The 55,535-nt window shown below is 61.0% G+C and carries 60 protein-coding genes and 1 pseudogene; 34 read left to right on the forward strand and 27 right to left on the reverse strand.

The features are described 5' to 3' along the window. Positions 1 to 49 precede the first annotated feature (49 nt). The 5 genes from J9889_RS23400 to J9889_RS23420 form a co-directional block, all read right to left on the reverse strand. Positions 50 to 1,114, reverse strand: a complete 1,065-nt coding sequence (locus tag J9889_RS23400; RefSeq protein ID WP_210558390.1) for a hypothetical protein — start codon at positions 1,112 to 1,114, stop codon at positions 50 to 52. Further along, positions 1,107 to 1,301, reverse strand: coding sequence for a hypothetical protein (locus J9889_RS23405; RefSeq protein WP_210558392.1), 195 nt, complete (start codon positions 1,299 to 1,301; stop codon positions 1,107 to 1,109). The genes J9889_RS23400 and J9889_RS23405 overlap by 8 nt, the downstream gene beginning before the upstream one ends. Positions 1,302 to 1,363: 62 nt before the next feature. After that, a complete protein-coding gene (locus tag J9889_RS23410; RefSeq protein WP_244812966.1) occupies positions 1,364 to 1,645 on the reverse strand; it encodes a hypothetical protein in 282 nt (93 codons plus the stop codon). Next, complete coding sequence (locus J9889_RS23415) at positions 1,645 to 2,166, reverse strand: phage regulatory CII family protein (protein WP_246875548.1); 522 nt, start codon at positions 2,164 to 2,166, stop codon at positions 1,645 to 1,647. The genes J9889_RS23410 and J9889_RS23415 overlap by 1 nt, the downstream gene beginning before the upstream one ends. Before the next feature lie 31 nt (positions 2,167 to 2,197). Next, entirely contained in the window at positions 2,198 to 2,404 is a 207-nt protein-coding gene (locus J9889_RS23420; protein ID WP_076362731.1) for a helix-turn-helix transcriptional regulator, read from the reverse strand. 97 nt (positions 2,405 to 2,501) lie between these two features. Between J9889_RS23420 and J9889_RS23425 the strand changes: the two genes are divergently transcribed. The 20 genes from J9889_RS23425 (at position 2,502) to J9889_RS23520 (ending at position 16,282) form a co-directional block, all read left to right on the forward strand. Continuing rightward, positions 2,502 to 3,155 carry an XRE family transcriptional regulator gene (locus tag J9889_RS23425; protein ID WP_210558455.1) on the forward strand — a complete coding sequence of 218 codons (654 nt, stop codon included), beginning with the start codon at positions 2,502 to 2,504 and terminating at the stop codon, positions 3,153 to 3,155. A 15-nt stretch (positions 3,156 to 3,170) separates the two neighbouring features. After that, positions 3,171 to 3,944 (forward strand): HipA family kinase, encoded by a 774-nt coding sequence (locus tag J9889_RS23430; RefSeq protein WP_232092693.1) that lies wholly within the window; start codon positions 3,171 to 3,173, stop codon positions 3,942 to 3,944. Then, positions 3,941 to 4,771, forward strand: coding sequence for a DUF3037 domain-containing protein (locus J9889_RS23435; protein WP_182951243.1), 831 nt, complete (start codon positions 3,941 to 3,943; stop codon positions 4,769 to 4,771). The genes J9889_RS23430 and J9889_RS23435 overlap by 4 nt, the downstream gene beginning before the upstream one ends. Before the next feature lie 54 nt (positions 4,772 to 4,825). Further along, positions 4,826 to 5,191, forward strand: coding sequence for a hypothetical protein (locus J9889_RS23440; RefSeq protein ID WP_182951246.1), 366 nt, complete (start codon positions 4,826 to 4,828; stop codon positions 5,189 to 5,191). Between the two features lie 66 nt (positions 5,192 to 5,257). Beyond that, positions 5,258 to 5,575: a hypothetical protein gene (locus J9889_RS23445; RefSeq protein WP_182951248.1), complete on the forward strand. Its 318-nt coding sequence runs from the start codon at positions 5,258 to 5,260 to the stop codon at positions 5,573 to 5,575. Between the two features lie 281 nt (positions 5,576 to 5,856). Beyond that, complete coding sequence (locus J9889_RS23450) at positions 5,857 to 6,153, forward strand: TM2 domain-containing protein (protein ID WP_246875546.1); 297 nt, start codon at positions 5,857 to 5,859, stop codon at positions 6,151 to 6,153. Positions 6,154 to 6,275: 122 nt separating this feature from the next. After that, positions 6,276 to 6,620: a DUF4406 domain-containing protein gene (locus J9889_RS23455; RefSeq protein WP_210558394.1), complete on the forward strand. Its 345-nt coding sequence runs from the start codon at positions 6,276 to 6,278 to the stop codon at positions 6,618 to 6,620. After that, positions 6,617 to 8,311, forward strand: a complete 1,695-nt coding sequence (locus J9889_RS24405; protein WP_246878184.1) for a phage N-6-adenine-methyltransferase — start codon at positions 6,617 to 6,619, stop codon at positions 8,309 to 8,311. The genes J9889_RS23455 and J9889_RS24405 overlap by 4 nt, the downstream gene beginning before the upstream one ends. Positions 8,312 to 8,346: 35 nt before the next feature. Beyond that, entirely contained in the window at positions 8,347 to 8,634 is a 288-nt protein-coding gene (locus J9889_RS23465) for a hypothetical protein (RefSeq protein ID WP_210558396.1), read from the forward strand. Then, positions 8,609 to 9,271 carry a hypothetical protein gene (locus J9889_RS23470; protein WP_210558398.1) on the forward strand — a complete coding sequence of 221 codons (663 nt, stop codon included), beginning with the start codon at positions 8,609 to 8,611 and terminating at the stop codon, positions 9,269 to 9,271. The genes J9889_RS23465 and J9889_RS23470 overlap by 26 nt, the downstream gene beginning before the upstream one ends. Before the next feature lie 89 nt (positions 9,272 to 9,360). Continuing rightward, on the forward strand, positions 9,361 to 9,555 hold the full coding sequence (locus tag J9889_RS23475; RefSeq protein ID WP_210558400.1) for a hypothetical protein: 195 nt from the start codon (positions 9,361 to 9,363) through the stop codon (positions 9,553 to 9,555). Then, the gene (locus J9889_RS23480; RefSeq protein WP_210558402.1) at positions 9,552 to 9,989 is read left to right on the forward strand and encodes a hypothetical protein; all 438 of its coding nucleotides are present in this window, start codon (positions 9,552 to 9,554) and stop codon (positions 9,987 to 9,989) included. The genes J9889_RS23475 and J9889_RS23480 overlap by 4 nt, the downstream gene beginning before the upstream one ends. After that, positions 9,965 to 10,159 (forward strand): hypothetical protein, encoded by a 195-nt coding sequence (locus J9889_RS23485; protein WP_210558404.1) that lies wholly within the window; start codon positions 9,965 to 9,967, stop codon positions 10,157 to 10,159. Before J9889_RS23480 ends, J9889_RS23485 begins: the two co-directional genes overlap by 25 nt. Positions 10,160 to 10,213: 54 nt before the next feature. Further along, a complete protein-coding gene (locus J9889_RS23490; RefSeq protein ID WP_210558406.1) occupies positions 10,214 to 10,471 on the forward strand; it encodes a hypothetical protein in 258 nt (85 codons plus the stop codon). Further along, positions 10,471 to 10,935 carry a single-stranded DNA-binding protein gene (ssb, locus tag J9889_RS23495; RefSeq protein ID WP_210558408.1) on the forward strand — a complete coding sequence of 155 codons (465 nt, stop codon included), beginning with the start codon at positions 10,471 to 10,473 and terminating at the stop codon, positions 10,933 to 10,935. The genes J9889_RS23490 and ssb overlap by 1 nt, the downstream gene beginning before the upstream one ends. 87 nt (positions 10,936 to 11,022) lie before the next feature. Beyond that, on the forward strand, positions 11,023 to 11,211 hold the full coding sequence (gene xisR / locus J9889_RS23500; protein ID WP_223918428.1) for an excisionase family protein: 189 nt from the start codon (positions 11,023 to 11,025) through the stop codon (positions 11,209 to 11,211). Next, positions 11,187 to 12,494 carry a DUF3596 domain-containing protein gene (locus tag J9889_RS23505; protein WP_128341967.1) on the forward strand — a complete coding sequence of 436 codons (1,308 nt, stop codon included), beginning with the start codon at positions 11,187 to 11,189 and terminating at the stop codon, positions 12,492 to 12,494. The genes xisR and J9889_RS23505 overlap by 25 nt, the downstream gene beginning before the upstream one ends. Positions 12,495 to 12,522: 28 nt before the next feature. Next, positions 12,523 to 14,190 carry an energy-dependent translational throttle protein EttA gene (gene ettA / locus J9889_RS23510; protein ID WP_043758312.1) on the forward strand — a complete coding sequence of 556 codons (1,668 nt, stop codon included), beginning with the start codon at positions 12,523 to 12,525 and terminating at the stop codon, positions 14,188 to 14,190. A 151-nt stretch (positions 14,191 to 14,341) separates the two neighbouring features. Next, positions 14,342 to 14,671: a hypothetical protein gene (locus J9889_RS23515; RefSeq protein ID WP_210558409.1), complete on the forward strand. Its 330-nt coding sequence runs from the start codon at positions 14,342 to 14,344 to the stop codon at positions 14,669 to 14,671. Positions 14,672 to 14,926: 255 nt separating this feature from the next. Then, positions 14,927 to 16,282, forward strand: coding sequence for an NCS2 family permease (locus tag J9889_RS23520; RefSeq protein ID WP_210558411.1), 1,356 nt, complete (start codon positions 14,927 to 14,929; stop codon positions 16,280 to 16,282). 64 nt (positions 16,283 to 16,346) lie between these two features. Here J9889_RS23520 and djlA read toward each other — a convergent pair whose 3' ends face one another. From djlA to J9889_RS23535, 3 genes are read right to left on the reverse strand one after another with little or no spacing between them, the layout of a single operon-like run. After that, positions 16,347 to 17,162, reverse strand: a complete 816-nt coding sequence (gene djlA, locus J9889_RS23525; protein WP_043758302.1) for a co-chaperone DjlA — start codon at positions 17,160 to 17,162, stop codon at positions 16,347 to 16,349. A gap of 19 nt (positions 17,163 to 17,181) precedes the next feature. Continuing rightward, on the reverse strand, positions 17,182 to 17,850 hold the full coding sequence (murU, locus tag J9889_RS23530; RefSeq protein WP_210558413.1) for an N-acetylmuramate alpha-1-phosphate uridylyltransferase MurU: 669 nt from the start codon (positions 17,848 to 17,850) through the stop codon (positions 17,182 to 17,184). Further along, the gene (locus J9889_RS23535; protein WP_210558416.1) at positions 17,847 to 18,875 is read right to left on the reverse strand and encodes a phosphotransferase; all 1,029 of its coding nucleotides are present in this window, start codon (positions 18,873 to 18,875) and stop codon (positions 17,847 to 17,849) included. The genes murU and J9889_RS23535 overlap by 4 nt, the downstream gene beginning before the upstream one ends. Positions 18,876 to 19,049: 174 nt before the next feature. On the opposite strand from J9889_RS23535, the gene lptD reads away from it, so the two are divergent. Genes lptD through J9889_RS23565 form a run of 6 tightly spaced genes read left to right on the forward strand, consistent with a single transcriptional unit; the run spans position 19,050 to position 25,797 of the window. Next, entirely contained in the window at positions 19,050 to 21,482 is a 2,433-nt protein-coding gene (gene lptD, locus J9889_RS23540; RefSeq protein ID WP_210558418.1) for an LPS assembly protein LptD, read from the forward strand. 30 nt (positions 21,483 to 21,512) lie between these two features. Beyond that, complete coding sequence (gene surA, locus J9889_RS23545; protein WP_210558420.1) at positions 21,513 to 22,805, forward strand: peptidylprolyl isomerase SurA; 1,293 nt, start codon at positions 21,513 to 21,515, stop codon at positions 22,803 to 22,805. After that, on the forward strand, positions 22,805 to 23,800 hold the full coding sequence (gene pdxA, locus J9889_RS23550) for a 4-hydroxythreonine-4-phosphate dehydrogenase PdxA (protein WP_210558422.1): 996 nt from the start codon (positions 22,805 to 22,807) through the stop codon (positions 23,798 to 23,800). Before surA ends, pdxA begins: the two co-directional genes overlap by 1 nt. Continuing rightward, positions 23,790 to 24,602, forward strand: a complete 813-nt coding sequence (gene rsmA, locus J9889_RS23555) for a 16S rRNA (adenine(1518)-N(6)/adenine(1519)-N(6))-dimethyltransferase RsmA (protein ID WP_210558424.1) — start codon at positions 23,790 to 23,792, stop codon at positions 24,600 to 24,602. The genes pdxA and rsmA overlap by 11 nt, the downstream gene beginning before the upstream one ends. A 4-nt stretch (positions 24,603 to 24,606) precedes the next feature. Continuing rightward, positions 24,607 to 24,969: a Co2+/Mg2+ efflux protein ApaG gene (apaG, locus tag J9889_RS23560; RefSeq protein ID WP_210558426.1), complete on the forward strand. Its 363-nt coding sequence runs from the start codon at positions 24,607 to 24,609 to the stop codon at positions 24,967 to 24,969. 6 nt (positions 24,970 to 24,975) lie between these two features. After that, positions 24,976 to 25,797 carry a symmetrical bis(5'-nucleosyl)-tetraphosphatase gene (locus J9889_RS23565; protein WP_210558428.1) on the forward strand — a complete coding sequence of 274 codons (822 nt, stop codon included), beginning with the start codon at positions 24,976 to 24,978 and terminating at the stop codon, positions 25,795 to 25,797. Positions 25,798 to 25,923: 126 nt separating this feature from the next. On the opposite strand, the gene J9889_RS23570 is transcribed toward J9889_RS23565, so the two are convergent. Beyond that, complete coding sequence (locus tag J9889_RS23570; protein WP_041211140.1) at positions 25,924 to 26,409, reverse strand: 2TM domain-containing protein; 486 nt, start codon at positions 26,407 to 26,409, stop codon at positions 25,924 to 25,926. A 183-nt stretch (positions 26,410 to 26,592) separates the two neighbouring features. Beyond that, positions 26,593 to 27,582, reverse strand: coding sequence for a luciferase-like monooxygenase (locus tag J9889_RS23575; protein ID WP_010673203.1), 990 nt, complete (start codon positions 27,580 to 27,582; stop codon positions 26,593 to 26,595). 216 nt (positions 27,583 to 27,798) lie between these two features. Here J9889_RS23575 and J9889_RS23580 point away from each other — a divergent pair, with 216 nt between their 5' ends. Further along, entirely contained in the window at positions 27,799 to 30,684 is a 2,886-nt protein-coding gene (locus tag J9889_RS23580) for an HD domain-containing phosphohydrolase (protein WP_210558430.1), read from the forward strand. Positions 30,685 to 30,754: 70 nt separating this feature from the next. Here the strand turns inward: J9889_RS23580 and J9889_RS23585 are convergent, their stop codons facing one another. The 4 genes from J9889_RS23585 to rplU all read right to left on the reverse strand — a co-directional run bounded on the left by J9889_RS23585 (position 30,755) and on the right by rplU (position 34,459). Further along, positions 30,755 to 32,125: a YjiH family protein gene (locus tag J9889_RS23585; protein WP_010673201.1), complete on the reverse strand. Its 1,371-nt coding sequence runs from the start codon at positions 32,123 to 32,125 to the stop codon at positions 30,755 to 30,757. A 366-nt stretch (positions 32,126 to 32,491) separates the two neighbouring features. Beyond that, positions 32,492 to 33,694, reverse strand: a complete 1,203-nt coding sequence (cgtA, locus tag J9889_RS23590) for an Obg family GTPase CgtA (RefSeq protein WP_010673200.1) — start codon at positions 33,692 to 33,694, stop codon at positions 32,492 to 32,494. A 178-nt stretch (positions 33,695 to 33,872) separates the two neighbouring features. After that, positions 33,873 to 34,130 carry a 50S ribosomal protein L27 gene (gene rpmA / locus J9889_RS23595; protein ID WP_010673199.1) on the reverse strand — a complete coding sequence of 86 codons (258 nt, stop codon included), beginning with the start codon at positions 34,128 to 34,130 and terminating at the stop codon, positions 33,873 to 33,875. A 17-nt stretch (positions 34,131 to 34,147) separates the two neighbouring features. Then, the gene (gene rplU / locus J9889_RS23600; RefSeq protein WP_005304210.1) at positions 34,148 to 34,459 is read right to left on the reverse strand and encodes a 50S ribosomal protein L21; all 312 of its coding nucleotides are present in this window, start codon (positions 34,457 to 34,459) and stop codon (positions 34,148 to 34,150) included. A gap of 242 nt (positions 34,460 to 34,701) precedes the next feature. Here rplU and ispB point away from each other — a divergent pair, with 242 nt between their 5' ends. Continuing rightward, entirely contained in the window at positions 34,702 to 35,673 is a 972-nt protein-coding gene (gene ispB / locus J9889_RS23605; protein WP_043152564.1) for an octaprenyl diphosphate synthase, read from the forward strand. A gap of 88 nt (positions 35,674 to 35,761) precedes the next feature. On the opposite strand, the gene J9889_RS23610 is transcribed toward ispB, so the two are convergent. The 10 genes from J9889_RS23610 to J9889_RS23655 all read right to left on the reverse strand — a co-directional run bounded on the left by J9889_RS23610 (position 35,762) and on the right by J9889_RS23655 (position 46,395). Beyond that, on the reverse strand, positions 35,762 to 35,950 hold the full coding sequence (locus tag J9889_RS23610) for a DUF2065 family protein (protein WP_010673197.1): 189 nt from the start codon (positions 35,948 to 35,950) through the stop codon (positions 35,762 to 35,764). Between the two features lie 91 nt (positions 35,951 to 36,041). Further along, positions 36,042 to 36,926: a protease modulator HflC gene (hflC, locus tag J9889_RS23615; RefSeq protein ID WP_010673196.1), complete on the reverse strand. Its 885-nt coding sequence runs from the start codon at positions 36,924 to 36,926 to the stop codon at positions 36,042 to 36,044. Between the two features lie 3 nt (positions 36,927 to 36,929). After that, complete coding sequence (hflK, locus tag J9889_RS23620; RefSeq protein WP_010673195.1) at positions 36,930 to 38,081, reverse strand: FtsH protease activity modulator HflK; 1,152 nt, start codon at positions 38,079 to 38,081, stop codon at positions 36,930 to 36,932. A 93-nt stretch (positions 38,082 to 38,174) separates the two neighbouring features. Beyond that, entirely contained in the window at positions 38,175 to 39,461 is a 1,287-nt protein-coding gene (gene hflX, locus J9889_RS23625) for a ribosome rescue GTPase HflX (protein ID WP_010673194.1), read from the reverse strand. Between the two features lie 63 nt (positions 39,462 to 39,524). Further along, complete coding sequence (hfq, locus tag J9889_RS23630) at positions 39,525 to 39,788, reverse strand: RNA chaperone Hfq (protein WP_011704864.1); 264 nt, start codon at positions 39,786 to 39,788, stop codon at positions 39,525 to 39,527. A gap of 72 nt (positions 39,789 to 39,860) precedes the next feature. After that, positions 39,861 to 40,778 carry a tRNA (adenosine(37)-N6)-dimethylallyltransferase MiaA gene (gene miaA / locus J9889_RS23635; RefSeq protein WP_210558432.1) on the reverse strand — a complete coding sequence of 306 codons (918 nt, stop codon included), beginning with the start codon at positions 40,776 to 40,778 and terminating at the stop codon, positions 39,861 to 39,863. A gap of 92 nt (positions 40,779 to 40,870) precedes the next feature. Continuing rightward, a complete protein-coding gene (mutL, locus tag J9889_RS23640; protein WP_201969580.1) occupies positions 40,871 to 42,754 on the reverse strand; it encodes a DNA mismatch repair endonuclease MutL in 1,884 nt (627 codons plus the stop codon). A gap of 106 nt (positions 42,755 to 42,860) precedes the next feature. Further along, positions 42,861 to 44,378: an N-acetylmuramoyl-L-alanine amidase gene (locus tag J9889_RS23645; RefSeq protein WP_202607998.1), complete on the reverse strand. Its 1,518-nt coding sequence runs from the start codon at positions 44,376 to 44,378 to the stop codon at positions 42,861 to 42,863. Between the two features lie 23 nt (positions 44,379 to 44,401). Beyond that, positions 44,402 to 44,875: a tRNA (adenosine(37)-N6)-threonylcarbamoyltransferase complex ATPase subunit type 1 TsaE gene (gene tsaE / locus J9889_RS23650; RefSeq protein WP_210558434.1), complete on the reverse strand. Its 474-nt coding sequence runs from the start codon at positions 44,873 to 44,875 to the stop codon at positions 44,402 to 44,404. Between the two features lie 17 nt (positions 44,876 to 44,892). Then, positions 44,893 to 46,395: a bifunctional ADP-dependent NAD(P)H-hydrate dehydratase/NAD(P)H-hydrate epimerase gene (locus J9889_RS23655; RefSeq protein WP_042016838.1), complete on the reverse strand. Its 1,503-nt coding sequence runs from the start codon at positions 46,393 to 46,395 to the stop codon at positions 44,893 to 44,895. A 99-nt stretch (positions 46,396 to 46,494) separates the two neighbouring features. Between J9889_RS23655 and queG the strand changes: the two genes are divergently transcribed. Together queG and ppgK are read left to right on the forward strand one after the other, a co-directional pair. Next, a complete protein-coding gene (queG, locus tag J9889_RS23660; RefSeq protein WP_210558436.1) occupies positions 46,495 to 47,649 on the forward strand; it encodes a tRNA epoxyqueuosine(34) reductase QueG in 1,155 nt (384 codons plus the stop codon). Between the two features lie 83 nt (positions 47,650 to 47,732). Next, positions 47,733 to 48,476, forward strand: coding sequence for a polyphosphate--glucose phosphotransferase (ppgK, locus tag J9889_RS23665; protein WP_010673187.1), 744 nt, complete (start codon positions 47,733 to 47,735; stop codon positions 48,474 to 48,476). A 52-nt stretch (positions 48,477 to 48,528) separates the two neighbouring features. Here ppgK and J9889_RS23670 read toward each other — a convergent pair whose 3' ends face one another. Further along, positions 48,529 to 48,984 (reverse strand): hypothetical protein, encoded by a 456-nt coding sequence (locus J9889_RS23670; protein ID WP_210558438.1) that lies wholly within the window; start codon positions 48,982 to 48,984, stop codon positions 48,529 to 48,531. 471 nt (positions 48,985 to 49,455) lie between these two features. On the opposite strand from J9889_RS23670, the gene metN reads away from it, so the two are divergent. The 4 genes from metN to rfaH all read left to right on the forward strand — a co-directional run bounded on the left by metN (position 49,456) and on the right by rfaH (position 52,558). Next, a complete protein-coding gene (metN, locus tag J9889_RS23675) occupies positions 49,456 to 50,499 on the forward strand; it encodes a methionine ABC transporter ATP-binding protein MetN (RefSeq protein ID WP_210558440.1) in 1,044 nt (347 codons plus the stop codon). Next, positions 50,480 to 51,133, forward strand: coding sequence for a methionine ABC transporter permease (locus J9889_RS23680; protein ID WP_029313844.1), 654 nt, complete (start codon positions 50,480 to 50,482; stop codon positions 51,131 to 51,133). The genes metN and J9889_RS23680 overlap by 20 nt, the downstream gene beginning before the upstream one ends. A gap of 26 nt (positions 51,134 to 51,159) precedes the next feature. Beyond that, a complete protein-coding gene (gene metQ, locus J9889_RS23685) occupies positions 51,160 to 51,960 on the forward strand; it encodes a methionine ABC transporter substrate-binding lipoprotein MetQ (RefSeq protein WP_010673183.1) in 801 nt (266 codons plus the stop codon). Positions 51,961 to 52,057: 97 nt separating this feature from the next. Further along, positions 52,058 to 52,558, forward strand: a complete 501-nt coding sequence (rfaH, locus tag J9889_RS23690; protein ID WP_010673182.1) for a transcription/translation regulatory transformer protein RfaH — start codon at positions 52,058 to 52,060, stop codon at positions 52,556 to 52,558. Positions 52,559 to 52,725: 167 nt separating this feature from the next. Here the strand turns inward: rfaH and J9889_RS23695 are convergent, their stop codons facing one another. Both J9889_RS23695 and J9889_RS23700 read right to left on the reverse strand, forming a co-directional pair. After that, positions 52,726 to 54,702 (reverse strand): methyl-accepting chemotaxis protein, encoded by a 1,977-nt coding sequence (locus J9889_RS23695; protein ID WP_210558443.1) that lies wholly within the window; start codon positions 54,700 to 54,702, stop codon positions 52,726 to 52,728. Between the two features lie 37 nt (positions 54,703 to 54,739). Beyond that, positions 54,740 to 55,390, reverse strand: a pseudogene (locus tag J9889_RS23700) (EAL domain-containing protein); the annotation flags it as partial. Between the last annotated feature and the right edge of the window lie 145 nt (positions 55,391 to 55,535).

Below are 55,535 nucleotides of genomic sequence, written 5' to 3' on the forward strand. Positions count from 1 at the left end.
ACCGGTGCTCACCTGCAGACTGGCCTGATTCACGGGCAGGCTGGTCACGTTAGAGGGGAGTGTTGTCGTCATAATCGACCCCCGCGGCTCGCAGGGCCTGGGCCTGCTGTTGGGCTTGCGCCAGATTGGACAGGGGGCGCTGGTGGCCGCCAGATGGATTACCGCGCTTGGCCTGCAGCTGGTCCCACTTCTGGCGCAGCTTCTGCGGCGACAGCACGTTGGCACACCAGAACGCATCCCGGCTCACCCAGTCATACAGCTCGCAGATATCGCGGTGGCTGCGCTGGTCCAGCTCGCGCATCAGCCGTATCACGTTCGCCCACTGCGCCCAGTTCGGCTCAATGGCGGTCGGGGTGATCAACTGCACCCGCCGGAACATCCACTGCGCGGTCATCAGGTCATCACCGGTTCCCCACGCCTTGCCGCTCGGGGTTTGGATGGCAGCCTCGGGAATCACCCGGGCCTTGGGTTCGGGAGCGGCAACCCCCTCGATGGCAGTTCCCTCCCCCTGCTGGTCGAAAGTCGCGTCAGCGAGTTGCGACGAAGAGTCTTTAAGATCTTTGTTTGTTTTATTGTTTATCTTGTTTAGATCTTCGGCGTGATACTCCGCGCCTAACTCCGCGCCATCAGATTGCGATACCCCCTCCGTCCCCTGCTCTGATGCGGGTTGCAACTCCGCGCCCAACTCCGCGCCAATGTGTTCTGAAACTCCGCGCTGGTAAGGGTCGTAATTGAGCAGGGTGACCAGGGTATAACCACGGGTACCCTGCTTGCTGGAGCGGCTGATCATCCCCTCCTGCTCGAAAGCATCCAGGGATCGGCGGGCACTGTCTTCGGAGATGCCACAGGCCTCCCCAAGGGAACGGGCAGAGCCTACGACCTGGCCACGCTGGATCAACAGGCGATTGCCGTTGAAGCTCACCTCGCAGCGCTCGTGCGCCGCCTCCAGCAGCAGGTGCAGCCACAGCGCCTTGCGCACCGGATCGCGGTAAAACGGCACCTCCTTCAGGCTCTTGTACAGCAGGACAAACCCACTGCGACGGTTGTCGGCCACATTGCATCCTCGCGAAACAGGGGCGGCCACCGGGGCCGCCAGTCTGACTACCTCACCCATGGCTCACCTTCTTCACTCGCGTCGGTTTGGCCGCCTTCTTGGCGTCCCTCTCCTGCTGGCGCAGCTTGCGCTGCAGCAACTTGGCCATCTTCTTTCCCTCCGCCAGACACTTGGCAAAGGCCTGCCCCTTGGCAAAGCACGGCGTGGTGCGAAAATGCCGCAGAGCCGCCTGGGTTGCGGTGTGCACCACATCCGGGGTGTATCCCCCCCGCCGTCAGGATCTGCGCCACGTTGCGCTCGATAAACAGCTCAGGATGCATGGGCCACCTCCTGCAGGTGTTGCTGCAAACAGGCCAGATGGCGTTGCACCTGCTCGGCCGTGGCCGGAATGCGCAACCCGCTGTAGACCAAGAAGGCCCCCCGGGTGCCCACCACCAGCTTCGGCAACATGGGCGGGATGCACGAGCGGCGACTGCCTTGCGCCCTCGGCGATTGTTGGGTACGCTTGTCCACGTTGTTTTCTCCGCGAAAACCAACCTCGGGTCGGGCTGTTACCGCAGCGCCGGCCCACTCTTTTTGTGCTTCCTTCATCACTTCTCTCCTTGTGCATGTGGCCCCGGGAACGGGCGCACCTGACTGGCTACCGACTCTTCCAGGCTCAACAGCTCCTTGATGGCCCGGTGCACTGCCGCCGTGATGGCCTGCCGCTCCATTGGGTCGATCACCCCGTCTTGCCGCGCCTCCCGCAGCTCGCCAAACACCGCCGCCACCACCTCGCCCACCAGCATCACCTGGTCGGCCAGCTCCTCTTCGGTCACCGTGCTATCCGGCAGGGCCACCAGCGTATGGCCGCGGGCCAGCGCCCAGGCCTGCAGGATGGCGTTATCACCGGTCAGCTCGGTCACCGCCATCGCCTCGGACAGGGTCAGGTGGTGGTCTTCGCAAGCAGGATTGAACTTGTTGTTCAGGGTGGTCGGGCGCTTGGAGCCCATCAGGCGGGCCAGGTCGGTGATGTTGTACCGGCGGCTCAGCTGATAAGCGGCGTCAATGGGGTCAGAAAGGTGGGAGTGTTCCCGCTTCACTCTCGTGGTTGTTCTGGTGGGTTTTGTCATGATGGTTCTCATCGAGCACGCAAGGCTGTCGTTACTGCCGATGCTCTGGGTAAATGATTTCCATAACGCTGATTTTTTTAGAAAAAAAGTCAGCTATCCGCTGGGCCCTCTCAAATGATGCCCGTTGAAGACCGCGTTCAATGCGGCTCAAGTTGCCAACATCGATTCCAACGGCCTGACTCAGCTCATTGATCGTTACCTTCTGCTGCTCCCGCAGCTTTCGAAGAGGAGTAAGCATGAACGCCTCCATATATGCGCATTGCGCATATAAAAACACAGAATTATATGCGTGTCACGCTTTGCGTGATTCGCATATAAATTGCAATCATGAGCAAATGAAAGTCGGAGCAAAAATCAGAGCGCTCAGAAAGGAGCGCAAAATGACCATCAGCGAGCTGGCAACCCAAGTTGATAGCGACGTTGGCAACATTTCTCGATTGGAGCGGGATATACAGGGCTTTAGCCCCCAGTTACTCTCGAAGATCGCGGAAGCATTAAGAGTTCCCGTTGCTGAACTGTTTTCTGACCATCAGCAGCCAGCTCAGCACCAGAACATGGAGTTAGCAACACCGGATTTTCACAGGATCCCTGTGATTACCTATGTACAGGCCGGGGTCTGGACCGAAACCAGCGAGATCCGTGAGTGTGACGGCAACATGGCCTATATCACTACCGATCTTGACTTAGGACAGCGCGCCTTTGCCATCGTGATCCGGGGCAACTCCATGGAACCTGAATTTACCGAAGGGGACCTGGTGCTGATCGACCCGGACGAGCCGCTCCATCCAGGCGACTTTGTAGTCGCAAAGAACGGCGAAGAGGAAGCCACCTTCAAGAAGTACCGCCCCCGGGGTTATGGCGAAGATGGCCAAGAAATTTTCGAGCTGGCACCACTCAATGACGACTACCCCACCATGCGCTCAGACCGTCAGCATATCCAGATCATCGGTACCATGGTGGAACACCGCCGCCGTAGAAAGCGTCGTTAACAGCGAGTGACGATATTGGAACTGGCAATAGATACATATCACTATTCGGCTATCCGCATTCATCGTGTGATGGACGACGGCAGAACCGGAGCCAGGTTATGCAGATGCAGTGACGGCAAAGACTATGTCATCAAGACGCTAGGGGAAGTACCTCCTTATGAGCTAATTGCCGAATGGATTTGTGGTCATCTGGCCATCGCCTTCGGTCTCCCGGTTCCCCCTTGCAGACTGGTGATCGATATGCCGCGTCTGATCAAACAGAACGGCGATATTTGTAACGAGCCCGATGATACAGTTGGCTTCGCATCCCTCTATCAAGAAACCTCTGTGACATTAACGAGGCAAGCCTCTTTATCAGTTCTACCTCAGCTCAAAACGGATATTCTGGTTTTCGATGCTTGGATAAAAAATGGTGACCGCACCCTGTCTGGGCAAGGCGGTAACGTGAATCTGCTTCAAGACATTCTCAATCCGCAGCAACTTTGGGTTTTTGATCACAACCTTGCGCTAAACCCTGATGAAGATCTTGCAAAGTTGGCGACGCACCATGTTTTTTGTGGTGAAAATGCGGGGGTTAGCCTAGATGATATGGTGACTAAAGCGGAGTATGAAACACGAATACAGCGCTGTATGGAGCTGTTGCCTCACATCATCGCCACCATCCCAGAGAGCTGGATTGAGGAAGCCAACAGCAGTAGACGCGATGGAAAAGAGGTGATCAACGATGTCATCTCCCCCATACTGAGAAAGTATAATGACCCCGATTTTTGGAGCTGGATTACGCCATGAAGCATGAAGTTCTCTATGCCACTGTGCAGTTCCGCCCCTACCGAGAAACTGAAGAGTTTGCCAACGTAGGGGTGGTGATGTGCGCCCCCAAAGTGGGATTCTTTGACTATCGTATTGAAACTAAAAGTTTTTCAAGAGTAAGATCTTTTTTCAGCGACCTGGATCGCCAACTGCCAAACCGGGCGACTAGCTACATCGCCAGCGAGCTTGAACGCGTCAAGACGATGACTGTGCGTGGCTATACACCGGAAGGCATGCGGTCGCTGTTCCAGGAGGTGACCAAGGTTAAGGAAGGGCTCATCTACTACAGCCATGTCAGGCCGGCCATCATGGATGGCGAACTGCAAGATGCGCTGGACGGCCTGTACCAACACTACGTTCACCACAGCTTTTCCAAGCACCCCTCGGCAACCGAGCAGTTGGAGAGAACAATGCGAACTCTGCTGGAGCAGCACGATCTACGCAAGCACTACCAACAACGTAGCTTGGAAGATGACATGGGGCTGGTAAAAGCCAGTATTCCGTTCACTCACCAGAAAAATGGCAAAACCATGAAGGCGATTCGCCCTCTTAGCTTGACTAGCGGCGCCCCCAACAAGATCGTTGAGACCGCCGAGCAATGGGCCAGCCGCCTTCATAGATTATTCGGAGCCGGCATACTTGAGCCTCGAAACGTGATAATGCCGCTTGAGCTTCCCCAAGAGAGCATTGATAGAGGGATTGATACGGCAATTAATATGGCAAATAGCATTTTCAAACAAAATGATATTATGACGGTATCGGCAAATGATGAAGATAGGATTTTGACCTTCGCCTCACAATTATAATGACAAACAACGTACTATAGCCCGACATGTCGGGCTTTTTTATGGGAGAAATACATGAAACGACTTGCCACCTTGCTGATCGCCAGCGTGCCGCTGCTTGCCCAGGCGGGATTTATCCACCCCATGGACTTCGACGGTACCGAGGCCCAGAAAAAGGAGGTGATCGCTTATATCAAGGATCGTGTCAAGCACGACTACTGCGACGGCCAGCTCGATATGTGCCAGCCCACCACCTTGCGTATGATGGAACAGCAGAACCTCGCCGACTTCAAGCAAGCCACCCAAGCCAAAAACCGTGACATCATGGACCGAGTGATTCTGGACTACTGTGATGGCGGCATTGATATGTGCAATTACAACACCCTCTGGATGATGTACCAAGAAAACCTGAAGGCCAGCAGTGAAGAGCTGAGCTGGTAGCCGTTTCATAAGCCGTAGTGCCAATAAGTAGTTGATCTAGGAATTGGCGAAAAGGAGAAATCAAGGATGAAAAAAATAACACTCACAGGTCTAGTAATTCTCGCAGTGACAACAATCGTTTGCTACACGCAACTTACCCTGTTTGTCATACCACCAATTGGAGCTATACCGAAAGGTCAGACCGCTATTATCATTCGCCTGAACAAGACAGAGTTCATCGACAGCCCGGATGCTATGTGTGAGAGAATGCAAGGTGGTGTTAGCCTCCTATGTAGGGGAATGACAATTGCTGCAGTTGGGAAAAATGCCACGATTTTGGGGCGGCTTCCTTACAGTTCATGGCTCTACAGTATTTCGACTGGCGGCAAGACCTACGATCGATAAAAACAATTCGTTGTCGCCTCACGGCGTACCTACTGATCGCCGCCTGATTTCTATCGATAGCCAAGTGATAACTGGTTAAAAAGCTGAGTTTTTTAAACTGCCATATTCAAAAGCCACTGTATTCACAGTGGAAAGTGCTGGAACATTCTAGCTGGCTTCAGAGTTTATGATCTAGACCTCAAGCCTTGGGATAATGCAGTTTGATTTCGTCAAGGACGCAAACGTGAAGAAAATCACTCAGCGAATGAGTAGCAAGATCGTCAAACCAACAAGGAGTTAATATGTCAGAGATGGTTTTTTGCCGCGGCTGCGGTAAAGAGATTCATAAAACGGCGGTGTCCTGCCCACATTGTGGAGCAGTATATGGCACGAGTAAGAGCAGGATCACGGCGGCATTGCTGGCCCTCTTCTTGGGTGGCTTAGGCATTCACAAGTTTTATCTTGGTAAGACCATGCAGGGGATTCTATATCTGGTCTTCTGCTGGACATTCATCCCGTCTTTTATCGCTTTTATCGAGTTCATCATTTATCTCTGCTCGTCAGATCAGAGCTTTGCTGAGAAGTACGCAACCACCTGAATCCGACATAAGAGTAAGAGCCCACCAGCACGGTGGGCTTCTTACGAACACCAATATGCGCTTGACGCATTTGCTTCAAGCGCATATTTTTGTCTCGTACACACTAGTGAACGGGATAAACCATGTCGAACCAACACTACCACAAGCGCATCTACATCGCCGGCCCCATGTCGGGCCTGCCTGACTGCAACCGCCCCGCCTTCCATGCCGAGGCCAACCACCAGCGTGAGCGCGGCCATATCCCGCTCAACCCTGCCACCCTCCCCGAGGGCCTGAACCAAGCCGAGTACATGTCCTGCTGCCTGCCCATGGTCATGCTCGCCGACGAGCTGGTCATGCTCCCGGGCTGGCGCGATAGCCAGGGCGCCACCGCCGAGTTCCACCTCGCCATGAAGTGCGGCAAGGTCATCCGCCAAGCCGAAGACGGATTTGCCTGGTACCCCACCAGCCCCGAGGTGGCGGCATGAACCACTACGCCCAAGCGCTGTCCGAACTGCAGGCCCAGCCTGACCACGAGCTTAAGCAGATTGGCGACCAATGGCAGACCCCCAAGGCGCTGGCCTGGGGCCTGTTCCACAAGTTCGCCCCCACCCTGGGGCCGGTGGTGCTCGACATGTTCGCCGACGACTGCAACCACCTGCTGCCGCACTACTACGATGCCGCAGACAACGCCCTGACCCAGGAGCTGGCCGCCGACCTGCGCCGCCTGGGGGGCGCCGCCTACGCCAACCCGCCCTACTCGCGCCCCTGTACGGATAGCGAGGGGAACCCCATCACCGGGATGGAGGCCATCCTCAACTACTGCCGCGAGCAACGGGCGCTGGGCGCCAAGATCATGTTGCTCATCAAGGCCGCCACCAGCGAAACCTGGTGGCCGGAAGATGCCGACTTCATCCAGTTCATCAGCGGCCGTATCGGCTTTGAGGTACCGAGCTGGTACGTGCCTCGCGACCCCAAGAAGGACAAGCCCAGCTCTAGCGGCTTCGCCTCAGCCGTAGTGATCTTCGACGCCAGCTGGCAGGGCGAGCGCCGCCCCGAGGCACGCCTGCGCCGTGACGACCTCATCACCACCGGCACCATCATCCTCGACATGATCCACCGCCAAGCGGTAGAGCTCACCCTGGCCGCCGATCACGTTATCCGTAACGCCACGCCCAAGCTGACCCCCGTGGTCACCCAGGAGCAACCCGCCGAAACAGAACCGGCCGCGGGGGAACCACCAGCAGCCGACGATAACGAGGCCAGCGCCGCGGCGGCGGCCGAACTGGGCTATGCCGATGCCAGCAGCATCATGGCCAAGCAGATTGAGTGCGTTGATCTCGGCGAAGAGCAACAGGATACGGTCAGGGGTTATGTGCAAGGCTGGCTGGACGAGCCTTATCCGCTCTCCGAGATCTTCTATCGGCTCGATCTGGCCGTCGCCAACCTGCTGGCCGGCAAGCCTATCCATCAGGGTTTTGTCGCAGAAGAGAGTCGTTCCCCCACCCTGCCCCACTGGCAACGCCACCCCGCAGTGAAGGGGGTTATCTACCAGATCGACGATGCGGACATCCTGACACCGGCCAGGACTGCAGAGCTGGCTGCCTGGATCATCGACAACCTGACGGCCCCAGGCGATCTGCTGGAACTGGCCACCGCCAAGGCCGCCGAGCTGTTGGCGCAGAGTGCCGAAGCCACCAGCCCAGAGCCAAACCATGCAGAGCGGAAGCTCGAGCTGCTGGATGCCCACCACCCAACCGAGGAACCCAGCACCAAGCCGCTCGAGGACTGGGCCTTTGACTACCAGAACAACGAGCTCAATTTGGGCGGCGCCGAGTGGTCGTGCTTTGTCGCCGTGCTGACCGTGCTCTACGGCGCCAAGGAGCACTACACCGCCCGGGAGGTAGCGATCGCCATCTCAGTCAGCGATGAGCAGCTCATGGACGAATACACCACTTTGGACGAGGAAACCAAGGTGCTGCTGCGCAAGGCTGTCTCCACTCTGAAGGAGGTTGAAGGATACAACTTCACCGAGGCCTTCCCCATGCTCGACCTGCACCGCCAGGAGGCCGTCATCGCCTTTATGAACGCCCTGCATAACGAGCCGACCCTCAGCCCCGTCACCCAAAAGAGCGTGATGATCAACGCCATTAACCGAGTGAATGAGGTGATGGCATGAACCCCTCACCCTGCATTAATTAAGGAGAAGATCAAATGATGAACCATGAACAGATCACGGCAGTTTTGGCCGGCGACGATCCGGTTCAACTCAAGCGGCTAATTGTACTGCTTGGTTGGTATGGCAACGCCCTACTAGATGGCATGGAGATGAGGGGAGTTGCTGCCTCTCCAGACTGTCCCGACAGAGAGCGCCTGTGGGAGGGGGCCAGCAAAATCTATCTGGCAGCAAACCCTGTCTTTGAAACCATCAGCAACATTGTGAGACCTACCGAAGACGAGAGCGAGGCATTGGGTGATGAATGCGAAAACACCACAGTTTGAGGTTCCAATTGTCGAGCCACTGCTCGATCTCATTCAATCCCTGATAGACCGGCCCGAGCTCATCAAGACTATAGAGATGTTAAAAAATGCCAAGCCGGGGTCTGAACGCCGCCGTATGTACTATGCCCTCCGTGAATTACTGACAAGCATGGTCATGGAGGACGATATCGAGTCGTTTGCTGAAGCATCAGAGCTGGACCCGCAGGTGATTATCGACCGCTTCAATGTCTTTAGCGACGCTCTGGAGATCACGCTTGGCCTGTCTGATTACCTGATTCCAGGGCTTGATGACAACCCAACCGACCTCTTTTCATGTAGGGCCAGAAGAGCCATTGAGAATGCCCTCATCGGCAATCTGGCGCTTTATGGGTTGTATTCACTTCTGAAAAATGAAGCTGAGGCCCATCAAGAAGCGTTTGGATTAAAACCGGGGACGCAAGGTGACGCCGTGACAGAGGGCGCATGCTCCAAACAGGTTGCATGGCGAATGATGTCAGGTGACTGGCGGGATGAACTCGTTTCAATTCATGGCCCTGACGGGCTCATCGCCAGCGGCCTCACGGTAAATCAGGCGACCGCAATCATAGCTGCTCACGGAGGTGTCAGCGATTCGAGTCAGCAAGGCGGTGCAGCATGACCAAGCAGCAAGCCGCCGGGCTCACCATCCTGGTGCTCAACACACTGGCCGCGCTCATTGCGTTGGCGCTGATGTAAGGGGGTATCAGCATGATCACAGTCACCGATACCAAAGGACAAAAACACCACTTGGCGCTGGACGCCATAGCCAAGGTGAGCGAGGCCTCTCTCAGCTCACGTTGGCATGGGATTCACGCCTACATCAAGACGTTCGACGGCGATGAGCTGGGTGTGCGAGAGGACGCCCAGCAGGTACTGGCGCAGATCGAGGCGGGAAGCGTATGAGCATCGTTCAGGACATTGCCGAATGGATTCATGCCCGAACCGGCGGCGCCATCAGTGCCGAGGTGGCCGCCAAGTTCTCCCTCACTGTCAGTGAGGCCAGCATCGTGATGGGCCAGATCCACCGAGAGTCCCGCTTCACCACCCGGATTGAACACTTCTGCATGGTTGGGGACAACGGTCGCGGGCGCCATACCCGCCGTCTCTTCGTTGACATGGTGAAACCGCCGCAGTGGCGCAAGACCCCAGTGATAGGCACTTGCGGGGATCTGGTGGTCCGGTTCGACAGCGTCACCGACGCAGAGACCAAGGGCGGCTTTGTCCGAGTTGGCATCACCCGCTGTCTTGCTGGCCAGCAGGAAAAACACGGCGGATACCGCTGGCAGATCGACACAACCAAAGGAGCAGGCCAATGCACCGTTACAGCTACACCCTGAATGCGGCCACAGAGTTGGGGGCTGCGCCGGATCGCCTGACCGGGACCATCGAGGCGCACCACCCGATGACCCACCAACAGATCCGGCTGGCCGCCATCGACAAGGCCCCGGCCCAGTATCTGAATTTCAACGAACTGGAGTGCCAGGAGATTGAATCCCCCCTGAATTGAATGCCCGGCCATGCTGCCTGGGTGTAACGAACCACGACTGTCCTGGAGGACACGATGCATATCAAACTTTACCAGCGCAATTGCCGGGATGATCTCAAGCAGGCCATCCAGCAGGAGCATGCCGGCAACCATCAGGATGCGGCCCTCTCCTACAAGAAAGCCCAGCACCACGCCACCAGCGCCAACATGCTGGAGAAGGCCAAGTTCGCGATGGCCCGTCGTATCCACTGCCTCAAGCAGGCAAAGGATCCCGAATGGAAGCAGGTCAACGCCAAGTTCCAGCAACTCCATCAAGCCCTGGAGCATCGCTGATGGCCAGCCGCGGTATCAACAAAGTAATCCTGATCGGCAACCTGGGTCAGGATCCGGAAGTGCGCTACATGTCCGGCGGGAAAGCTGTCACCAGCATCACCCTGGCTACCTCAGAAACATGGCGTGACAAGCAGACCGGCGAGGCCAAGGAGCGCACCGAGTGGCATCGTGTCGTGTTCATGGGAATGCTGGCTGAGGTGGCAGGGAAGCACCTGAAGAAGGGCTCCCAGGTCTATGCGGAGGGCAAACTGCGGACTCGCAAATGGCAGGATCAGAGCGGACAGGAACGCTACACCACCGAGGTGCTGGTCGACAGCTTCACCGGTGTGATGCAGATGTTGGGAGGGAATGGAGGAGGGAAACAGCAGGGAGCAAGCGGTCAGCCAAGGCCAACCCAACAACCGGCGCAGTCGCCGGCCTACACCGAACCACCCATCGATTATGACGACGATCTGCCGTTCTAGGCCAACGAAAGACAGTGGCCCCATGGGGCCGCTCTTCTCGCAGTGAGGCGTAAAGGAGACATGAATATGCATCAGAAAGTGGTTGTGATGGAACGCCCCAGTTGGGTTCTGCCTCGAGTTTTGGGGGAGATGTTCGGGTACACTGAGAAGGCCATCAGCGAGAAGCGGAAGAAGGGCCAGCTTATAGAGGGGGTCCACTACAAGTTGGCCCCGGATGGGAAGTATGTCTATCACTGGCGGAGATATGAGGATTGGCTGACCGGAACCAAGAACTGATCGACATCGTTGCGGTAACACCAGGTGTCGAACTACACGGCAAGAGCCTTCGCATCGACTTCCGCTTCCACGGCAAGCGATGCCGGGAAACGCTCAACATGCCGGCCACCAAAGCCAACATCAAGCATGCCTCCCGAAAACGGGAGGCCATCCTGCACGAGATTGCCATCGGGGTGTTCGACTACGCCAAGCACTTCCCAGACAGCAAGAATGCCCACCGGTTCGCTGGCACGACTGCAAGCCGTGACATTTCGCTAGGTGACCTAGTGGAGCACTACCTGAAGATCAAGGATGTGGACATCGGCGATAACGCCCGGGGTCGCTATCGCTCCATTCTGGGGATGATGGCCGCCGACCTGGACCACACCCGGATCGTCAGCACCTTCCGGACCGAAGACCTGCAACAATGGCGCCGGTACCTGATGACCGAGCCGCGGAACAGAACCAGCAAGCCCTTGGCTCCGAGATCGGTCAACTACTACATGATGGTCGCCGCTGGGCTGTTCAACTTCGCCAAGCAGAACGGCTACACCCACCAGGACCTTTCTTCAGTGCTGACCAAGGTGGAAGTGATCCGGGATAAACCAGACCCTTTTGATCAAGATGAGTTCCGGCGCCTGCAGGAAGCAGCTCGGCACGATATGGATGCGATGTGGATCCAGCTCGCATGCTGGACAGGCATGCGTACTGGGGAGCTCTGCTCCCTAGCATGGGAGGATGTTGACCTGGAGCGCGGGGAGCTCCAAATCCGCCGCAACATCACCCAGGCCCGCAACTTCAAGGTACCGAAGACCGGACATGAGCGAACCATTGTACTCCTGCCCCCTGCAATCGAGGCGCTGAAGCGCATGCGGCCAATGACAGCCATGCGCCAGTCCCATTACATCAAGAAGACGTTGAGGGACCGCCGGCAGGTCGACGAGAAGGTCACGTTTGTATTTAGTCCAGACGTCACCAGCAAGACGCCCGGGCTCAGTATCTGCTACACAGCCTTCACCTTGGGCGACAAATGGGACAGGTTGATAAAGAGGGCTGGCATTCGCCGCCGAACCCAATACCATATGCGCCATACATTTGCTTGCTGGATGCTGACCGCTGGCGCCAACCCTGAATGGGTTGCGTCATACCTGGGGCACGAGGACAGCACCATGGTGCGAACAGTCTATGGCAAATGGATCCCCGAACAAGACCGCGACGAAGCGGACAGGGTTTGGGGCAGGCTTGGGGCCAGCTTTTCAGATTTGGCCCCAATACAGCCCCAAGATTTCACAGCAACACAATAACAACCTGTAAATTAAAGAGAATTAGCCAATGGCTCAATTTATTTACACCATGAACAGGGTCGGCAAGGTCGTGCCGCCCAAGCGTCATATTCTCAAAAACATCTCCCTCTCCTTCTTCCCGGGCGCCAAGATAGGCGTGCTGGGTCTGAACGGCGCCGGTAAGTCCACCCTGCTGCGCATCATGGCCGGGCTCGACACCGAGATCGAAGGGGAAGCCCGCCCGCAGCCCGGCATCAAGATCGGCTACCTGCCTCAGGAGCCCAAGCTGGATCCGGAGCAGACAGTGCGCGAGGCGGTGGAAGAGGCCGTGGGCGAGGTGAAACGCGCCATGGCTCGTCTGGACGAGGTCTATGCGGCCTATGCCGATCCGGACGCCGACTTCGACAAGCTGGCCCGCGAGCAGGGCGAGCTGGAAGCCATCATCGCCGCCCAGGGCGGCCACAACATGGAAAACCAGCTGGAGCGCGCGGCCGACGCCCTGCGCCTGCCGGCCTGGGATGCCCAGATCAAGCACCTCTCCGGTGGTGAGCGTCGCCGCGTGGCCCTGTGCCGCCTGCTGCTGGAAAAACCGGACATGCTGCTGCTGGACGAACCGACCAACCACCTGGATGCGGAGTCCGTGGCCTGGCTGGAGCGCTTCCTGCACGACTACGAGGGCACCGTGGTGGCCATCACCCACGACCGCTACTTCCTCGACAACGTGGCGGGCTGGATCCTCGAGCTGGACCGCGGCGAGGGCATCCCCTGGGAAGGCAACTACTCCTCCTGGCTGGAGCAGAAAGACGCGCGTCTGGCTCAGGAAGCGAGTTCCGAAGCCGCCCGTCGCAAGTCCATCGAGAAGGAGCTGGAGTGGGTTCGTCAGAATCCGAAAGGTCGTCAGGCCAAATCCAAGGCTCGTATGGCTCGCTTCGAGGAGCTCAATACCAACGACTACCAGAAGCGCAACGAGACCAACGAGCTGTTCATTCCGCCTGGACCGCGCCTCGGCGACAAGGTGGTGGAAGTAGCCAACCTGCGCAAATCCTACGGTGATCGGGTGCTGATCGATGACCTGTCGTTCGCCATTCCCAAGGGTGCCATCGTCGGCATCATCGGCCCGAACGGTGCCGGTAAGTCGACCCTGTTCCGCATGATGTCGGGCCAGGAGCAGCCGGACTCCGGCGCCATCACCCTGGGCGAAACCGTGGTGCTGGCATCGGTGGATCAGTTCCGCGACAGCATGGATGACAAGAAGACGGTGTTCGAAGAGGTCGCCGACGGTCAGGACATCCTGCGCATCGGCAACTACGAGTTCCCGAGCCGCGCCTACATCGGTCGCTTCAACTTCAAGGGCTCTGACCAGCAGAAGCGCGTCGGCGAGCTCTCCGGTGGCGAGCGTGGCCGTCTGCATCTGGCCAAGCTGCTGCAGACCGGCGGCAACGTGCTGCTCCTCGATGAACCGACCAACGACCTGGACATCGAAACCCTGCGTGCCCTGGAAAACGCCCTGCTGGAGTTCCCGGGTTGTGCCATGGTCATCTCCCACGACCGCTGGTTCCTCGACCGCATCGCCACCCACATCCTGGACTATCAGGACGAGGGCAAGATCGCGTTCTTCGAGGGCAACTTCACCGAATACGAAGAGTGGAAGAAGAAGACCTATGGCGCCGAGGCCGTCCAGCCGCATCGCGCGAAATACAAGCGTATCGCCAAGTAATTGCGCCTGGCGATGAAGCAAGGCGGCCTGCCGGACCACACCGACCGGGGACGGCATGGCAAACGCTGTGATGACAAGGGGAGCATGGGCTCCCCTTTTTATCGCCTTCCGGATTACAATCATCCCCTCCTTCACCCAGTGACAACGCGCCATGACCCAGCCCACCGCCCCCAGACTCACCATCCAGATCCGGCTTGAACCCGGTTGCCTGGGGCCGGATGGCAAGCACCACATCGACACCTTCTGCACGGCAGCCAGTCGGGTCTTTGCCGCCATCGAGCCCGAACGGGTTGACTGGGTGCTGATCCCCCGCCATGACAAGCAGTTGCCGGAGCAGGAGTTCCTCATCGAGGGGCGCAAATTGAGCGAGGCCCAGGCCGGCCTGCTGCTGCAGCGCCTGGGGCTGGCACTCGACCCCTTGCTGGAGCAGAGCGACGCCGTGCTCAACCAGCTTATCGAGCGCTACCTGAAGAGCCGTTGATGGCCCCCATAGATAAGGTTCTATCGAGCCCCGTTTTAACGCCTCCCGGAGCAAACGTTTGAATTTTTACTCTATTCATTGATCCGCCTCGCAGATCCGGGGTTTGTAAACCTGGCCGCCTGTGTAAAAATGTGCGCGCTGTCACGGTATCAGGACGAGTCTGGTCATTTCACCGCCAGAAACAGGGCCCTTCACCCCGCATGGATGGGTGCGGCCCCCCTGCTGCTTATTTCACGTTACCCATTGGAATCCAACATGAATCAACCACATCACGCTACCGGGCAGACCGCCAGCCCGGCTGCCGGGCATGGACTGCTCGAGCGCCTGTTTGCCCTGCGCGGTCATGGCACCACGGCCCGCACCGAGGTGATCGCCGGTATCACCACCTTCCTGACCATGGTCTACATCGTGTTCGTCAACCCGCAGATCCTCTCTGCTGCGGGCATGGACACCCAGGCCGTGTTCGTCACCACCTGCCTCATCGCCGGCATCGGCAGCATCCTGATGGGTCTCCTGGCCAACCTGCCCATCGCCCTGGCGCCCGCCATGGGCCTCAACGCCTTCTTCGCCTTCGTGGTGGTGGCCGGCATGGGCTACTCCTGGCAGGTCGGCATGGGCACCATCTTCTGGGGCGCCCTGGGCCTGCTGATCCTCACCTTGCTGCGGGTGCGCTACTGGCTCATCGCCAACATCCCGCTCACCCTGCGAGTCGGCATCACCGCCGGCATCGGCCTGCTCATCGCCCTGCTCGGCCTGCACAACGCCGGCATCGTTGTCGCGAGCCCCGCGACCATGGTGACCGTGGGCAATCTCACCTCCCTGCCCTGCCTGCTGGGGCTGCTGGGCTTCTTCCTGATCTGCATCTTCTCCGCCCGTGGCGTGCACTCCGCCGTGCTCATCTCCATGGTGGTCACCACAGGGCTGGGCTTCCTGTTCGGGGATGTCACCTTCAAGGGCTTCGTCTCCATGCCGCCGAGCATTGCACCGGTCTTCGGCCAGCTGGATCTGATGGGGTCGCTCGACATCAGCCTCGCGGGGATCATCTTCTCCTTTATGCTGGTCAACCTGTTCGACTCTTCCGGCACCCTGATCGGCGTCACCAACCGCGCCAAGCTGGCCGATGACAGGGGTCACTTCCCGCGCATGAAGCAGGCCCTGGTGGTGGATAGCGTGAGCTCCGTCGGCGGCGCTTTTATGGGCACCTCCTCCGTGACGGCGTATATCGAGAGCAGCTCCGGGGTCGCTGTGGGCGGTCGCACCGGCCTGACCGCCATCGTGGTCGGCGTGCTGTTCCTGCTGGCCATCCTCTTCTCCCCGGTCGCCGCCATGGTGCCGGCCTACGCCGCCGCGGGCGCCCTTATCTACGTGGGCGTGCTGATGTGCTCCGAGCTGACCCGGGTGAAGTGGGAAGACCTGACCGAGGCGGTGCCGGCCTTCATGACCGCCGTCATGATGCCGTTCAGCTTCTCCATCACCGAGGGGATCGCCGTGGGCTTCATCTCCTACTGCGTGATGAAGGCGGGCACCGGCCGCTGGCGCGAGATCAACCCCTGCGTGCTGGTGGTGGCCCTGCTGTTCGTGCTCAAGTTTGTCTGGGTCGACAGCCACTAACCCTCGCTTGCCCCCACAAAAAAGCCCGTCATCGACGGGCTTTTTTCATGTCTGGCATCGCCGCTCAGCGGATACCGCGAGCCTCGCGGATCCACTCCCAGGCCTGCTGGATCTCCTGGGCCTTCTCCTTGGCCATCTCCATCATCTCCGGCGGCAACCCCTTGGCGGCCAGCTTGTCCGGGTGATGCTTGCTCATCTCCTTGCGATAGGCGCGCTTGATCTCCTGATCGCTGTCGCTCTCGCTCACCCCGAGCAGCTGATAGGCATCCTTGAGGCGGTCCCGGGAGGGGGGCTCCTGCCGGTATTGCTGCCCCTGCCCACCGCCCTGCTGCTGGCGGTGGAAGAAGTTCATCTGGGCCTCGGCCATCGCCAGGATCCGCGCCAGCTCGATACGGCTGAACCCCAGCTCGTCGGCGATGGTCTGCAGGATGGCGCGCTCGTTGGCCTCCACCTTGCCATCGGCAAAGGCGGCCTGCAGCTGGACCTCGAGGAAGAAGCGCAGAATGTCTCGCTGCCCCTGGCTGGCCTGGCGAAACTCCGCCAGGGTTTCGCGCAGCGGGAAGTCGCTCTCCTTGCCCTGACGGAACGACTCCTGGGCGCGCACGCGCTGCTCACCGGAGAGGCGCATCCTGTCCATCAGGTTGGACGCCACCCGGATCTCGTGTTCGGTGACCTGGCCGCTCGCCTTGGCGATGTGGCCCATGACGGCGAAGGTGGCGTGGAAAAAGACCGCCTGTTGCTGCTGGCTGGGGGCACGGCGGAAGGACATGCCCATGCCCCGATCGAAGCGGTGACCTATCCACAGGCCCAGCAGGGCCCCGAAGATGTTGCCGAGCAGAAAACCGAAGAAGGCGCCAAGCACCTTACCCCAAATACGCATGGTTCAAGACCTCGTGATGTTAATGAGTGCCGGCGAGCAGCTGCTCGTCCAGCGCGCGCAGCCGCTCCACGGTGCCGATGTCCCGCCATTCGCCGGCGAGCAGGCTGCCGCCGACTCTGCCCTGCGCCATCCAGTCCCGCAGCAGGGGCGCCAGCTTGCGGGCGCCCGAGGGCAGGTAGGCAAAGGCGGCGGGGTGGTAGAGACCAATGCCGCTGAAGGTCAGGGCCGGGGCATCCTGCACCCGGCCGGCTTGCAGGGAAAAGTCCCCATCGGGATGCTGGGGGGGATTGGGCACCAGCCAGAGGTGGGCCAGATCGCTCCCCAGGGGCTGACTTACCAGGGTGGCATAGTCGGCATCGATCCAGGTGTCGCCGTTGATCACCAGGAAGGGGTCGCTGCCGAGCAGGGGCAGCGCCTGCACGATGCCGCCAGCGGTCTCCAGCGCGCTCTCCTCTGCCGACCAGCGGATAGACACCCCGAACGCGCTGCCATCGCCGAGAGCCGCCACCAGCTTGTGGCCAAGCCAGGCATGGTTGATGACCAGCTCGCTTATGCCGGCGCGTTTGAGCTTCTCGATATGGTGCACGATGAGGGGTTTGCCTCCCGCCGCCAGCAGCGGCTTGGGCAGACTGTCGGTAAGCGGGCGCATCCGCTCGCCGCGGCCGGCGGCCAGGATCATCGCCTTCATGATGCAGCTCCGTCGGCACGGGCCTCGGCCACCCGGGTCAGACCCGGCAGCACCACCTGCTCCAGCCAGGCACCGAAGCGGACCAGCACGGGATAGCTCTCGCCATGGGTGCGACAGACATCGACCACATAGTCGAGGGTGCGTGGAATGTCTTTGAGGTAGCCGGACTTGCCGTCCCGATGCCAGAGGCGGGTGAAGATCCCCGCCGCCTTGAGGTGGCGCTGCATGCCGGTGAGGTCTGCTGCGCGACGAAACGCGGCATAGTCGAGCCCGCCGAGCAGCTCCGCCTGACGAAGGGTCTCGAAGCCCTGGCGCATGCCCTGCTCGATCACCTCGTCGGGCCAGCGCACGTAACAGTCTTTCAGGAGGGAGACCAGGTCATAACTCAGAGGGCCGATGACCATGTCCTGGAAGTCGATGATGGCGAGCTCGCTCTCGCCCGGGGTCTGCCCACCGCACACCATGAGGTTGCGGCTATGGAAGTCCCGGTGCATCACCCCCTGGGGCTGGGCCAGGTTGTTCGCGGTGAGGCAGGCGAAGGTCTCCGCCAGCAGTTGCTCTTCCTCGGCGCTCAGGGTCAGCTGCAGGTGCTGCCCCAGCAGCCACTCGGGGAAGATGGCGTTTTCCCGGGCCATGAAGGCGGCATCAAAAGGCTCAAGCTCCAGTTCAACAGCGCCGAGACGGGGCAACAGGGCGATGGCCTTGCCATACCAGGCCAGCACGTTGCTCTCGTCCAGGCAGCCGATGAGCTGGGTATCCCCGAGGTCCGTCACCGCCAGCAGTCCGAGATCGTAGTCCACCCCCCTGACCTCGGGCGCCTTCAACCCCACTTCATGCAATGCGACCGCATTGCGAACGAACTCATGATTTTTTTCGGTTTTAGGATTAGCATCCACCCACACCAGACCACCACCGCGGAAGTAACGGCGGAAACTGGCGTCACCGGATATGAGGGTCAACGGAAGGTTGGCATCACCGGAAATCCGGCGTGCCCATTGCAAAAGCAGGGAAGCGCGATCGTGCATGAGTCGGGAACCAAATTGGAAAGCAGCACTTGGCTGTTAGCCCTGGCCGCAATAATGCTTTATCATTGCCGGCTAACATAAAGCAATGACATGCAATGTCAACTCGATGGATCCTGACATAAAATGCATGCCCTGAACTAACCGTTTTTACTACGGATTGCGCGAGCCTTTCACATGACAAAATGGACACTGGGATACTCCTGTCCCATCGCCCTGACCATCAGCCTTGTTCCTGCCGTGAGTCCGCTCATGGTTCAGGCTGCGCCACTCAACGCACCGCCCGCCACCGGGATCCTCGACAGCCTCTGCTATGACTATGTGCCCAAGATAGAGAAACCCACCGCAGGCCAAGATGCCAATGCCCTGCCCGTCGAGGTGGATGCCGATCGCCTGGAGGCCAAGCAGGGCGGCACCGCCGTCTACGAGGGCGATGTCAAGGTTCGTCAGGGGGTGCGCAAGTTCGACTCCGACTACGCCCAGCTCGATCAGAAGAGCCGGGACGTCATCGCCATCGGCAACATCTACTACAACGATGGCCAGATCACGGTCACCAGCGACAAGACCCTCAAGTCCAACCTGGACACCAAGAACTCCGAGCTGGAAGAGGGCAAGTATCAGGTTCACGGCTCACCGGTGCGCGGCTTCGCCGAGAAGGTGACCATGACCAACAACAACCAGAACATCACCCTGGAGGGGGCCCAGTACACCACCTGCCCGCCGGGTCAGGAGGTCTGGACCCTGAAGGCCGGCAGCATCGACATCGACCAGTCCGAGGTGTTCGGAGAAGCCTGGAACGCCAGCCTCTGGCTCTATGACTACCCTGTCTTCTATTTCCCCTACATCAACTTCCCCATCAAGGACGAGCGCAAGACGGGCCTGCTCTACCCGGGTTATACCCAGAGCTCCAAGAACGGCATGGACATCACCCAGCCCTTCTACTGGAACATAGCGCCCAACTACGATGCCACCATCACCTCCCGCTTCATGGACAGACGGGGCCTGATGGAGCAGGTCGAGTTCCGCTACATGCCCGATCCGGCCCACGTGGGGAGCCTCTACTTCGAGAACCTGGCGAACGACAAGCAGTACGACGAGACGGACAGCCTCAACGACCACCTCTCCGACGGCCACCGCTACCTGCTGAGCGCCCGCCATACTTCCATGTTCCAGGACAATGCCTTGCGCGTCTCGGTGGACTACACCAAGGTGCGGGATCAGGACTACAACTACTTCAACGACTTCTCCCCCAAGGTGGGGACCCAGGTCGACAACCAGCTGCAACAGTCCCTCAAGGCCGGCTACTACCAGCAGAACTGGAACCTCGATGCCGAGGTGCGCACCTACCAGATCCTGCTGGCCAGCGCCCAGCAGCCCCACGAGCTGATGCCGCGCATCAACCACAACTACTACCAGCAGGGGAGCTGGTACGATCTGGCCTGGAACACCGAACTGACCAACTTCGGCTACAACAACGATCAGGCCATCGCGCAGAACCAGGGGGAGGCCTACACCGGGACCCGCTTCCACACGGCGCCCACCCTGACCATCCCGCTCATCGACGAAGCCGGTTACTTCCTCGACAGCCAGTACAAGCTGATGTACACCCGTTACGATCAGACGGTACCGGACAACATGAGCAGCACCTTCACCAACCGCTTCACCCCGGTAGGCGGGGGGGATGTCACGCTGGAAGAAGGCACCATCACCCGGGTGCTGCCCTCTTTCCGTCTCAAGGGGGGTATGACCTTCGAGCGTGATCAGCAGTGGTTTGGCGAGGGCGCCAACCAGACCCTGGAGCCGGAGTTCCAGTACCTCTACATCCCCTACAAGGATCAGGACAACATCGGGGTCTACGACTCCACCACCATGCGCCAGGACTACTACAGCCTGTTCAGCGATCGCCGCTACGCCGGTCTGGACCGGATCAGCGACTCCAATCGTCTCTCCCTGGGGGTCACGACCCGCATTTATGATCCGGCCGGGGATGAACGAATCCGGCTGGCCGTTGCCCAAGCCTTCGACTTCGTGGCCCCCAGGGTCAAGCTCTACAGCAGCGACGAGCTGAGCACCAATACCCGCTCGCCCCTGTCGTTCGAGGGGGACGCCAAGATCAACGAGCAGTGGTACGCCCATGCCGGGGCACAGTATGACGTGGAACAGCGCCAGATAAGCTCTGCCAACAGCGCCCTGGAGTACCGCCACGAGAAGCTGATCAGCCAGCTGAACCACCGCTTCGTGCGCGATGCCAACTACGACCTCGACAACAAGGGACAGGTCACGGATCTCAACCAGATCGGCCTGCTGCTGACCACGCCCCTGAACGACCAGTGGCACCTCTACGGGGGTTACTATCAGGAGCTCAACCAGAACGTCAAAGTGGACCGCAAGGTGGGCCTGAAGTACGACTCCTGCTGCTGGAGCATCAACTTCAACCTGGAGTGGGTCAACACACCGGATAACGTGAATCTGGAACCGACTTCGGAGCGCAGTTTCGGCATTCAATTTGAAATGAAAGGATTGGGTAGCGTGGGTACCGGCGCCAAGGGCACCTCCCTGGACACCGAAGCACTGCCTTACATTCGTCCGTTTAACCTGCGAGACCAATAACCGGTCTGGCAAACGCCTTGAGAGATGGATATGAAGAAGACGTTGATTTCCCTGCTGACCGCAGGCCTGTTCGGTGTCATGAGCCAGGGCGCCTTCGCCGCCCCCGAGCTGATGGACAAGGTGCTGGCCGTGGTCAACAAGGACGTGGTGCTGGCCAGTCAGCAGGAAGCCCTGGTACAGAAGGTGAAGACATCCGCCCAGGAGAGTGGCCAGTCCCTGCCCGATGACGTCACCCTGCGCAAGCAGGCGCTGGACCGCCTGATCCAGGAGAGCCTGCAGCTGCAACTGGCGGAGCGCCAGGGGCTCAAGATCAGTGACACCCAGCTGGAGCAGGCCATCCAGAGCATCGCCGCCGACAACAAGATGACCCTGGAGCAGCTGCGTGCCCAGCTGGATCGGGAAGGGCTGACCTATGCCCAGTACCGGGAAGAGGTGCGTCGCGAGATCCTGATGAACGAAGTCCGCCGCAGCCAGGTGCGTCGCCGCATCAACATCTCCGATCAGGAGGTCAAGCAGGTGGTCGAGGCGCTGAGCAAGCAGGGCCAGCAGCAGACCGAGTTCCATATCGGCCACATCCAGGTTGCCCTGCCGGATAACCCGAATGCCGAACAGCTCAACGCCGCCAAGGCCAAGATCGAACGCATCCTCGCCGCCCTGAAAGAGGGGGCGGATTTCCGCAAGCTGGCCATCGCCGAGAGTAACGGTCCCAAGGCCCTGGAAGGGGGTGACTGGGGCTGGATGAGCCCGCAGGAGATGCCCACCCTGATGGCCGAAGCGGTACAGGGCGCCAAGAAAGGCGACATCGTCGGCCCGCTGCGCTCCGGTGCCGGTCTGCACATCGTCAAGATCTTCGACACCAAGGGTCAGCAGCAGGTGATGCAGACCGAGGTGAAGGCCCGTCACATCCTGATCAAGCCCTCCATCATCCTGAGCGAGGAGAAGGCCAAGAGCACCCTGGACGGCATCCTGCACGACATCAAGAGCGGCAAGGCGAGCTTCGCCAGCATGGCGGAGAAGTACTCCGAGGATCCGGGTTCTGCGGTACAGGGCGGCGAGCTGGGCTGGTCTGATCCCAATGTCTACGTGCCGGAGTTCCGCGACATGGTGGGCCGCCTGCAACCTGGCCAGATCAGCGAACCCTTCCGCACCACCCACGGCTGGCACATCGTCCAGCTGGAGGATCGCCGCAGCCAGGACGCCACCGGCAAGGCCCAGGAGCAGCGAGCCTACCAGCTCATCTTCAACCGCCGCTTCGCCGAAGAGTCCCAGTCCTGGCTGGATGAGCTGCGCGACGAAGCCTACATCCAGATCGAACCGAACTGATGAGCTGTCATCGTCTTGCCATCACCCCGGGTGAGCCGGCGGGCATAGGCCCGGATCTGGTGCTGCACATCGCCCAGCGGGACTGGCCCCATCAACTGGTGGTGATCGCCGATCCCGCTCTGTTGCAAGAGCGGGCAGCCCTGCTGGGGCTGTCTGTCGAGCTGGAACCCTACGACGCCACGGCCCCTGCCCGTCCCCAGCGGGCGGGTACCCTGAGCATCTGCGCCGTGCCCCTTGGCGCCCCTGCTGTGCCGGGCATGCTCGACGAAGGCAACGGCGCCTATGTGCTGGCCACCCTGCAGCGCGCCTGCGTCGGCAACCTGAGCGGCGAGTTTGCCGCCGTGGTGACCGGACCGGTGCACAAGGGGATCATCAACCAGGCGGGCGTGTCGTTCAGCGGCCACACCGAGTTCTTCGCCCAGCAGTCCGACACCGCCGACGTGGTGATGCTGCTGGCCACCGAAGGGCTGCGGGTGGCGCTTGCAACCACCCACATCCCGCTGGCCTATGTGGCCAAGGCCATCACAGAGGAGCGCCTTGGCAAGGTGATCCGCATCCTGGATGCGGATCTCAAGCGCAAGTTCGGCATCGAACAGCCCCGGATTTACGTCTGCGGCCTCAACCCCCACGCCGGGGAAGGGGGCCACCTCGGTCGTGAAGAGATCGAGGTGATCGAACCCGCTCTGGCCGCTCTGCGCCAGGAGGGGATCGATCTCGTCGGCCCCCTGCCGGCCGATACCCTGTTCCAGGACAAATACCTCAAGGATGCGGATGCGGTACTCGCCATGTACCACGACCAGGGGCTGCCCGTGCTCAAGTACAAGGGCTTTGGCAACTCGGTCAACATCACCCTCGGACTTCCATTCATCCGTACTTCGGTGGATCACGGCACTGCGCTGGATCTGGCAGGCAAGGGCCTGGCCGATCCCGGCAGCCTGATCACCGCGATCAACCACGCCATCCAGATGGTAGAGAAAAAAAGATATGAGCAGTAAGGTGCACATGGGCCACACGGCCCGTAAGCGTTTCGGTCAGAACTTCTTGCACGACCGTTATGTGATCGACCAGATAGTGGCCGCCATCAACCCCCAGCCAGGTCAGAACCTGGTGGAGATCGGGCCGGGTCTGGCGGCGCTGACCGAACCGGTCGCCGCCCAGATGGACAAGATGACCGTGGTCGAGCTGGACCGGGATCTCGCCGCACGCCTGCGCGAGCACCCCACTCTTAAAGACAAGCTGACCGTCATCGAGGCCGATGCCATGCGCTTCGACTTCAGCACCCTGATGGGGGAAGGCAAGGGGCCGCTTCGTATCTTCGGCAACCTGCCCTACAACATCTCCACCCCGCTCATCTTCCACCTGTGCGAGTTCGCCGATCGGGTCGAAGACATGCACTTCATGCTGCAAAAAGAGGTGGTACTGCGTCTGGCCGCCGGTCCGGGCAGCAAGGCCTATGGCCGCCTGAGCGTGATGACCCAGTACTACTGCCAGGTGATCCCGGTGCTGGAAGTGGGCCCTGGCGCCTTCAAGCCGGCACCCAAGGTGGACTCCGCCGTGGTACGCCTAGTGCCGCACAAGAACCCGACCATAGTCGCGAAGGATATCCGCTGCCTGAACCGGGTCTGCACCGAGGGCTTCGGCCAGCGTCGCAAGACCATCCGCAACAGCTTCGCCAACTTCATCACAGACGCCCAGCTGACCGAGCTTGGCATCGATGGCAACCTGCGCCCGGAGAACCTCTCCCTCGAGCAGTTCGTCACGATCGCCAACTGGCTGGCCGATCAGCAGCAGGCCTGATCCCATGACGAAAGCCCGGATCCTGGTCCGCCCCCACCCCAGCTATGTGTCAGGGACGGCAGACCCTTACCATTTTCTCTATCGCATCGAGATAGAGAACCTGGGTCCGGGCACGGTGCAGCTGCTGCATCGACGCTGGCTCATCACGGACGCCAATGGCAAGATGCAGGAAGTGGAAGGGCCCGGGGTCGTCGGTGAACAACCCCTGATCGCCCCAGGCGAGACCTTTACCTACCAGAGCGGCGTGCCGCTCGCCACGCCGCTCGGCGTGATGGAAGGCAGTTACATCCTGCAAGATGAATCTGGCCAGCAATTCGAGGCGCCCATCGCCCCCTTCACACTGGCCATTCCAAACATTATCAACTGAGGTTTCATGGCGAACTGTTTCGTCGGCGATATCCAGGGCTGCTACGACGACTTGCGCCGCCTGCTGGATCTTGCCGAGTTCGACTTCGATAACGACGTGCTCTGGCTGTGCGGTGATCTCGTCGCCCGCGGCCCGGACTCTCTCAACACCCTGCGCTTCGTCAAGTCACTGGGACAACAGGCCGTGACCGTGCTCGGCAACCACGACCTGCACCTATTGGCCGTGGCCCACGGGGTCGCGCCCCTCAAGAAGAAGGACAAGCTGCAGGAACTGATGGAAGCACCGGATCGGGACGAGCTGCTGGAGTGGCTGCGCCACCGGCCGCTGCTGGCTGAGCACCCCGATCTGCCCATCATGATGATCCACGCCGGTCTCTCCCCCGCCTGGGATGCCCACACCGCTCGCAGCTGTGCGCGGGAAGTGGAGACCCTGCTGCGCGGGGATCAGTACAGCTGGCTGCTGCACAATATGTACGGCGACCAGCCGGACAGCTGGGACGAGGGTCTGCTGGGGATAGAGCGCTACCGCTACATCATCAACAGTTTCACCCGCATGCGCTTTTGCTACTTCGATGGCCGGCTCGACTTCAAATGCAAGAAGGGCCCCACCGAATCGACCCCGGGCCTGCGCCCCTGGTTCGAGCAGCGCGAGCACCATGTGGATGACCCCATCCTGGTGTTTGGCCACTGGGCGGCGCTGATGGGCAAGACCGGCAAGGACGACATCAAAGGGCTGGATACCGGCTGCGTCTGGGGCAACAGTCTCACCCTGTGGCGCTACGAGGACGACGCCCTGATCGCCACCCCCTGCCCGGCCTATGCCAAGTAGAGCGGCTCTTTGCGGAACATGGGAATGATCCGCCGTTGAGAGGAGAGCAATGCCCTCTCCTGCGAAATGGAGCTGAAAACAGAACGGGCCCGGCAATGCCGGGCCCGTTTTTTCATGATGAGCGGATCAGAGCCTGCGCCCCAGCCGTTTCTCGACCTGGCGCCGCTCCCATTCCGGGCCAAACAGCTTGAAGGGCTGAAACAGGTTGATGGCGTGGGAAGCCAGCCCCAACCCCCAGCCCAGCATGGGCCACCAGGCCCAGATATAATCCGGGTTGCTCAGGTAGTTGATGACAAACAGCCCCCCTATCACCAGCACATAGCTCATGAGGTGGCCGTAGAAGCCCCTGAGCCCCTCCACGAACTTCATCGCCTCCCGCTCATCCCGCGCCACCTGCACGCGTCCCCGATCTTCGCCCTCATTCCCTTTCATCTCGCTCTCCTGCAGTTGGGTCACATCGAGCTCGAAGACGGCGGCCAGGGCCTTGAGGGATTCCAGTCCGGGTTGCTGGCCCTGCTCTATTCGCTGAATGGTGCGAACGCTCAGGCCAGTGAGGGTCGCCAGCTGTTCCTGGGACCATCCCCGTTGCAATCTCAACTTCCTGACGATCATCTTGCGCTCCTTGTGGTGATTGACAGGGCCAGCATAGGGAAAGGGGATGAGAGGCGACACGACAGATGGCCGACACTCCCCTGACTTCCTTTAAAAATCATAAGCTTAATACCACGCAACCGTGGCTTTTGCGCCCCGAGCAGCCAGGCTTGGCGTGCCGCTGGCGGCCAGGCGTCGCGGGGGTTACAACCCCTGCATCAGCTCGGCACCAATCTCGAAGGAGCGCAGGCGCGCCTGATGATCGACGATGGGGCCGTTGAACATCAGCTCGTCCGCTCCGGTCTCTGCCAGCAGAGCCTTGAGGCCGTGGCGTACCCGATCCGGCTCCCCCACCAGGGAGCGAGCCAGGGTCTGCTCCATCGCCATCAATTCGCGGGGAGACCACTCATCCCCCAGCGTCTGCACCGGCAGTGGCAGCTTGCCGGCATCCCCCCGGTAGAGACGCAGGAACTGCTGCTGCAGGGTGGTGAACAGGAAGCGGGCCTCACGATCGGTGTCGGCGGCGATCAGATTGACGCACACCACCGCATGGGGTTTGGGCCAGCGGGCAGAGGGACGGTATTGGGTACGGTAGATCTCCAGCGCCTGCAGCAACATGGCGGGAGCGAAGTGGGAAGCAAAGCCGAACGGCAACCCCATGGCCGCTGCCAGTTGGGCACTGTAGAGGCTGGATCCCAGCAGCCAGATGGGCACATGGAGTCCCTGACCCGGCACCGCCTGCACGGCGCCGACCTCGTCGCCAAAATAACTCATCAGTTCGCGCACATCCGCCGGGAAGTCATCCACCTCGCCGCTGCGCTGGCGGCGCAGCGCCTGCATGGTGCGCTGATCGCTGCCAGGGGCGCGGCCCAGGCCGAGATCGATGCGATCCGGATAGAGGGAACTCAGCGTACCGAACTGCTCCGCAATGACCAGGGGGGAGTGGTTCGGCAACATGATGCCGCCAGCCCCGAGCCGCAACGTCGTGGTACCCCCGGCCAGGTGGCCAATCAACACCGCTGTGGCGGCGCTGGCAATGCCCGGCATGTTGTGGTGCTCCGCCAGCCAGTAGCGATGGTAACCCCAGCGCTCCGCATGGCGAGCCAGATCCAGCGAGTGGCGAAACGACTCGGCCGGCAGACCACCTTCGGGAACGGGCACCAGATCCAGCACGGAATAGGGGACGACAGACATGGGACACTCCATTGGTTCACAGGGCGTTTATCAGGGGAGCAATGTAGCACGAGATATCTGAACGAATCATCTCACCACAGGGCAAGGGCGCAGCGCGAAGGCTGGCTGTTGATTTGGGGCTGAAGAGCGCAAGATCGAGTCCTAGGCTTTTTGTCATCCAGCAAGCACACTGTTAGGTGACCAATACGGCGATCGCCAGGGGACAAGGATCCGTCCATGACAAACGCAAGTCTCAGTCGCAGACCCTTTTACGTACACATTGCCACCCTTTTCATCCTGCTCTTCTCCTTGCTGGGGGGCGCCCTCATCGTGCTGCAGTTCCAGCAGGGCATGCAGCAGGGGCTGGAGCACGAACGTCAGAGCTTCCAGCAATACCGGGAGCAGCTTGCCCTCGCCATCAAGCTGAACCAGCGACCAGCCCACATGTCCCTGAATCTGCTGCGCAGCGGCCAGCTGTCTGCCATGACAGACCTCGAGACGCGGCTCGCCTTCCTGCCCCAGCTGGCGGAAGTACTGGCCAACAGCACCAGTTACGGCGCCATCTATGCCGGTTACGAGGACGGCGATTTCTTTCTGGTTCGCAAGCTGACCGAACGGGCGAGAGGGGCGCTGGAGGCGCCTCCGCCCGAGAGCCGCCTGCTGGTCCAGAGCCTGCATCAGGGACAGGGAGAGTTCCTCTATTTCGACCAGCGGCTGCGGCTGCTGGAGCGGCGCCCCATGCCGGACTACCGTTTCGATCCGCGAGATCGGGGCTGGTACAAGGAGGCGCGCTGGAGCACGGGCATCATAGTGACCCACCCCTACCTCTTCTTCACTACCCGGGAGCCAGGCATGACACTGGCGGTGGAGAGCGACGATCGCCGGGCGGTGATCGGGCTCGATGCGGGCGTGGAGGGACTCTCTTCCCTCATCGGCGAGTTGCCCCTGCCCGGTCACAGCCAGCTGGTGCTGTTTGACGAGGTCGGGACCCTGCTGGCCACGGATCCCGAGCGCCTTCCAAGCTTCGAGCAACTGAGCCGCCTGCCCATGCTGTCGGCCCTCAATCACCCCATTCTCACCAGGCTGCAACAGGAGATGGCTGCGCGGCCTGCCCTGCTGCATCACCCCGCCGAGCTGACCCTGGCAACGGTTCAGGGTCAGGAGTGGCTGGTCAACCTCTCCTCCCTCGGGGAAGAGTCTCCGTTTTATCTCGCCCTCCTGGTGCCCACCGAGGTGCTCACCGCCCCGGCGCGCCAGGATGCGCTGCACAATCTCGCCTGGGCCCTTGCCGGTCTGCTGCTCCTGCTGCCCGTCATCTGGCTGGCCGCCCGGCGCACTGCCGCCCCCTTGCTGGTATTGACCGGGGAGGCTGAGCGGATCCAGCACTTCGACTTTGGCGAAAGCCCGGGGCCGGATTCGGCGATCCGCGAAATTGACGACCTCGCCCGCGCCATGTCCAGCATGCGCCTGACCCTCGGCAATTTCATGAACATGGGCCGGGCGCTGGCGGCAGAGCATCGCTTCGATTCGTTGCTCAGCCGCATCCTGCACGAGACGGTGGCGGCAGCCCAGGCCGAGGGCGGCTGCCTATTCCTGGCCCAGGAGAGCGGGATGCAGGCCGTTCACGCCATCTGGCAGGGGCAGCCGCTGGCGTGCGAACAGGTACAGTGGCAGGCGGCGCTGCTCGGCGGTCTCTACCACACGGAGCGCCTCTGCCTGCCCCTCGACGAGGCACAGTGGGCCCGCTTCCTCACCGACTGGGGCCCTTTCCCCGGTGCCTGCCAACTGCTGGTCGAGCCCCTTCACAACCACCGTCAGGAGCTGATCGGCTGCCTGCTGCTGATCCTGCCAGACTGCTCGGCCCGCGAACTGGCCTCGCGCATCAGCCTCATCGAGGCGCTGGCGGGCACCTCCTCTTCCGCTATCGAAAACCAGCGCCTGCTGGAGGAGCAGAAGCAACTGCTGGAAGCCTTCATCGAGCTCATCGCCGGTGCCATCGATGCCAAGAGCCCCTACACCGGCGGCCACTGCCAGCGGGTGCCGGAACTGGCCAGGATGCTGACCCAGGCTGCCTGCGCACAGCAGACGGGGCCCTTTGCCGATTTCCGGCTCAACGAAGAGGAGTGGGAGGCCATCCATATCGCGAGCTGGCTGCACGACTGCGGCAAGGTCACCACCCCGGAGTTCGTGGTGGACAAGGCGACCAAGCTCGAGACCATTTACGACAGGATCCACGAGGTCCGCACCCGCTTCGAGGTGCTCAAGCGGGATGCCCACATCGAGGCGCTCTGCAGCCTGCTGCCCCCATCCGGGCAGCAGGCCGCCCTCGAGGCTGTAACCCCCCTCTGGCACACCCTGGATCAGGAGTTCGCCTTCGTGGCCGAGTGCAATCTGGGGGGCGAGTGGATGGCGCCGGAGAAGCTCGCCAGGCTGGATACCATTGCCAGCCGCACCTGGTTGCGCACTCTGGACGATCGGCTCGGCATCAGTCAGGAGGAGCGCAAGCGCCACCAGGAGGCCCCCTCTCCCCTCCCCTGCCGAGAGTCGCTGCTCGCCGACAAGGCGGTCCATCTCATCCCTCGCCCCGAGCACGACAATCTCGCCCGACACAACCCATGGGGCTTCAAGGTGCGGGTGCCCACCCACCTCTACAACAGGGGGGAGCGCTACAACCTCGCCATCGGCCGGGGCACCCTCACCGAAGAGGAGCGCTACAAGATCAACGATCACATCATCCAGACCATACGCATGCTGGAGAAGCTTCCTTTCCCCCGCCATTTGCGCAAGGTGCCGGAGATTGCGGGGGGCCATCACGAGCGGATGGACGGCACGGGCTATCCGCGCCAGTTGCAAGGGGGGCAGATGAGCATTCCAGCCCGCATCATGGCCATTGCAGACATCTTCGAGGCGCTGACGGCGAGCGATCGCCCCTACAAGTCTGGCAAAACGGTCTCCCAGTCCCTGACCATCATGGTGAAGATGGTGCAGGAACAGCACATAGACCCGGCCCTGTTTGCCCTCTTCATCGAGAGCGGCATCTGGCGGGACTACGCCAGACGCTTCCTCGCCCCCGAGCAGCTGGACGAGGTCGAATGCCAGGCCCTGCTGGCAGGATCACACTGACCTTCCGCTGGCACTCGCCCATAAAAAAACGGTCAACCCGGGTTGACCGTTTTTCGTTCCACTTCGCCCCTTAGAACAGCAGGTGCGCCACACCGGCAATCACCGGCAGGGTGACCAGGGTGCGCAGCAGGAAGATGACGAACAGCTCCCACAACTTGACCGGGATCTTGCTGCCCAGCAACAGAGCGCCCACTTCCGACATGTAGATAAGCTGGGTGACCGACATGGCGGCGATCACGAAGCGGGTGATGTCGCTCTCGATAGTGGAGGCCAGCACCGCCGGGATGAACATGTCGGCGAAGCCCACCATGATGGTCTTGGAAGCGGCTTCCGCCTCCGGCAGTTGCAGCAGCTCGAGCAAAGGCACGAAGGGCGCCCCCAGCCAGTTGAACACCGGGGTGTGCTCCGCCAGCATCAGGGCACAGGTCCCGACGGCCATCACCACCGGCAGCACGCCAAACACCATGTCCAGGGCGTTTTTCACCCCTTCACGCGCCACGGCGCCGAGATCCGTCATGCTGTCGGCCTTGGTCAGGGCACGATGGTAGCCGTAGCTCAGTACGCTGTGCTGATGGGGGATGGCCTCCTGCTTGCGGCACAGGGGAGTACCGTCGCTGTAGACATCCTTCTTCCAGGAGAGCGGCGGCAGGCGCGGCACCACGATGGCGGCCACCACACCGGCCAGGCAGACGGTCAGGTAGAAGGGGACGAACATGTGCTCCAGCTTCACCTGGGAGATCACCACCAGACAGAAGGTGATGGAGACGGCGGAGAACGTGGTACCGATGACGGCCGCTTCCCGCTGGGTGTAAAACTTGCCTTCATACTGCTTGCTGGTCAGCAGGATCCCGACGCTGCCATCACCGAGCCAGGAGGCGAAACAGTCCACCGCAGAACGACCCGGCAGACGGAACACCGGACGCATGATGCGGGTCATCATGGTACCGACAAACTCCAGCAGACCAAAATCCAGCAGCAAGGGCAGCAGCAGGCCCGCAAAGATGAAGACGGAGAACAGTACCGGCAACAGATCATGCAGCACCAGGCCGCCGGTCGCCCCTGAGCGCAGCACCTCGGGACCGGCTTCAAAGAAGGTCAACAGCACGAAGACCCCGCCCAGCACCCGCACGCACGCCCAGAAGGGGGAGACGTTGAACAGGCTGTTGAGGAAGGGGCGTTTTACCAGGATCGCCGGTTTGAACAGCCAGGCGATCAGGGTCATCAGCATGGTGGTGGTGATGATGGCGCTGACCATGGCCACCAGATGATCGGCAAACACCGTTTGAACCAGCTTCGCCAGCACGGCGACGGGAATGGTGACATTGCCGTCATAGATGACCGGGGTCATGAACAGCAGGATCCCGATCAGTGACGGGATCAAAAACATCAGCACGTTGCGGCGAGTACGGATTGCCGGTGCTTCCAGGGTCTTTTCCAACATATAAACAGCCTTAAATGTGACTTTTCCTTCAGCCGGGCCGCCTGCATACTCATGCCCTCGCCCGGAAAACGGGCGCAAGAATAACCCAAAAAACTGCACAAACAAGCCGTTAATTGATCATTTCAAGCATAAATATTTTATCAGGCGAACCATCCATAAGAACAAACCAAAACAGTCATGCATATCGATTCAATTTGAATGGTTAGCATAATGTTTCATACAGGTTACATTCAGGTGCGCAGTATAATCCGCAGCCACTGTCAGGCAATAAGAGACATGAAAAATATATCTATAGGGTGATCCCGTCGATCGTCCCATAAAAAAACCGGAGCCTGTCTGGCTCCGGTCTTGTCACGAACATGATGCTCAATCGCGAACGTAAATGACTTCGACGCCGTCGTCGTCCTCATCGTCCCAGTCGTCATCGTCCAGGCCATCATCGAAGGCCTTGGACGCGGCCAGGGCATCGGCTTCCGCCTTGGCAAGCTGGTTCTTGTGATAGTCGTCCCACTTGAACTCCACCTTCTCGATGGCGTCTCTGGCATCTTCCGCCAGCTGACGGGGCATGGTGTCCAGCAGATCCAGGATGTCGTAGCACACCTTCTTGGTGCCTTCCTTGCTGATGGCGGTGATGGCGTAGACCGGACCTTCGTGGTTGAGGGCTGCCTTGACTCTGTCCATCACTTCCTGAGCCTCTTCTTCCAGGATCAGGTCCATCTTGTTGAACACCAGCCAGCGCGGCTTGCCCGCAAGCTCGGGGCTGTATTTTTCCAGCTCCCGGACGATGGTCACGGCGTTCTCGGCAGGATCGGAGCCATCCACCGGGCAGATGTCCACCAGGTGGATCAGGACGCGGCAACGCTCCAGGTGCTTGAGGAAGCGGATACCCAGGCCTGCTCCCTCGGCAGCCCCTTCGATGAGGCCGGGAATGTCGGCAATGACGAAGGAGCGGGAGTTTTCACCGCGTACCACACCCAGGTTCGGTACCAGGGTGGTGAAGGGGTAGTCTGCCACTTTCGGACGGGCCGCAGAAACGGCGCGAATGAAGGTGGACTTGCCTGCGTTGGGCAGACCCAGCATGCCGACATCCGCCAGCAGCAGCAGCTCCAGCCTCAGGGTACGCACTTCACCCGGGGTGCCGTTGCTCTTCTGGCGCGGCGCCCGGTTGACCGAGCTCTTGAAGCGGGTGTTGCCAAGGCCGTGGAAGCCGCCCTTGGCAACCAGCAGCTTCTGATCGTGACTGGTCAAATCCCCCAGCAGTTCGCCGGTGTCTTCATCGGTGGCGCGGGTGCCGACCGGTACTCGCAGGATCTTGTCCTTGCCGCGACGACCGGTACAGTTGGCACTCTGGCCGTTCTCGCCACGCTCGGCGGCGTGGAAGCGCTCGAAACGGTAGTCGATCAGGGTGTTCAGGTTTTCATCGGCCACCAGATACACGTCGCCACCATCACCGCCGTCACCGCCGTCCGGGCCGCCGTTCGGGATGTACTTCTCGCGGCGGAAGCTCACACAACCGTTACCACCGTCACCGGCATCGACTCGAATCTGGACTTCATCAACAAACTTCATAGGTAACCGTCACCTTAATTCGAAAAACCGATACGCAATTATAGTGATACGGGCCCCTTCGGGCGAGGCGCATCTGGCCGATGAGGGCGCTCATCCGCGTGCCGTTTTTTCGTCAAACTCATCAGAAAAACAAAAGCCCCGCCAGGTTGGCGGGGCTTCGGATCCTTGCGGTCCGTAATTACTCAGCAACGATGCTGACGTACTTACGATTCTGCGGACCTTTAACTTCGAACTGCACTTTACCGTTCGCGGTAGCGAACAGAGTGTGGTCCTTGCCCAGACCAACGTTCTCACCAGCGTGGAACTTGGTGCCGCGCTGACGAACGATGATGCTGCCAGCCAGAACTGTTTCGCCGCCGAAACGCTTCACGCCCAGGCGTTTAGCTTCAGAATCGCGACCGTTGCGGGATGAACCGCCAGCTTTTTTGTGTGCCATCTATCGGACTCCTCTAATTAAGCGCTGATGCCAGTGATTTTGACTTCAGTGAACCACTGACGGTGGCCCGCTTGCTTACGGTGGTGCTTACGACGACGGAACTTGACGATAGTCACTTTCTCGCCACGGCCGTGAGCCACAACTTCAGCCACAACCTTGCCACCTTCAACGAAAGGAGCACCTACTTTGAAAGTGTCGCCTGCAGCAACCATCAGCACTTCGTTGAAGTCGATGGTAGCGCCAGTCTCAACGTTCAGCTTTTCCAGACGAACGATTTGACCTTCGGCCACACGGTGTTGTTTTCCGCCGCTTTGGAATACCGCGTACATTTGATTAACTCCGTAAAGGCGTGTCTTTTGCTCAAGGCCAGACACGCACAAAAACCTATAACAATGGGCGGGCATTCTACGCAGAACGATTTGCCGAGGCAAGGCCAATTTAGCAAAAAGTTTATTTTGTGCGCATATCTGCCCCCGTGAATAAACGCCTAACTGTAACCCATTGTGAAATCGTGTAGAATCCCCGCCATTGCTAAAAACGCAGTAAATGCTGCCGTCACGTTACGAGACTTATGGACCAACAGACTATCCGTGCGCTCTGTGCCGCCGACATGACGGCGGTCAATGAACTGATCCTGGCGAGACTCCAGTCCGATGTCAGCCTGATCAACCAGCTGGGTTTCTATATTGTCAGTGCAGGCGGAAAACGGATGCGCCCCATGCTGACCGTGATGGCCGCACGCGCACTGGGCTATGAGGGTGAAGATCACCTGAAACTGGCCGCCATCATCGAATTCATTCACACCTCCACCCTGCTGCACGACGACGTGGTCGACGAATCCGACCTGCGCCGCGGCCGAGAAACCGCCAACGCCCTGTTTGGCAACGCCGCCAGCGTTCTGGTGGGTGACTACCTCTACAGCCGCTCCTTCCAGATGATGAGCGAACTCTCCAACCTGAAGGTGATGGAGATCCTCTCCGATGCCACCAACACCATCGCCGAAGGGGAAGTGCTGCAGCTGATGAACTGCAACGATCCGGATACCACGGAAGAGAGCTACATGACGGTCATCTACTGCAAGACCGCCAAGCTGTTTGAAGCCGCGACCCGACTCGCCGCCGTGCTGACCCATCAGCCCGAGCCCGTCGAGCAGGCCATGACCGACTACGGCAAGTACCTGGGTACCGCGTTCCAGATCATCGACGACGTGATGGACTACTGCTCCCAGAGCGAGGAGATGGGCAAGAACGTGGGTGACGATCTGGCCGAAGGCAAGCCGACCCTGCCGCTGTTGCGCGCCATGGAAGTGGGTACCCCGGAAGAGCGTCAACTGGTGCGCGATGCCATCGAGCACCGCAACGGTATGGATCACCTGGAGCGTATTCTGGGCATCCTGGATCGCACCGGAGCTCTCGAATACTCCCGCCAGCGAGCTCGGGAAGAGGCTGACAAGGCCATCGACGCCCTCGCCATCCTGCCTGACTCCCGGCACAAGCAAGCGCTGGAGACCCTGGCCCACATGGCGGTGCAGCGCAGCGCCTGATGCCAGCCGGCCGACAATAAAAAAGAGGCCCTCTGGCCTCTTTTTTATTGTCTGAATTCGCCGTGCCACTGTCGTATCAACACAGGCTCTAACGGGCCAACGCCCACAAGATGACACCACCTGCCACCACCAGACAGCCGCCGATGCGGCGCAGCTGTTCCGGCGGCAACTCCCCGAGCAGGCGCAGCATCTGCTGCCATGCCCTGGGAGCGAGCAAGGGCCCCAATCCTTCGAAGAGCAGCAGCAACCCCAGCCCCATCAACATGGATGTCAGCATCACCTCTCCCTATCCCTGTTCCCCTGCCGGTCTGTGGCCGGCAAACAAAAGGGCCTGAATCATCAGGCCCTTGGGTCATATCAACACATGTTTACTGCTTGTTGCCGTGCGGCGACTTGAGGTAGCGGAAGAACTCGCTGTCCGGTTTCAGGACCATGAGGTCGTTGCCACCGGCGAAGCTCTTGCGATAGGCCTCCATGCTGCGCACGAAACTGAAGAACTCCGGGTCCTTCTTGTAGCTGTCGGCATAGATCCTGGCGGCTTCGGCATCCCCTTCACCACGCAGTTGACGGGCATTACTCTCGGCGTCGGCGATCATCACGGTCACCTTGCGGTCGATGTCGGCACGCAGGATCTCGGCCTGCTCGCGGCCCTGTGAACGGTGTTCACGGGCAACCGCGGTCCGCTCGGCACGCATCCGCTGATAGATGGAACTGGAAACTTCCACCGGCAGGTTGATCTGCTTGATGCGTACATCCACCACCTTGATGCCGAGCTCGGAGGAGCGCGCCATCTTCATCAGGGCATCTTCCATCACGGTACTGCGCTCGCCGGAGACGATGTCCTTGATGGTGCGGTTACCGATCTCGGAACGCAGGCCGTTGTTGATCTTGCGCTTGAGCAGGTCTTCAGCCTGGATCTTGTTGCCACCACCGGTCGCCAGGTAGTACTTGGAGAAGTCCTCGATCTTCCACTTCACGTAGGAGTCGATGATGAGATCCTTCTTCTCGGACGTAACGAAGCGATCCGCCTGGCCTTCCAGGGTCTGGATGCGGGCATCCATCTTGCGTACCTGGTCGATGAGCGGCACCTTGAAGTGCAGACCCGGCTCGTACAGGCGCGGTTCACCGGAGTCGACCCGTTTCACCTTGCCAAACTGCACCACGATCCCCTTCTGTCCTTCATCGACGATGAAGATGGAAGAGAAGCAGACCATGGCGGCCACAGCGATGACACCAATAGCTAGCTTTTTCATCTATCAGTTTCTCCCTGTGCTGAAACGATCACCGCCACGCAGCGGGGTCGGAGTGGAGTTGGCCCCTTCGTTGGACGGCTGGGCCGCCTCGACTGCCGGGGTGCCCGCAGGACGTGCCGGTTGCACGGCATTCGCCTTGCCAGAGAGCTTGTCGAGCGGCAGATAGATCATGCTGTTGTTGCCAGCCGGCATGTCGACCACCACCTTGTTGGCCTGCTGATAGAGCTCTTCCATGGTTTCCAGGTAGATACGATCACGGGTCAGCTCGGGCGCGGCCTGATACTGGGGCAGTAGCTCGTTGAAGCGAGCGACTTCACCCTTGGCCTTCAACACGATCTGGGACTTGTAGGCTTCGGCCTCCTGCTCCAGACGTTTGACCTGGCCACGAGCCTTGGGCTCCACTTCACGGGCATAGGCTTCCGCTTCACGGATAAAACGCTGCTCATCTTCCTGGGCGGAGATGGCGTCATCAAACGCATCCTTCACCTCTTCCGGCGGACGCGCCGGCAGGAAGTTGACGTCCACGATCTGCAGACCCATCTGATAGGGCTCGATGATGCTGTCGATCACCTGCCAGGTTTCCTGACGCACCTTCTCACGACCCGTGGTCAGCACATCGTCCATCCGGGTGTGACCCACCACGTAGCGCAGGGCGCTGTCGGTGGCCTGGCTCAGGCTCTCGTCGGCGTTGGTCACGCTGAACAGGTACTGCTCGGGATCGACCACGCGATACTGCACGTCCATCTCGACCCGTACCACGTTCTCATCCTGGGTCAGCATGAAACCGGACGCCGGCAGGGAACGGACAGACTCCACGTCCACCGGGATCACCCGGTCGATGAAGGTCGGTTTCCAGCGCAGGCCGGGATCCACGTTGTGGGAGTATTCGCCAAAGCGCAGCACCACGCCTCGCTCGGCTTCGCGAATGGTGTAGAAGCCGCTGACGACCCACACCACCACGGCCACCACCAAGGCGATGGAGAGGCCGAACTTGCCGACGTCACCACCACCGGATTTGCCACCACCGAGCAGACCGCCAAAACGACGGCTCACCTTGCGAAGCATCTCGTCCAGATCAGGGGGGCCCTGATTCTTGCCGTTGTTCCCCCAGGGGTCACGGTCTTTGCCATTGTTACCAGGCTCATTCCAAGCCATCAGCGTCTCCATTAATACATGCGGATGGATATCATCTCTATCGGGCCACAGAGGAGCGATGAAGTCAGCAAACCAGTTATGTTCATCGACCCATCAATGCCTGATAAAGCGTTGTAAACTCTCACCTTCTTGTTTCATGAGGCGGTTCCAGTCAGCCAGTTGCAGGCGAACTTCCAGCACAAAGTCCCCCTCCTCGCTGAAACCTTCCTGCTCGATACCTTTCAGCCGATAGAGCGCACTGCGCAGTCTGGCGGCGGAAGGGGGCAGTTGCAGGGTGTGATGCACCATGGAGCCGGCCAGCAGTTCGGTCAGTGCCTGGAACAGGTATTCACTGCCCTCGCCAGTCTGGGCCGACAACCAGACTCGCACCGGTCGTCCAGCCTCATCCCGTTCAAGACCAGCCGGACGATCCCCCAGCTTGTCGATCTTGTTGCAGATCATCAGTTGGGGACGGTCATCCGCCTCGATCTCGGCCAGCACACGCTGGACCGACTCGATATTCTCCTGCATCTGTTCATCGGCACAGTCCACCACGTGCAGCAGCAGGTCCGCTTCGCGAGTCTCCTGCAGGGTCGCCTTGAAGGCCGCGACCAGATCATGGGGCAAGTGCCGAATAAATCCAACTGTATCCGCCAGGATCACATCACCCACATCCTGGATCACCAATTTGCGCAGGGTGGGGTCCAGGGTTGCGAACAATTGGTCGGCAGCATACACGCTGGCATCTGTAAGTTGGTTGAACAAAGTGGATTTTCCGGCGTTGGTATACCCCACCAGAGAAACGGTCGGCACTTCGTTGCGGTTGCGGGCACGGCGCCCCTGCTCCCGCTGCTTGGCCACCTTGTCGAGGCGGCGCAAAATGGCCTTGATGCGCTCACGCAGCAGGCGTCGGTCGGTTTCAAGCTGGGTTTCACCCGGGCCGCGCAGACCGATCCCCCCCTTTTGTCGCTCAAGGTGGGTCCAGCCTCGCACCAGACGAGTGGAAAGATGGCGCAACTGGGCCAGTTCGACCTGCAACTTGCCTTCGTGAGTGCGGGCGCGCTGGGCGAAGATATCGAGGATAAGGCCTGTTCTGTCCACGACCCGGCACTGGAACAGACGCTCCAGGTTGCGCTCCTGGGCGGGGGTCAGGGCATGGTTGAAGATGACCACGTCGGCGTCCAGCATCTGGACCTGGGACGCGATCTCTTCCGCCTTGCCGCTGCCGACAAAAAATTTGGCGCTGGGTGCGCTGCGACTGGTGGTGATCACCCCCAGTGCATTGACCCCGGCCGAGCTCACCAGCATCTTGAGCTCGTCCAGATCCTCCCGCTCGCCCTCATCGCTGAAGTTGACATGTACCAGAACGGCCTGTTCACCAGCTTCGTAACGGTCAAACAAGCGCTTGCTCCTTGACAGGTATCATGATGGATCTGAGTTGGCGAGTGGACTCGCCGCAGGATATCACGCCTCGGCTTCACCCTGCTCTTCACCGGCGGCGCCCGGGGCGTGCTGGTGATGGTTGACGGCACGGGCCGGCACCACGGTGGAAATGGCGTGCTTGTAGACCATCTGGCTCACGGTGTTCTTCAGCAGAATGACAAACTGGTCAAACGATTCGATCTGACCCTGCAGTTTGATGCCGTTCACCAAATAGATAGAAACAGGAATACGCTCACGGCGCAGCGCATTCAAAAACGGGTCTTGGAGAGATTGCCCCTTAGCCATCTTTCTTTTCCTTATAGTTTGTTGTTTTTAAACACCGGATATTCAATATAACAACCTGATTATACAGGAGTGTCAAGCCGGACCAGCTTGGGCGACGACCCTGGCCAGATTGCCAGACTCACCAGATTCCAACCAGGCCACATCAGGCCAACCGCGCAACCAGGTCATCTGACGCTTGGCCAACTGGCGGGTGGCAACAATGCCGCGATAACGCATCTCATCATACTCCACTTCCCCCGCCAGGTAGTCCCACATTTGGCGGTATCCCACGCAGCGAATGGAGGGAAGATCCGGGGTGAGATCCCCCCGCTCGTAAAGCGCCCTGACCTCCTGCTCGAAGCCGCTGCCCAGCATCTTGTCAAACCGCTGTTCGATGCGCTGGTGCAGCACGGCCCGATCCCTCGGCGCGATGGCAAACTGCAGCGCCCGGTAGGGCAGCCCCTCTCCCTGTACCTGGGTCAGCTCGGTGAGGGTCTTGCCGCTGATGCGGTAAACCTCGAGCGCCCGGCACAGGCGCTGGGGATCGTTGGGGTGGATGCGGGCACCGGCCACCGGGTCGATGCGCACCAGTTCGTCATGGAGCGCCTGCCAGCCGAGGCGGGCAGCCTCTTCCTCGATGCCGGCCCGCACGGCGGGATCGGCGGAAGGCAGCGGAGAAAGCCCCTCCAGCAGCGCCTTGAAATAGAGCATGGTACCGCCCACCAGCAGCGGAATGCGGCCACGGTCGGCGATCTCTTTCATCTCCCGCAGGGCATCCTTGCAAAAATCCGCCGCCGAATAGCTCATGGCGGGATCCAGGATGTCGATGAGCCGATGCGGGGCCTGCGCCAGCTCGGCTGGCGTCGGCTTGGCGGTGCCTATGTCCATGCCGCGATAGATGAGCGCGGAGTCCACGCTGATGATGTCGCAGGGCAGGGCCTGGCACAGTTCAATGGCGAGATCCGTCTTGCCGGAGGCCGTCGGCCCCATCAGAAAAATTGCAGTCGGCAAGTCAGCCACGTTAAACACTCCCTTCGGCCGCCACTTCACGGGCGAGCCGGCATAAAACTGGTCATATGGATGCAACAGACGACGAGACGCCGTCAGTTGCCATCGGCAAACTCGGCCAGCACGTTCGCCAGCGGCAACGGGCGCACCATGCGAACGTCTGCCAGTTGGTCACTGAAATCGGCAACAAGTTCCGTCAACAACCGGGTGGCAGTGGCAAAATCGTATATTTTTTCGGCACTTATGCCTTGTTCCACCAACCACTGGCATAGTACTCCAGCCTGCGCGTCGGCATCACTGTCAGATCCGCTCTCGACCAATTGCAACAATTCGGGTAAGAGGCGGGCCAGATCGGTCTGGCGCAGCAGGGCGGGCACCCGAGTCAGGATCATGGTGTCGCGTCCCCCGCTTTTCAACTCCAGCCCCATGCGTTTGAGCAGACGTTCCCGCTCCTCCACCAGGGCGACCAGGTTTTTCGGCAGCTTGAAGGAGACCGGCAGCAACAGAGGCTGGGCCGCCAGCCCCTGGCCCCAGGCATCCAGCAGCCAGTGGCGCAGCAACAGACGCTCGGCGCGCACCAGGGAGAGCAGCGCCAGTTGCCCCTGACGCTCCATCAGCAGATAGGCCTGCTCGACCAGGCTCAGGGCGCGCCACTCCCCCGTTCGGGCTGGCGTCTCGACGGCACCGCTCTCGGCTCCGGGCCGGGATGCCGGCGTCGCCACCTCGGGCAGGGTGGTGAGCAAGGCGCCCATGCCTCGCATCGCGGCCCGGCTCGGGGGTTCGGGAGGCTGGTAGTGTCCTCCCCTGCCACCACCGCCTTCCCGCACGCCGTCGCCATCTCGTGCAGGGGCAGGAGCCCGATAGCCGTGTTCGGCACCGTACCACTCGGTGCGCGGCGCCTGACCCGGATAGGTGATCTCCGGGCTGCCCGGCAGCTCGACCTGGGTCTCGGCCAGGGGTGCATCGGTGGCGCTCCCTGCTCCGTCGTGGCGCAAGGCGGTAAACAGCGCCTGGAAGATGAAGTCGTGGATGAGACGCGCCTGATGGAAACGCACTTCGTGCTTGGCCGGATGGACGTTGACATCTACCTGGCGGGGATCCAGCTCGATATAAAGCACATAGGCCGCGAAGCGATCGGCGGGCAGCAGCTCGTCATAGGCCTGGCGAATGGCGTGATTGATGAGCTTGTCCCGCATCATGCGGCCATTGACATAGGTGTATTGCAGGTCGTTCTGCGGCCTGGCTCCTGCCGGGGTGGCCAGCCAGCCCCACAACCGCACGTCGCTGTGTTCGCTCGATACCGCCAGGGCATGGTGCATGAAGGGGGAACCGCAGACGGCGGCGAGGCGGCGCTCCTGCTCCGCCACCGTGTTGGCCGCCTTGTACTGGCGCACCACCTTGCCGTTGTGGCGCAGGATCAGGGTAGCGTCGAAGCGGGAGAGCGCGATGCGGCGCACCAGTTCGTCGATGTGGGCAAATTCGGTCTTTTCGCTGCGCATGAACTTGCGCCGCGCCGGGGTGTTGAAGAAGAGATCCACCACCTCCACCGTGGTGCCCACCGGGTGGGCTGCCGGCTTGACGGTGACGCTCATCTCGCGCCCTTCCGCCTGGGCCTGCCAGGCCTCGCTCTGCTCTGCCGTACGGGAGGTGAAGGTGAGGCGGGAGACGGAGCTGATGGAGGCGAGCGCCTCCCCGCGAAAGCCCAGGCTGTTGATCCCTTCCAGATCGTCCAGGGTCGCCACCTTGGAGGTGGCGTGGCGCGACAGCGCCAGCACCAGCTCATCCCTGGCGACACCGCAGCCGTTGTCACGAATGCGGATAAGCTTGGCGCCTCCCTTGTCGATGTCGATCTCGACCCGGTCAGCCCCCGCATCCAGGCTGTTTTCCACCAGTTCCTTCACCACGGAGGAGGGCCGCTCCACGACCTCACCGGCAGCAATCTGGTTGGCCAGAATCGGCGGCAATATACGGATTGGCATCGCTTGCTCCTGCAGATGAAAAAGGGGAAGAGGTGGACCTGGCGCCATCAACGCTCACCGCCCCTCCCTGCCATCGGCAGAGAAGAGCGGCGTTCTTCAGCCCGCGCTATTTTCGCGGAATATAGAGCACCTGCCCTATCTGGATGTCCCGTGACTTGAGCTTGTTGATCTCCACCAGTCGCGCCTGACTCACCCCGTGTTTCTCGGCGAGACGGGAAAGACTCTGACCACGGGTCACCACGTGGCGGATCATGTTGGACTTGTCGTTGCTCTGCACGCTGGCTACCGGCGCACTCGGCTCCTGGGCTGCGACCTTGTAAGGTTTGATCACGCCGGCACCGGAGGCGCTGCCGACACTGCTGACCGGGGCTCCGCCCTCACCGACGCGATAGGGCTCGCTCGCCGGCATCCGGTTGGTTACGACCTGCTGCGTTGGCTGGGCAGCCGGCTTGCTGACAGCGACCGGCTTGCTGGCAGGCGCCTGACGCGGCGGGGCAGCAACCTGGCCCTTGCCGGTGAGCATGGGCCCCTTGGTCGGATGACTGCGGTAATAGTTGCGGATCCCCTCGAAGATGGCCCGGGCCAGCTGATCCTGATAGCTGGCGGTGGCCAGCAGCTTCTCCTCGGCGTGGTTCGAGATAAAGCCCGTCTCCACCAGTACCGAGGGGATGTCCGGCGCCTTCAGCACCGCCAGACTCGCATGTTCCGGCGCCTTCTTGTGCAATCTGGCCACCCGGCCGAGCGAGCGCAGGATCTGGCGGCTGACGTCATAGCCCTCGGCCCTGGACTTGTCCATGGAGAGATCCAGGAAGGTCTGCGCCAGATAGGGGTTGGGATCGGATTCGGCCAATACCTTGCCAACGCCCCCCAGCAGCTCCCCCTGTTTCTCCTGCTTCTCGAGCCAGCTACCCATCTCGCGGTTGGCGCGATTGGTCGACAGCACCCAGACGGAGGCGCCGCGAGGAGTCGAGTTGTGGAAGCTGTCGGCATGCACCGACACCAGCAGGTCGGCCTTGGCCTTGCGGGCGATTTCGGAGCGTTTGTTGAGATCGACGAAGTAGTCGCCACGGCGGGTCAGCACGGCTCGCATGCCGGGCTCCCGGTCGATGAGGGCCGCCAGCTTCTGGGAGACCGCCAGGGTCACCCGTTTCTCGTAGGTGCGGCGCGGGCCGATGGAGCCCGGGTCTTCCCCACCGTGACCAGGATCGATGGCGATGACGATGGCCTTGCCGTGTCCCCCGACGGGAGCGGGCTGCGCCGCAGCGCTCCCCTTCTCTTCATAGGGAAGATCGATCACCAGACGGTGGCCATAGGGGCCTGCCGGCGCCAGCGGGAAGACCACCGGCTTGATGGCAGAGCCGAGATCCAGCACCAGTCGCAGGCCGCCCTTCTCCAGCGGCGTGCTCTCGCGGATCTTGCGCACCAGCTCGCTCTTGTTCTCGATGCGGGCCAGGTTGGTGGCGTTGCTCGCCCCTTTCAGGTCGATGACCAGACGGTTCGGACCGGTCAGGGTGAAGTAGTTGAAATTGGGGGCGCTGCTCATGTCGAGCACCACCCGGGTGTTGTCCGGTGATGGCCACACCCGCACACTCTTGAGCTGATTGGCCCAGGTGGGCAATGCCATCAGGGAGAGAACAAAAACAAGGATCACGCGCACTGAGATGACAACCGTTCCAGAATGGCTTCGCCGATAGCAGTGCGAGCATCAATCTGCACCTCGCGCTGCTCGTTTGCATAACTCAGGGAGATCTCGAGATCCGGGGCTGGCAGCCAGCCGTCACCCTTCTCTGGCCACTCCACCAGGCAGAGGGTATCGGCGGCGAAATAGTCGCGAATGCCCATGAACTCCAGCTCTTCCGGGTCGGCCAGTCGATAGAGATCGAAGTGATAGACCTGCCACTGGGTAAGCTCATAGGGCTCCACCAGGGTATAGGTCGGACTCTTGACCTTGCCCTCATGACCCAGTCCCTGCACCCAGCCTCGGGTCAGGGTGGTTTTGCCGGCCCCGAGGGCACCGTGCAGAAATACCGTGGTGGCCTGTTGGCACGCCTTTGCCAGACGGCCACCCAGCGCCACTGTTGCTGCCTCGTCCGGCAGTGTCATCATCAAGGTTTTTGCCATGTTCTTCTTGTTACTTGTTACTGTGTCGGATTGACCAGACGACGGATCCAGGGCAGCAGATCCGATGCCAGCATGCCCCTCTCACCCTCGGCAGCGGCCAGATCGGCGGCCTCTGCGTGGATCACGGCCCCGAGTCGGGTGGCCATGCCCGCAGACCAGCCCTGAGCCAGAAGGGCGGCGATTATACCAGACAAGAGGTCACCCATGCCGCCACTGGCCATGCCGGGGTTGCCCTCGTCGCACAGGGAAATGCGCCTGCCGTCGCAGATGAGCGACCCCGCCCCCTTGAGCAACACCACACCACCGTAGCGCTGTTGCAGTCGCGAGACGGCCGCAAACCTGTCCCCCTCGACCTCGGCGATGGAGCAACCCAGCAGGCGAGCCGCCTCCCCGGGGTGGGGCGTGAGCACCCAATTATCCTGATGACGGGGGGCCTGCGCCAGCCAATTCAATCCATCGGCGTCCAATACCAGTGGCACGGCGGCTCCGATGCCCTGTTCGAACCGGGCCCGGCCCCACCCATCCTGACCGAGCCCGGGGCCCAGTACCTGCACCGATGCCCACCCTTCATCCATGTCCGCCGGGCATCCCATCAGCTCGGGTTGAACCAGGCTGGCCGCCGGGCAATCCGGGTGCTGGCGCAGGCGTACCAATCCCGCCCCCGCCCGCAGGCAGGCCTGACCCGCCAGCAGAATGGCCCCCTGCATGCCGAGGTTCCCCCCCGTCAGCAGTACCTTGCCGCTGTGTCCCTTGTGAGCCGAGCGCCTGCGCGGGGTCAGCAACCCCTTGAGGCTGGGATAATCGATCCGCTCGGCAGCGGGAACCCGTTCCTCCCCCGGCGTCACTCCCAGGGGATCCCGGTCGAGGTGGCCGACTCCGTCCACCCCGTCGGCGGTGAGCATGCCCTGCTTGATGCCGATGAAAGTGAGGGTGCGGGTGGCACGCACCAGTGCGCCCATGGCGCGGCCGGTGTCGGCATTGAGACCGGAGGGGAGATCCACCGCCAGCACGGGCGCGTTCAAGCCATTGATTGTTGCGACGATCTTTGTCATTGACGAGGAGAGGGGAAGCTGGACGCCGGTACCGAGCAGTGCGTCTATGACCAGATCCGGCGGCGGCAGCGTGGCGGGCAGCAGATCCTCGGCCATGGTCACGCTCCCCCCCGATGCGAGCCACTCTTCGGCAGCCCGCCTGGCATCTCCCCTCAGCAGGCCGGGAGCCCGGGCGGCAATCACCAGAGGTTCGAGGCCGATGCGCCGGGCAAGGCGGGCCAGCACGTAGCCATCCCCACCGTTGTTGCCAGGGCCGACGAAGATCCACCACTGGCGGCTGTCGGGCCAGTGGTGACAGGCATAGTTGCACAGCGCATTCCCGGCCCGCTCCATCAGCACATAGAGGGGCAACCCCTCCTGCTCGGCCCAGCGCCGTTCCATGCTGCGGATCTGCTCGGCCCGCCACAGGGGTTGTGCTAGACTCTCCCACTCATTTTTGCGGATAGCGTCCCCGAACACCTCTACCATGACGGCCCCCACGTTTCATCATCCCATGACCCGGCAACTGGCACGCCATATTGCCGCCCTGCGCCTGCCACACTCCTACAGGCAGAGGGGGGATGCTGCATGACGGCTGCCGAACTTGCGCAACTGGCCCACGATATCAAGCTCTGGGCAAGGGAGCTAGGATTTGACCAGGTCGGCATCGCCGACACCGACCTCACCCTGGAAGAGCCAAGGTTGCAGGCCTGGCTGGATGCCGGTTATCACGGGACCATGGACTACATGGCGCGCCACGGCATGATGAGGGCCCGCCCCCACGAGCTGTTGCCGGGCACCTTGCGGGTCATCTCGGTGCGGATGAACTACCTCCCGTTCGAGGCGGGCTTTGCCGCTACCCTGCGCAATCCCACCCTCGGCTACATCAGCCGCTATGCCCTCGGCCGCGACTACCACAAGGTGCTGCGCAACCGGCTCAAACAGTTGGGGGAGCGCATCGAGCTGCGGTGCGAAACCCTGTTGCAGGCGGCGGGACAAACCCTGGGCGAGTGGCGCCCCTTCGTCGACTCGGCCCCTATTCTGGAAAGGCCGCTAGCGGCCAAGGCGGGCCTTGGCTGGGTGGGCAAGCACTCGCTGCTGATCAACGAGTCCGCCGGCTCCTTCTTCTTTCTGGGAGAATTGCTCATCGCCCTGCCGCTGCCCGTGGATACCCCGGTGGAGAAGGAGCTGTGTGGCAAGTGCGTGGCCTGCATCAATATCTGCCCCACCGGTGCCATCATCGCCCCCTATGTGGTAGACGGACGGCGCTGCATCTCCTATCTCACCATCGAGAACGACGGCCCCATTCCCGAGGAGTTCAGGCCGCTCATGGGCAATCGCATCTATGGCTGTGACGACTGCCAGCTCATCTGCCCCTGGAACCGCTATGTCAATGCCAGCCCGGAGCCCGACTTCAGCCCGCGCCCCAATCTGCACCGCCCGCCCCTCTTGACCTTGTGGGGCTGGAGCGAGGCCGAGTTTCTCAAGCACACGGAAGGCAGCCCCATCCGCCGCATCGGCTATCAGCGCTGGCGCCGCAACCTGGCGGTGGCCCTTGGCAACGGACCGGCCAGCAGCGAGGTCCTGGCCGCCCTGCAACAGGCGCTGCCTGAGGCGGCGCCCATGGTGGCCGAGCATATCGAGTGGGCGCTGGCGACCCTGGCCAGGCGTCAGCAGGAAGAGAATAAAAAGACGCGATTGCTGATCCGCTGCATCGAAAAAGGTCTGCCGGATCACGCATAAGTGATCTGGCACTTGCCGGATCGCAGCCATTTTTTCATGCTCTGCCGACCATTGAACATCGGCACAATAAAAGGAAGATTCTGATGCAGATGCTGGGAGTAGATATTGGGGGGTCCGGGATCAAGGGCTGCCTGGTCGACACCGAAACCGGGGAGCTGATTGGCGAACGCCACCGCATCGCCACACCGCAACCGGCAACCCCGGCCGCCGTGGCACACACCCTCAAGGCGCTGGTCGAGCACTTCCAATGGAAGGGGCCCGTGGGGTGCGGTTTTCCCGCCACCATCCACAACGGCATCGCCAAGAATGCCTCCAACATCGACAAGAGCTGGATTGAGACCGATGCCGCCCACCTGTTTGCCGATGTGACCGGCCTGCCCTGCCATGTCCTGAACGACGCCGATGCGGCCGGTCTGGCGGAGATGCGCTTTGGCACCGGGCAGGATCGCCAGGGGGTCATCATTCTCATCACCGTCGGCACCGGCATCGGTACCGCCGTCTTCGTCAATGGCCAGTTGCTGCCCAATACCGAGCTGGGCCACCTGATGCTGGAAGGCATGGTGGCCGAACACTATTGCTCCGATGCGGTGCGCAAGCGCGAGGATCTCTCCTGGGGCCGCTGGGGCAAACGTTTCAACAAATACCTGGCTCGCCTGGAGTTTCTGTTCTCCCCCGACCTCTTCATCCTGGGGGGCGGCAGCGCCGCCAAGCTCGACAAGTTCATCGACAAGATTGAGACCCGGGCTCCCCTGGTGGCGGCCGCGAACCTCAACCAGGCCGGCATCATAGGCGCCGCCCTCTATGGCGCGGCCCGGCAAGGGGGCTGACCGCCAGCAACATCAGAAGACCCGGCCCGTGCCGGGTCTCTCTCATCCGGGCTCAGAGATCGTCGAGGCGATGAGCACCGTGTACCAGACGGGTCAGGCGGGATTGGGCCATGGAGGCCAGGGCTTTCAGCAGCGCCGCCGTGTCGGGCGTGGGGCACTCCCGGGCCAGACGTTCCAGCTCGCCGATGAGCCTCTCCTCCTGGCGTGACACCAGGGCCACTATCTCCGCGGGCTGGGTTGTGGCGGGCAGCGCCAGACGATCCCCCTCGGCCAGCAGATCCTCGCCAAACCCCTGATCCAGCCAGGTCTCCTTCACCGCGCTGCCCATCTGCTCGCGATAATCGTGCAGATGGGCCGCCGCGGCATCCTCCCGCCTTTGCAGATAGGCCAGCAACATTCTGCTGCGCTCAGCATCCACCCGGGGGATCTGGCGCCCGTAAATGTGCCCTTGCCGATGATGAAGCTCCTCGAGATAGAGCATCAGGTCCTTGATCTGTTGGAATCGCATCTCGCCTCCCTCCTGGCATCCACCTGCAGCCAGTATAGGGAGCTGGCATGTCGACACGGCCACGAACTGGTCATTTATTGTTCTGCATCAAGGAGATGGAAAAGAAAGCAGAAAAAGAGACAGCAGGAGGAAGGGGAAACCGGCAGCGATGCTGCCCGGACAACCGGGCACCTTGCCCGAAGGGAGGCATCAAATCGACGACATAAAAGATATTTACCAGCTTATATTCGGACTAAAGTCACCAAATCGGAATCTAATATTGATGCTGGTGGTGATACCTCCACACCATAGTCAAATGGCGGGAATCCTTATCCATTTTTTAGACGTCTAGACGTAAAAACATGCGTTGACACAGCCATCCGGACATCTTAGCATCATCCTCCATGATGACAGAGCTACCCAGTGAAACCTCTGCCCAATTTACCCGCCTGTAGCGCCCTGTGCTTTAAGGCTGTTAGCACGGAAGAATCCATGATTAAGTTGATCGGTCTCAACAAAGTCTACGGTAAAGGCAGTGATGCCGTGCACGCCCTGCGTGACGTGAGCCTGCATGTGCCCCAAGGCAAGATCTTCGGGGTGATCGGTGCCTCCGGTGCCGGCAAGAGTACCCTCATCCGCTGCGTCAACCTGCTGGAGCGCCCCACCGAGGGGCAGGTCATCGTCGATGGCCAGGACCTGGTCGCCCTGAGCGAGCGGGATCTGACTCAGGCTCGCCGCCAGATCGGCATGATCTTCCAGCACTTCAACCTGCTGGCCTCTCGCACCGTCTCCGCCAACATCGCCTTCCCGCTGGAGCTGGCGGGCTGGAGCAAGGACAAGATCCAGAGCCGGGTCAGCGAACTGCTGGCCCTGGTCGGGCTGGAAGCCCGTGCCCACGCCTATCCGTCCGAGCTCTCCGGCGGCCAGAAGCAGCGCGTCGCCATCGCCCGTGCCCTGGCACCGGCTCCCAAGGTCCTGCTGTGTGACGAGGCCACCTCGGCCCTCGACCCCCAGACCACCCGCTCGATCCTGACCCTGCTCAAGGAGATCAACGTCAAGCTGGGGCTCACCATACTGCTCATCACCCACGAGATGGACGTGGTGAAGGGGATCTGCGACGAAGTGGCCATCATCAGCGACGGCCGTCTGATCGAACAGGGGGAAGTGGCCTGGTTCTTCAGCAATGCCAAGACCCAGCTGGCCCGGGATTTCATCCACTCCACCATCCACCTGGAAGTGCCCCAGGAGTATCAGGATCGGATGAGTAGCAACCGGGTGCCCGGCAGCTATCCCCTGGTGAAGCTCGGCTTTACCGGGACCACGGTGGATTCACCGCTGATTTCCGAGGCGAGCCGCCGTTTCAACATCGACATCAGCATCCTGAGCGCAGACATCGAATACGCCGGTGGCGTCAAGTTCGGCTTCCTGCTGGCGGAACTGTTCGGGGACGAGGCCCAGTGCGAGGCCACCCAACAGTTCCTCATCGACAACCACATTCAGCTGGAGGTAATGGGTTATGTCCGAAGCAATGATTAATCTGCTGATTTCGGCTCTGGGCGACACCCTCATCATGGTGTTTGCCTCCGCCCTGTTCGGCTGCCTGCTCGGCCTGCCGCTCGGCGTGGCGCTGCACGTGACCAAGGCAGGGCAGATCCTGGCCAATCCGCTGCTCAACAAGGTCCTGGGCGTCATCGTCAACGTCGGTCGCTCGGTGCCCTTCATCATTCTGCTGGTCGCCATCATTCCGTTGACCCGCTTCATCGTCGGCACCAGCATCGGCACCATCGCCGCCATCGTGCCGCTGACCGTGGGCTGCATTCCCTTCATCGCCCGCCTGGTGGAAGGGGCCCTGATGGAGGTGCCTGACGGTCTGCTGGAAGCGGCCAAGGCCATGGGGGCCAAGCCCCTGCAAATCATCGCCAAGGTGCTGCTGCCCGAGGCCCTGCCGGGGATCCTCAACAGCGTCATCATCACCCTCGTCACCCTGGTGAACTACTCCGCCATGGCTGGTGCCATCGGAGGCGGTGGTCTCGGTGATGTGGGTATTCGCTACGGCTACCAGCGTTTCGATCCCACCGTCATGCTGGTCACCGTGGTCATTCTGGTGGTGCTGGTTCAACTCATCCAGAGCGCGGGTGAGCGCCTGGTCAAACAATGTGATCATCGTTAATCGTCGATTTCTGACAGGAGGTTTTTATGAAATTGGGCATCAAATCCGCAGCAGCTGCGCTGCTGGCAACCCTGGTACTGGTCGGCTGCGGCCAGAAAGAAGAGAACAAGACCCTGAAGGTGGGCGCCATCGCCGGTCCCGAGACCGAGCTGGTTGAGACCGCGGCCAAGGTGGCCAAGGAAAAATACGGCCTGACCGTCGAAGTGGTCACCTTCTCCGACTACGTCACCCCGAACGTGGCCCTGAACGACGGCAGCGTCGACGTCAACGCCTTCCAGCACAAGCCCTACCTGGATGCCCAGATCCGTGATCGCGGCTTCAAGCTGGTGCCGGTCGGCAACACCTTCGTCTACCCGATCGCCGGTTACTCCAAGAAGGTCAAGGCCCTGTCCGAGCTGAAAGACGGTGCCCAGATCGCGGTGCCGAACGATCCGACCAACCTGGGTCGTTCCCTGATCCTGCTGGAGAAGCAGGGCCTGCTGAAGCTGAAAGAGGGTGCCGGTCTGGAAGCGACCGTACTGGACATCGCCAGCAACCCGCGCAACTTCAAGATCGTCGAGCTGGAAGCCGCACAACTGCCGCGCTCCCTGGAAGACGTGGATCTGGCCATCATCAACAACACCTTCGCCGGTCAGATTGGTCTGACCCCGACCGAGAACGGCCTGTTTGTCGAAGACAAGGAGTCCCCCTACGTCAACCTGATCGTTGCTCGCGAGAACAACAAGGACGACGAGAAGGTCAAGGAGTTCGTCCAGTCCTTCCAGACCGACGAGGTCTTCAAGAAGGGAACCGAACTGTTCAAGGGCGGTCTGGTGAAAGGTTGGTAATCACTCACTCTGGAAAAAAGGCCACGTCAAGCGTGGCCTTTTTTTTTACCCCCGTTATGATAGCCGCAAGCACGGCAACACGAAAAACAGAACAACAATGAAGAAATGGTATCTGGCCTACTGCAAACCCAAGGAAGAGGCCCGCGCCCGCGCCCATCTGGCAGCCCAGGGCGTTGAATCCTATTACCCCATGGTCGAGATTGAAAAACTGCGGCGAGGCAAGCGCGTGCCCCAGCGCGAGCCCATGTTCCCCAACTATCTCTTCATCTACGTGGATCTGGAAGAGGTCACCCCGGTCACCCTGAAATCGACCCGGGGCATCAGTCGCATCATCCACTTCGGCAAGGAGTGGACCCCCGTCAGCAGCCAGCTGATCTACCGGCTCATGAGCCGGGACGACAGCGACGAGGCGCGCGCCAGCTATGCCCGTCTGCCGACCCAGGGAGACAAGGTACTTATCGAATCCGGCCCCCTCGCCGGGTTTGAAGCCATCTATCTGGAGCCGGATGGCGAAAAGCGGGCCATCCTGCTGGTCAACCTGCTCAACCAGGAGACCTGCAGCAGCTTCGAAAACCAGGCCTTCCGCCGCCTGGAGTGACCCGTCCTGTCGGCAGAAAGAGCCACAGGGCAGTACACAAGACACCATCCCCCTGATTCCGAACGGTCAGGACCGCACCTGCGACGTGCATCCTTCCACCACCAGGTTATCGGGCCGAAAAAAACGGGGCAGACCCAGAGGTCTGCCCCATTTTTCTCTCCCTTGCGTCAGGCATCCAGTTCGAAGCGGCTGATGGCCGATGTCAGTCTCCCGGTCTCCCGGGTCAGGCGGGCGGCGATCTGCTCCCCCTGCTGGCCATGCTCGCTGGACTGATGGCTGAGCCCGGCAATCTCCTCCACCGTGCCCACCACCTCCTGCGCCGCCCTTGACTGCTGCTCGGTGGCGGTGGCGATGGCGGCAAGCTGGCCGCTGAGATCCTGCACCAGCGTCGCCATCGACTCCAGGGTCTCGGTCACCGAGGCCACGGCGCCGCGCCCCTGCTCCACCAGCAGGGTGCCGCTGCCCACGGTATCCGCGGTCTCCCGGGTCTGCTGCTGGATGCTGGCAATGGTCTGGTTGATCTCCATGGTCGATGCGCTGGTGCGGCTGGCCAACTGCCTCACTTCATCGGCCACCACGGCAAATCCCCGTCCCTGCTCACCGGCCCGCGCCGCCTCGATGGCCGCATTGAGTGCCAGCAGATTGGTCTGCTCGGCGATAGTGGCGATCACTTCGGTGACCCTCCCCACCTGCTCGCTCTGGCTGCTGAGCTGCGTCATCGCCTGGTTTGCCTGGGCAATCATGGCACCAATCTGCGCCATGGTGGTCCCCATGCGGGCGAGGGCCTGCTCTCCCTCCCTTGCCTGTTGCTCGGTCTGGCGAGCCGCTCCCGCCGCGTCCGCAATGTTGCCCGCCACATCCCGGGTACTGACCGACATCTGCTCGATGGCGGCTGCCACCGCATCGAGCCGCTGATTCTGGCTCGCCAGATCATCCACGATGGCATTGGTGGTCTGGCCCACCTCGCGGCCAGCCCCTTCCACCTGACCGACCGCCCCCTGGATCTCCCCCACCAGCTCGCGCAGCTGTGCCGACATTCGGTTGATGGAGCCCGTGAGCCCTCCCAGCTCATCCTGACGAAGCACGGGCAAGGGGGTGACGGGGAGGCGGCCATCGGCCACCAGGCCCGCCCGTTTCACCAGGCTGGCGATGTCCCGGGTCAGGCGCCGGCTGAACAGCAGGGCCACCAGGGTACCCAGCAGGATGACGCTGGTGGTGGCCAGCAGCAGGGTGCGATGAATGGTCTGACTGGCGGCCGCCATCTCCCCCGCCATCTTGTCCACCTCGGCACGGGTATGGGTCACCTGGGTCGCCAGCTGATCCGCCAGCCGGGTCAGGGCGGGCTCTATCTCGGTGGCCATCAGGTGGTTGGCCCTGTCCCAGTCCGGGGCCTGGCGCTTCTCGATCACCTGACCGACCAGCTCTGCAAAGGGGGCTGACATCTCTTCAAAGAGCGTCCAGAGCCCCTTTTGTGCCTCGGTGAAGTTGGCCTCTTGCTGTTTCAGCTCGGCCACCCGCTGCTGGTGAAACTGGTAGTAGTCCCGGTACTTGTCCAGGTACTCCTTCTCCCCCGAGATGAGGAAATCCCGCAGGGCGGAGAGCGCATTGCCCAGGCTGTTGTAGGCATCCCCCACCTGCTTGAGCAGCAGGCGCCTGTCACCGGGCAACGTCGCCTGGGGCGTCGCCACCTCTTCATTGGCAAAAGACTGCAACTGATCGAGGGCCGATTCCGCCAGGGGGCCGGCCTCGAGCAGCATCAGGGTGTGGGCGGGCAGGTTCTCTTCGGTGTGAGCCAGGGCCCACACCTGTGACTGTGTCCCCTTGAAACCCTTGAGTGCCCGGGTCAGGTCGGGGGTGAAACGCTGGCGTTCGATGGCGTGCCAGGCCTCTTCCCACTCCTGTTTGATGCGATCACCCTGTGCCGGATCCTTGCCGAGGATGAGATAGGCCCGCAGGGATGAAACGGTGGCAATCAGGGCTTTCTGGCTCGCCTCGTCCCGCTGCAGGGCGGGCAGGGCCTGGGCCAGCAAGGCATCTTGCGAGCCTTCGATCCGGCCGAGCTGATGATAGACAAGGGCGGAGGAGAGAATGATGAGCAGGTTGATAAAACAGAAGCTCAACAACAACTTGCTTGATATTTTCATGGCCATCCTTGGAATTCGTCGGGCATCCTGCCCGGGATTAGCGTCTGATGAGCGCGGGCAAACGAGCCTGCCAACCCTGATGCCACCCCATCAGCTCCTCGCGGGGCATGGGGCGGGCGGAGAAGAAGCCCTGGCATTGATCGCACCCCAGCTTCGCCAGCAATTGCCAGGTCGCCTCATCTTCGACCCCCTCGGCCACCGATTTCAAGCCCAACTTGCGAGCCAGCTCGATGCTGGACTCGATGATGGCTAGGCGAGAGGGATCTTCATAGCAGCGATCCACGAAGGATCTGTCCAGTTTCAACTCGGTAAAGGGGAGCAGGGCGAGCTGCTGCATGGAGGAGTAGCCGGTCCCGAAATCATCGATGGAGAGACCAAAACCGTACATCCGCAAGCGGGTCAGCACCTCCAGCGACTTGCCGAGATCCTTGACGAAGGCGCTCTCGGTCACTTCGAGGGTGATGAGCTCGGGGTTGATGCTCCAGCGCTGGCAGTGGCTAAGCAGGGTGTTGCACAGATCCCCCTCGATGAGGGAGGTGGTGGAGAGGTTCATCGACAGGTTCAGGGAGAGCCCGGTCTTCTTCCACAGGTGGCCGTCCCGCAGCGCCTTGCCGATGATCACCTCGGTGAGCGGGTCGATGAGCCCGTTGTGCTCCGCCAGCGGGATGAAACGGGCCGGCGAGATGACAATGCTGATCAGTTAAGGATCCATTGACCGATCCTTCTGCTGTAGGACAATCCGGAACCAATCACTGGTTCCGGATTTTTTATGTCTATTGCAAACGATCTGAACGATATTGTTGAGGCATCTGGCGACATGCTGGCTCGGCTGG

Origin of the sequence: Aeromonas sp. PrichA-15 (genome assembly GCF_017939245.1) — a bacterium.
GTDB lineage: Bacteria > Pseudomonadota > Gammaproteobacteria > Enterobacterales > Aeromonadaceae > Aeromonas > Aeromonas caviae.

Coding starts and splice junctions, on each gene's coding strand:
- J9889_RS23670 (WP_210558438.1), bottom strand. CDS start 48,984: ATGCGATTCCAACAGATCAAGGACCTGATGCTCTATCTCGAGGAGCTT.
- J9889_RS23470 (WP_210558398.1), top strand. CDS start 8,609: ATGAATGCGAAAACACCACAGTTTGAGGTTCCAATTGTCGAGCCACTG.
- ssb (WP_210558408.1), top strand. CDS start 10,471: ATGGCCAGCCGCGGTATCAACAAAGTAATCCTGATCGGCAACCTGGGT.
- J9889_RS23415 (WP_246875548.1), bottom strand. CDS start 2,166: ATGACAAAACCCACCAGAACAACCACGAGAGTGAAGCGGGAACACTCC.
- tsaE (WP_210558434.1), bottom strand. CDS start 44,875: ATGGCAAAAACCTTGATGATGACACTGCCGGACGAGGCAGCAACAGTG.
- queG (WP_210558436.1), top strand. CDS start 46,495: ATGACGGCTGCCGAACTTGCGCAACTGGCCCACGATATCAAGCTCTGG.
- ettA (WP_043758312.1), top strand. CDS start 12,523: ATGGCTCAATTTATTTACACCATGAACAGGGTCGGCAAGGTCGTGCCG.
- J9889_RS23440 (WP_182951246.1), top strand. CDS start 4,826: ATGAAACGACTTGCCACCTTGCTGATCGCCAGCGTGCCGCTGCTTGCC.
- J9889_RS23535 (WP_210558416.1), bottom strand. CDS start 18,875: ATGCACGATCGCGCTTCCCTGCTTTTGCAATGGGCACGCCGGATTTCC.
- surA (WP_210558420.1), top strand. CDS start 21,513: ATGAAGAAGACGTTGATTTCCCTGCTGACCGCAGGCCTGTTCGGTGTC.
- J9889_RS24405 (WP_246878184.1), top strand. CDS start 6,617: ATGAACCACTACGCCCAAGCGCTGTCCGAACTGCAGGCCCAGCCTGAC.
- J9889_RS23425 (WP_210558455.1), top strand. CDS start 2,502: ATGAAAGTCGGAGCAAAAATCAGAGCGCTCAGAAAGGAGCGCAAAATG.
- J9889_RS23580 (WP_210558430.1), top strand. CDS start 27,799: ATGACAAACGCAAGTCTCAGTCGCAGACCCTTTTACGTACACATTGCC.
- rsmA (WP_210558424.1), top strand. CDS start 23,790: ATGAGCAGTAAGGTGCACATGGGCCACACGGCCCGTAAGCGTTTCGGT.
- J9889_RS23465 (WP_210558396.1), top strand. CDS start 8,347: ATGATGAACCATGAACAGATCACGGCAGTTTTGGCCGGCGACGATCCG.
- J9889_RS23610 (WP_010673197.1), bottom strand. CDS start 35,950: ATGCTGACATCCATGTTGATGGGGCTGGGGTTGCTGCTGCTCTTCGAA.
- xisR (WP_223918428.1), top strand. CDS start 11,023: ATGGAACGCCCCAGTTGGGTTCTGCCTCGAGTTTTGGGGGAGATGTTC.
- cgtA (WP_010673200.1), bottom strand. CDS start 33,694: ATGAAGTTTGTTGATGAAGTCCAGATTCGAGTCGATGCCGGTGACGGT.
- J9889_RS23645 (WP_202607998.1), bottom strand. CDS start 44,378: ATGGCATTGCCCACCTGGGCCAATCAGCTCAAGAGTGTGCGGGTGTGG.
- J9889_RS23420 (WP_076362731.1), bottom strand. CDS start 2,404: ATGCTTACTCCTCTTCGAAAGCTGCGGGAGCAGCAGAAGGTAACGATC.
- J9889_RS23575 (WP_010673203.1), bottom strand. CDS start 27,582: ATGTCTGTCGTCCCCTATTCCGTGCTGGATCTGGTGCCCGTTCCCGAA.
- lptD (WP_210558418.1), top strand. CDS start 19,050: ATGACAAAATGGACACTGGGATACTCCTGTCCCATCGCCCTGACCATC.
- pdxA (WP_210558422.1), top strand. CDS start 22,805: ATGAGCTGTCATCGTCTTGCCATCACCCCGGGTGAGCCGGCGGGCATA.
- J9889_RS23445 (WP_182951248.1), top strand. CDS start 5,258: ATGAAAAAAATAACACTCACAGGTCTAGTAATTCTCGCAGTGACAACA.
- J9889_RS23515 (WP_210558409.1), top strand. CDS start 14,342: ATGACCCAGCCCACCGCCCCCAGACTCACCATCCAGATCCGGCTTGAA.
- rfaH (WP_010673182.1), top strand. CDS start 52,058: ATGAAGAAATGGTATCTGGCCTACTGCAAACCCAAGGAAGAGGCCCGC.
- J9889_RS23585 (WP_010673201.1), bottom strand. CDS start 32,125: ATGTTGGAAAAGACCCTGGAAGCACCGGCAATCCGTACTCGCCGCAAC.
- murU (WP_210558413.1), bottom strand. CDS start 17,850: ATGAAGGCGATGATCCTGGCCGCCGGCCGCGGCGAGCGGATGCGCCCG.
- apaG (WP_210558426.1), top strand. CDS start 24,607: ATGACGAAAGCCCGGATCCTGGTCCGCCCCCACCCCAGCTATGTGTCA.
- djlA (WP_043758302.1), bottom strand. CDS start 17,162: ATGCGTATTTGGGGTAAGGTGCTTGGCGCCTTCTTCGGTTTTCTGCTC.
- J9889_RS23520 (WP_210558411.1), top strand. CDS start 14,927: ATGAATCAACCACATCACGCTACCGGGCAGACCGCCAGCCCGGCTGCC.
- J9889_RS23455 (WP_210558394.1), top strand. CDS start 6,276: ATGTCGAACCAACACTACCACAAGCGCATCTACATCGCCGGCCCCATG.
- J9889_RS23695 (WP_210558443.1), bottom strand. CDS start 54,702: ATGAAAATATCAAGCAAGTTGTTGTTGAGCTTCTGTTTTATCAACCTG.
- J9889_RS23565 (WP_210558428.1), top strand. CDS start 24,976: ATGGCGAACTGTTTCGTCGGCGATATCCAGGGCTGCTACGACGACTTG.
- J9889_RS23450 (WP_246875546.1), top strand. CDS start 5,857: ATGTCAGAGATGGTTTTTTGCCGCGGCTGCGGTAAAGAGATTCATAAA.
- ppgK (WP_010673187.1), top strand. CDS start 47,733: ATGCAGATGCTGGGAGTAGATATTGGGGGGTCCGGGATCAAGGGCTGC.
- ispB (WP_043152564.1), top strand. CDS start 34,702: ATGGACCAACAGACTATCCGTGCGCTCTGTGCCGCCGACATGACGGCG.
- rplU (WP_005304210.1), bottom strand. CDS start 34,459: ATGTACGCGGTATTCCAAAGCGGCGGAAAACAACACCGTGTGGCCGAA.
- J9889_RS23570 (WP_041211140.1), bottom strand. CDS start 26,409: ATGATCGTCAGGAAGTTGAGATTGCAACGGGGATGGTCCCAGGAACAG.
- J9889_RS23485 (WP_210558404.1), top strand. CDS start 9,965: ATGCACCGTTACAGCTACACCCTGAATGCGGCCACAGAGTTGGGGGCT.
- mutL (WP_201969580.1), bottom strand. CDS start 42,754: ATGCCAATCCGTATATTGCCGCCGATTCTGGCCAACCAGATTGCTGCC.
- J9889_RS23655 (WP_042016838.1), bottom strand. CDS start 46,395: ATGGTAGAGGTGTTCGGGGACGCTATCCGCAAAAATGAGTGGGAGAGT.
- rpmA (WP_010673199.1), bottom strand. CDS start 34,130: ATGGCACACAAAAAAGCTGGCGGTTCATCCCGCAACGGTCGCGATTCT.
- J9889_RS23490 (WP_210558406.1), top strand. CDS start 10,214: ATGCATATCAAACTTTACCAGCGCAATTGCCGGGATGATCTCAAGCAG.
- J9889_RS23475 (WP_210558400.1), top strand. CDS start 9,361: ATGATCACAGTCACCGATACCAAAGGACAAAAACACCACTTGGCGCTG.
- hfq (WP_011704864.1), bottom strand. CDS start 39,788: ATGGCTAAGGGGCAATCTCTCCAAGACCCGTTTTTGAATGCGCTGCGC.
- J9889_RS23410 (WP_244812966.1), bottom strand. CDS start 1,645: ATGAAGGAAGCACAAAAAGAGTGGGCCGGCGCTGCGGTAACAGCCCGA.
- J9889_RS23680 (WP_029313844.1), top strand. CDS start 50,480: ATGTCCGAAGCAATGATTAATCTGCTGATTTCGGCTCTGGGCGACACC.
- J9889_RS23400 (WP_210558390.1), bottom strand. CDS start 1,114: ATGGGTGAGGTAGTCAGACTGGCGGCCCCGGTGGCCGCCCCTGTTTCG.
- hflK (WP_010673195.1), bottom strand. CDS start 38,081: ATGGCTTGGAATGAGCCTGGTAACAATGGCAAAGACCGTGACCCCTGG.
- metN (WP_210558440.1), top strand. CDS start 49,456: ATGATTAAGTTGATCGGTCTCAACAAAGTCTACGGTAAAGGCAGTGAT.
- hflC (WP_010673196.1), bottom strand. CDS start 36,926: ATGAAAAAGCTAGCTATTGGTGTCATCGCTGTGGCCGCCATGGTCTGC.
- J9889_RS23435 (WP_182951243.1), top strand. CDS start 3,941: ATGAAGCATGAAGTTCTCTATGCCACTGTGCAGTTCCGCCCCTACCGA.
- J9889_RS23480 (WP_210558402.1), top strand. CDS start 9,552: ATGAGCATCGTTCAGGACATTGCCGAATGGATTCATGCCCGAACCGGC.
- metQ (WP_010673183.1), top strand. CDS start 51,160: ATGAAATTGGGCATCAAATCCGCAGCAGCTGCGCTGCTGGCAACCCTG.